Source organism: Neorhodopirellula pilleata, from assembly GCF_007859915.1.
Lineage (GTDB): Bacteria > Planctomycetota > Planctomycetia > Pirellulales > Pirellulaceae > Rhodopirellula > Rhodopirellula pilleata.
Window position 1 is genome coordinate 319,377 of sequence record NZ_SJPM01000003.1, and the last position, 57,671, is coordinate 377,047.

A 57,671-nucleotide genomic window follows, 5' to 3' on the forward strand; every position below is an offset into this window, starting at 1 on the left:
TTGGGTTGGACTAAGAGTGGTCATCTGGGCCTCTGCTAGAGTGGGAAAAACAACTGGTAGCTTCCCCACAGTGGTCCAGATGACTTTTGCTTTCTTTGTTTTTGTTAAGAGAGCAACATACCAGTTGCGATTTTGCCTGTGGCATTGGTTTATCGTAACCCGAAGCGTAAGCGAGGGATGAGTCAATATCAATTATCCCTCGCTTACGCAGCGGGTTACGAAAAAAGCGCAACTTCAAAAAGCGTGAGCGAGGGATACATACTGAGGATTTAATGGCGCTGAATCCCTCGCTCACGCTTCGGGTTACGATTAAATCAACACGCCGCAAGGGGAAGTTTAGCAACTTCCACTACCTTCATTGAACGGTATTGGGTTTGGCACCGCCTTTCTTTCCCGGTTGGGACGTGCTGCTTGATGTCGATCAGCCTTGGCTATCATGAAAATGAGTTTGTCCCGCTCAACTTGCCATCCGATGAGGCGGAGTGGGCCAGCAAAAGGCCATTTTCTAGGTTATTGGGCATCATCATTGCTCACCTGTGATCTCGACTTGTGACAAAGCGATCGCTAACCTAGCGGTCGTTTTCCGTTTCCCCTTTCAGCCGGTATTATTCTCATGACTCAACGTTTTTTACGCGTGGCCATCGCGTTGGTATGCTTGACTGCCACGACTGCTTGGAATGACGCGTCTTCCGCTGTCGCTGAAACCACGCTGGGAATCGGTGACAAAGCCCCCGCTTTGGATATCGAGCACTACATTCACGAGGACAACGGTTTCGGCAAAGTCGAAAAGTTCGAAGACGGAAAGGTTTACATCGTCGAGTTTTGGGCAACCTGGTGTGGTCCGTGTATCCAAAGCATGCCCCATCTTGTCGAACTTCAAAACAAGTATCGGGGCGAAGGAGTTCAGATCGTCAGCATCTCGGACGAGGACCTTGAAACGGTCCAAGAACTCATGGAACAGGAATATCCGGGCAAAGAAGAAACTTTTGCCGAAGTGACGAACGCTTACACATTGACCGTCGATCCCGACGGGTCGACGACCGAGGACTACATGCGAGCGGCTGGTCGCAACGGTATCCCGGCTTCGTTCTTGGTGGGCAAGACCGGGTTGATCGAATGGATCGGCCATCCGATGGAACTAGACGAACCACTTGCCGATGTGCTTGCCGATCGTTGGGATCGGGAAGCCTACAAGGAACAGATGAAGCGTCAGGAACAGTTCCAGATTGCCATGCAAAAGGTCAATCAACTTGCCGGCAGCGGCAAGTTCGAAGACGCTCTCAAGGTGGTCAAGAAAGTACTCGAGGATATGGAAGGCGCCGATGATCCACGCAGCAACTTAATTCGTGAACAGCTCACCGCGTTCCAGTATAATCTTCGGTTGGATTCGGGCGATCGATCCGAAGAAGTGATGACCTTCTTCCGGGACCAGCTCGCCGAAGCCAAGAAGGACGCCCGTGAATTGACGCAGTTCAGTTACAACATGATGGCGTCGATGCAGCAGGGCACCGATCTGGGACCGCTGGCCGGTGAAACGATTGCGGCGCTCAAGGATGCGGTCGGAACCGCCGACGAAGAAGTGATGCCGATCATGTATGTTTTGATTGCCCAAATGAACGCGTCGATGTCCAACTTCGACGAAGCGATCGCGAACCAAAAGAAAGCCGTGGAAACTTCGACCGGACGCACCAAGGAACGCATGGAGCAGATGCTCGAACAATTTGAGAAGATGGCAGCCGAAGAAGCTGACGGTGATCAAGATGCGGAAGGCGACAAGGCAGCCGAGAAAGTCGACGCAGCGAAGTAGCCCAAGACGCAAGTCGTGGGAAGTATTCCTTTTCAACCAGAACGAAACCCTAGTGGTCTGTCCAACTTTAATTTTAGGATTAGCCGTTTTGGCGCTAGCCACGGTTCCGTCGCAAAAACCGGGGCTAGCGGGCTGTTGATTTAATCGTTTAACGGCAAGCCGCAGGCGACAGAGCTTGAGAACGCAGACGCCTGCGGCTTGCCGTTAAACGAAAACGCCCAATCGTGCACTAAATCAACAGCCCGCTAGCGCCCAAACGGCTAATGCTGCCAACCCTAAAGTTGAATCAAGACAAAGCACTAGTCTAATCAGTGCCTGACCGCGAGACAGATGATCGGCTTGCAACGATGCCAGAACCTCTCCTGCGACTGATCAGCGTTTCGAAACGATTCGGCAACACTCGCGCCCTGAACGACGTGTCTTTAAACGTCGAACAAGGCGAGGTGATTTCGCTGGTGGGTGAAAATGGTGCGGGTAAGAGTACTTTGATGAAAGTGCTCGCCGGGATTGTGTCGCCCGATCACGGGCAAGTGCAAATTGACGGAGTCGCGTGTCAATGGACTTGTCCGGGTGATGCGATCAAGGCCGGAATCGCGCTGATTCATCAAGAACTCAGCCTCCACGACAACCTAACGATCGCTGAGAACTTGTTCCTGGGGCGCGAACTGACACGTGGTCCGGATTGGTTGGGATGGTTGGATCGATCGGCCATGCGGACGGATACGACGCAGTTTCTTGATCGCGTCGGATTGTCGGTATCCCCGGATACACCGGTCAGCGAACTTCCGATCGCGTCCAAACAGCTTGTGGAGATTGCACGCGCGTTGTCCGTGCGAGCACGGGTGGTGGTGATGGACGAACCGACCAGTAGTCTCAGCGAAGATGAAGCCGAAAGGTTGATCCAACTCATCGGTAAACTCAAAGAGGATGGCGTCGCCATCATCTACATTTCACACCGGCTTGCCGAAGTCATTCGCATCTCCGATCGGATCGAAGTTTTGCGTGACGGTTGCCACGTCCGCACCTTGACCGGTGACCAGATCGATCACGATCTGATCGTTGAATCGATGGTCGGTCGCGAATTGGCATCGCGGCATCACGCTCGTCGTGCGGGATCAGGGAAGTCCATGTTGGTGGTCGAGGACTTGCGAGTCGGTTCGCGGTCGGCGACTCCGATCTGCTTCCAGGTCGCCGTCGGCGAAGTCGTCGCTTTGGTCGGTTTGGTGGGTTCGGGACGAACCGAAATTCTTGAAACGATCTTTGGAGTCCGACCAAGATGGGGAGGACGTGTGAGGGTTGCCGACCAAGAGATTTCCGGCGACGTGAATGAATCGATTCGATCAGGCATCGCGTTGGTGCCAGAGGACCGAAAACAAACCGGCCTATTGATTCAATCAGACGTCCGCGACAACGCGACGCTGGTGGCGATGGGGCATACCACGCCGACGAAAACACGAGGAAGATGGATCTCGCGAAAATGGCAGTCCTCGACGGCGGACGGCCTGATTTCGCAGTTAAGAATCAAGACCGCTTCGAACCGATCTGCCGTCGCTTCGCTGTCGGGCGGCAACCAACAGAAAGTCGCCTTGGCCAAATGGCTCGCGTTGGATCTGCGAGTCTTGATGCTCGATGAACCGACGCGCGGTGTCGACATCGGTGCCAAAGCTGAGATCTACGAACTGATCGACGGGCTCGCCCGGGATGGTTTGGCAGTATTAGTAGTCAGCAGTGAAATGGAAGAGGTGTTCGCGATCGCCGATCGCGTGTTAGTGATTTCCCAGGGGCGAATCGCAGGTGAATTGGGTCGTGACGAAATGAGCGAAGAAGCGATCATGCACTTGGCCGTTTCGCAGCGATAGTGACTGAGCCGACCCATGCATGCCTCTTTGATTACTGACGAAACGATTGTGGCGATTGCCTCGCCCCTCGCTCCGGCCCGTCGTGGGATTGTTCGCGTATCGGGCGATCTGGTCGTTCCTATCTTGCGTCAGCTCGGATGGCTCGATCCCGCCGATCAATCCACGCGAGCCCGTCGTTTTGCCGCATTGGCAGACTTGGGCGATCCACTAGGCACGATCTCGGTCGATGTAATGTTGTGGCCGACGCGACACAGTTACACCGGTCAACCGTCGACGGAAATACACATGATCGGATCGCTGCCGATCATGGAGGCCGTGTTGTCACGCATCGTCGACGCGGGGGCGCGACCGGCACGTCCAGGCGAATTCACCATGCGTGCCTTCCTGGCGGGACGATTGGACCTGACACAAGCCGAAGCGGTCTTGGGCGTGATCGATGCCGAAGACCCTGAATCCCTTGATCTCGCCCTGTCCCAATTGGCGGGAAACCTATCGCGACCATTGCAAAACGCCCGGGACACCCTGCTCAACTTACTCGCCGATGTCGAAGCCGGGTTGGACTTTGTCGATGAAGACATCGAGTTCATCGAGGACGCCGACCTTGTTGCGCGGCTGGTCGACTTACGAGATTTGCTTTCAGAAGCGTCGGTGCAACTGCGTGATCGCGGAGATCAAAAATCGTACTTAAGCATTGTCTTACGTGGGCTCCCCAACGCGGGAAAGAGTTGTCTGCTCAACACGCTCACTCGGACGGACACGGCCATCGTCACCGACCAAGCGGGCACGACTCGTGATGTCATCACGGTGCAGGTGCAGTACGAGGGCCACTCGTTTAGCATCACGGACACGGCGGGAATCGAAAATCGATCGGACGATGACGAGGATTTCGACGTCATGAGCCAAGCTCAAATGCAAGCCGACGATGCGGTACGAAAAGCCGACGTTTGTTTGTGGTGCATCGACGCATCGGATACCGAATCGGCCCATTCGATTGATGCGCTGACCATGGTTTCCGACAATGCAAAGCGATCGGTTACCAACTTGTTGATCTATACGAAAACAGATCTGGCCGCCGCTCCGATCGAGACCAACGCCAACGGGGCCTGTACCGCAGTGAGTTCAGTCACCGGCGAAGGCATTGAACAACTATGGAATCGGTTGCGAGCCATCGCCGAGTCTCGCGATGCTGTTGAAACGGGCGGGGTAATCGGCACGGCGGCGCGTTGCCGAGATTCGTTGCGGCAAGCAATCGTATGTTTGAACAACGCGATCGCCTCGACACAAAACCAAGCCGGTCACGAGTGGGTGGCGGCGGAGATACGAAGCGCCGTCGATCACTTGGGCGAAGTCACCGGTGCGGTCTACACCGACGACATCCTTGACCGCGTCTTCAGTCGGTTCTGCATCGGAAAGTGACGAGCCGTCACGCGTCGGGTCACGGTACCAACCACAAGCACATGCCCGTAATGACGAATGCGGCGATGAAGTTGAGCACCAGCCCGGTTCTTGCCATCTCGTCGGTGCGGATTCCTCCCGCGCCGAAGATAATCACGTTGGGTGCGGTGGCGACCGGTAGCATGAACGCGCACGAACAACTGATCGTGCCCGGGATCATCAACATCGCCGGCGGCAAACCGAGTTGATCGGCCATCTCGGCGAGGATCGGCAGCAACAACATCGCGGTGGCCGTGCTGCTGGTGATCTCGGTCAAAAACGACACGAGAAAACAGATCGAAAGTACGATCACCCAGGTCGGCGATCCCGCCAAGAACGTGAGTTGTCCGCCGATCGCTTGGCTGAGTCCGGAATCTTGGAACCCGGTGGCCAACGCCATTCCGCCGCCGAACATGATCAAGATCCCCCAGGGAACGTTGGCGGCGGTTTGCCAATCCAGTAGGCGATCCGTCTGCCCGAATTCGTCCGATTCCCGGCCGCTGGGGCAGATGAACATGAATAGCGCCGCCGCTAACGCGACCGTCGCGTCGCCGATCATGTCATTGCCCCCGGGCATCCATGCCGACCAACCGCCGAACGGGCCGCTGCGAAAAACCCACAAGACCGCCGTCACCGCGAAAACCGCAAGCACCCGAACTTCGTTGTTGGCGATCGGTCCCATTTCGGGCATCTTGATCCGCTCGGTCGGGCCGATCTTCCGCGTAACCCACCACCAGATGATCGGCAACAAGATCATCGTGATCGGCAAACCGATCGACATCCAAGTTGCGAATGGTAGCTCGCTACCGGTGCGTTCATAGAGCTGTCCCATGAAGACGATATTCGGAGGCGTTCCGATCGGCGTCGCCATGCCACCCACGCTCGCCGCGTAGGCGATGCCCAACAAAAGCGGTGTCCGCAATCGTGGATCGCCGGCCTGTTGCAATACCGCCAATGCGATCGGCAACATCATCAACGTCGTCGCCGAATTACTGATCCACATCGACAACGAGGCGGTAGCGAGCATGAATCCGAGCACGATGCGTCGCCCGCCGTGCCCGCCGACCAACCGCACCATCATGATCGCGATTCGCTGGTGAGCGCCGCTGCGTTCCATCGCGGCGGACAGCAAGAAGCCGCCCAGCAGCAACAGAATCATCGTGTGCCCGTACGAGGCGGCGACGTTTTTGTGATCGACCACACCAAGGATCGGCAAGGCGACGAACGGGACCAACCCCACCACGGCGATCGACAGACATTCAAAAATCCACCATGTCGCACAAACGATCGCCACGGCGGCGCATCCTGCGGCTGAACCGGAAAGCCCATTTTGCCAAGAAATCCAGGCAATCACGACAGCCAATACCGGCCCGCCGGGCAACATCCAATTCGAAAACGATCTGTTCATTGAGGGGTTCAGTTTGGTAGTCATCAATCGTCAGCGGAGTTTTTTCCAAGCGTGATGGTAACCCATCGTCGACCGCTTCGGTTCTCCGGTGGTGAAACGAATCGCATGAAACTCGAAACCTCTCAACTTCGCTCTCTGTTTGATTTCTTCTCGTGATTCCCACTCGTCTGACACGAACGATTCTATTTGAGATTTTGAAGATCTTCATCGTGTCATTGGTCGTGTTGACGACGATCATTTTGCTCATCGCGGTCGCTCGTGAATTGATTCGTAAGGGACTTGGTCCGGTCGCCGTTTTGCAGTTACTGCCATTTGCCATTCCGATCTCGTTGCAGCACGCCGTACCGGCGACGGCGCTCTTTTCCGTCTGCTGCGTTTACGGACGGATGGCGGCCGACGGCGAGATCAGCACGGTGAAAGCATCGGGGATTTCGCCGTTGAGGTTGTTGCAACCGGCGATCGTATTCGCCGCCCTACTCAGCCCCGTGGCGGTTTATTGCAGCGACACGGCGGTCTCATGGGGCAAGCCCGGCGTCAAACGCGTCGTACTACTTTCCATCGAAGACATCGCGTATAAGGTTCTCGAAGCCCAGCATTCGTTCACGTCCGATCACGGGTTTTCGATTCACGTCCGCGACATTGTCGGCCGGCGCATGATCTCACCCACCGTCATCGTTCGTGGTCGCGGTGATGACGCGTTTGAGGTAACCGCCAGCGAAGGACAGTTGTTGATGGACGAACAACGCCAGGCGCTCGTCTTGAAGTTGGTCGACAGCAAGGTCGTCCGGGGCGAAGGCTTGCAAGGAATCGTGCCAGGCGAATCCAGTTTCGAAATCCCTCTTGGCAATGCATTGGATGAAGAAGACATCTCGACGATCAGCCCTAGCGAATTGCCGTTGCGGTTGATCCGACGCGAACGCTCGCAGCAACGCGAGCGGACCCACGCTGCCATCGGGCAATTGGCGGCGTTTACGGGGTTTGCTCTTTTTAAGTCGCGGCCCGAGGATATCGGTGGGACCGAGGCCAGCGGCATTCACGGTCGTTTGTCGTCGAGCCGGTCTCGTTTGACACGTTTGCAAACGGAACCTTGGAGACGCTGGGCCGAGGGTTTCTCGTGTTTTTTCTTCGTGATTGTGGGAGCGCCACTGGCGATATTGGCAAGAACAAGCGATTACTGGACCACGTTCGGGATGTGCTTCTTGCCGATCATTTTGCTGTACTATCCGTTGTATCTCTTCGGTCTTGATCAAGCCAAGTCAGGCGATCTGCCGCCCTATGGTGTGTGGACCGGAAATCTCGTCTTAGCTGGAATCGGCTCGATCCTAATGGTACGCGTCCGTCGTTATTGAACGCCGGTCCTTATTGCATCGCCGTGCTCACTCGCATCGGAACCGGATCACCGATGGACTGATTCACTGCGAAACCGGTACAACGGTTCGGTGGGCAGTCGTCAACATCAACCGATTGTCATTTTGAAATTCGGTAATCCGCCCCGTGATGGTCCAGTGATCATCGGCGGGGTCTTCTTCGATGGCCGAAGCGATCCTGCCGAGCATCAAATTCTCCACGACGATCATCGACTCAAACGGCGGCAACAGCACCCGCCGTTGGACTTGTTGTTCCGACTGAGCCTCTCCGATGCTGCTATCGACGACCGTCTTTCGTTCGTATCGAGATTGCGTGCTAGTCGTCGATTGAGTGCCTTTGGTGCTTCGTTCCAAAATAGTCGATTGCGTCTCAACGATCGAGCGTGCGTTGCCGGCATCGATCATCTCAGCAAGCTGCCCTTGATCGGCCTGCCCGCTCTCTTCGACGATAAACCACCATCGCTGTCCGCGAAGAACAAAACGGCCTCGGATCGGACCGATCAAGGTGCCTTCTCGCATCACGACATTGGGAATCGTTTTTTGAGACGCGGACGAATCCGACTGACGCGTGGTGTCGGATCCTTGAGAAAACTGAGCGTAGATCTCGCCGGAGAGGCTTAAGGGCAACGTAATGCCGAGAACGATCGCGATCATCCTCGATGCCGCCCACATCCGATGGTTCAACTCAGATCGCATTAGGCTCAACCATACCTTGGAAAAAAAAGCAGAGGTCAGTGACGGGGAATGGCGATCGCGTGCAGGCTAACCACCGAACCGACGGCAATCATCGCTAATCCCAGCCATCGCGGCGGGTGAACCCTTTTCGTCGGTTTGGGATGAACTTGCATCAGGAAACTACTGAAAGATTCATCGACGGTCGGATGAGAACGCTTGGACATCTTCGCCAACGCACGTGTCGTCGGTTCGTTGAGAACAAAGGAATCGATCATCCGAAATTGAGTTCCCAACAGGATCAACAACACCCCGATGAGGAAGTAGCGATTACGATTCATTTCCATAAGACATCAATCCAACAAACAGGCCTTTACACGACATTGGCTCGAGAAGGATCGTCAACGGCGCAGGTCGCACCTGAATGGCGTTTCAAGAAGTCGCTTTGCAACGGTCGTCCCGATCAAACTCTCACGTCGGGTTGGGATCAGCAGCTCGAGCCACCACCACAGCATCCGCCGCCGGCCATCGGTAAAGTCGCCGTAGTTTTCGCTGGCGAAGACTTTGAGGAGTTTTCGAAAACTGCAAACTGGTCCGCGATCGCTTCACGCTGAGCCGCTTGGGCGAGCGCGTCTTCGCATGCTTCGCCCCGCGTGTACATTCGACCTTCGTCGTCGACCACGTATTTAAACGGCCCTTGATAAACGCGCCGAACGTCGTCTCGGCTGCGGAGATACTCGGCAGTTTGTTCGATGACTTCGTCACCTTCGCTGGCCAGATGCGGACGGTACGCGATCACCGTTGCCGACCGAAAAGCCAAACCGTCAATCGTTTGCCAAGGTTCGGGTTGCAAATGCTGGATACGAATGTCAACAAAACCCGCTTGCTCGAAAGCTTCTAAAAAAGCAGAACGCTCAAACGCACCGGACAAACAACCGCTCCAAAGTTCGGCATCGAGTTGCATTTCCAACGGCACCTCTTGGTCGCAAACGATGTCGCTGATGACGGCTCGACCGCCTGGTCGTAAGACCCGAAAGATCTCATCGAACAAGAGTTCTTTCTCGTCGGATGCCACCAAATTCAAGACGCAATTGCTGACAACCACGTCAATCGACTCGTCGGCGATCATCGGGTTACTGGTTCGCATCGTTTCGAGATACTGCTCGAGTGAGCGCAAACCCATTTCGTCCTTCACCGGATTCTCGATCAAGAAACGATCCACCGCGTCTCGATCGACCGCGAGATCCTGGATCTTGCCTTTGCGAAACTCGACATTGTCGTAGCCGATGTTTGCCGCCAAAGTGACTTTGGACTTCCGCGCGAGGGAAAGCATCTCGTCGTTTAAATCAACGCCGATGACCTGTCCGGTAGGGCCAACGACCTGAGAAGCGATGAAGCAAATTTTTCCTCCACCGCTACCCAAATCCAGCACCGTCTCGCCTACGCGAACGTGCTTAGACGGGTCGCCACAGCCGTAGTCGCGGTCGATGACTTCTTGCGGGATGGCACTGAGATACTGCGCGTCGTAATCCACCGGGCAGCACAAGGCAGGTTCGCGTTGCAATGCGGCATCGGCATAACGTTCGCGGACAACTTTCTCTGTATTCAAAACGGCGGCTCGTGAAGGGCTGTTCAAGGGGCACAAGACAACCCCCCACGGAACCGCCTACAAGTGGGCACGCTGCGGGGCAAGCAACGCAAACGCCCACTCGTATTTCGCAAATGCGTGGAGGGATTGAATCGAAACTTTCGCCTCATCGCAATACTCGCTTTGAGTGGATTCAGCGAAACGGTCGTAGGGAACCGATAGGCGGATTCAAGGGGGTGGACTCCCCCATAGTGTCCTTCTGTTAACAAGAAGTTAATGGGAGACTTGGTTCGCGTGATATTCACTAGTGCTTCAACCACATTTGGCTTTAGGGTGTCAGCAACGTGGCTCGACGGTCCTCCGTCGAGAATCACGGTGGGGACCACCGTGCCACGTTTCAAGCCAACCTCATCTTCAATATTGAAAAAGCACTAGTTGTTATCGCCCGACGACGCTTGGGCGTCAGCCGTTTCGACGTCGCCACCGAGAAGCGGGAAGGATTCTTCCAACGCGGTCACGGGGGCTGCGGCGAGTTCTTCGAGCGCCTCTCGGCGGTAATTGACTTCCGATTCTTGGAAGATTCGGAAGCCGGTACCGGCGGGAATGAGGTGCCCGAGGATCACGTTTTCTTTGAGTCCAACCAACTTGTCGACCTTGCCGGCTAGAGCAGCCTCGGTCAACACCTTGGTGGTTTCTTGGAACGAAGCCGCACTGATGAAACTGTTCGACTGAACGGCCGCCTTGGTGATCCCGAGCAACTGGGTGCTCGCGGTCGCGCTCTTGCAGCGTTTGCCCTTGGCGGGGGCTCCACCCATCGCTTCGACTTCGGCGTTGGTTTGCTCGAACGCTTCCTTGGGCACGATGGTGCCTTCGGTGTAGTCGGTATCGCCGGGGTCGGCGACTTTCAAGCAACCACGGAGTTCCTGGTTGGCTCGGCGGAAGTGGAATCGGTCCATCACGCTACCGGGCAACAGGTTGGTATCACCGGGTGTTTCCACCTTCACCTTACGCAACATGCGGGCGATGATGATTTCGCCGTGCTTGTCGTTGATTTCCACACGCTGGCTGCGATAGACCTGTTGGATTTCGTGCAACAGGTATTGCTGGACGGCTTCCTCGCCGGTGACTCGCAGGATGTCGTGAGGCACCAAAGCCCCGTCGACGAGTGCTTGTCCGGCTTTGACGATGTCCCCGGTGTGAACCAAGAAGTGCTTGCCGTGGGGGACGAGGTGTTCTCGTTCGATTCCGGACTCGCTACGTACGACAATCGTTCGTTTGCCACGTTTACGCTCGCTGAGGATTTCGACTTCGCCGTCGACTTCCGCGATCACGGCAGGGTCTTTCGGCTTACGAGCTTCGAAGATCTCCGTCACCCGTGGCAAACCGCCCGTGATGTCGGACACACCGCCCGTTTCACGCGGCATTTCCGCGAGCACGGTTCCTGGAATGACCTTTTCGCCTTCTTTAACCGAGATCGTCGCCCGTTCGGGGAGATACTGAGCGTGCAGCGGTCGGCCTTCGGAATCCTCGATCACCAATTGCGGGTGCAAATCACCCTTGTGATCGATGATCGTCAAACGAGTGTTTCCGGACGCCTCACGTTCCTGACGCATTGTTTCGCCTTCGACGACGTCTTCGAAACGGATCTTTCCAGAGACTTCCGAAAGAATCGGAATCGAGTACGGGTTCCATTCGCACAACACCTGACCGGCCGTCACTTGGTCGCCTTCTTTGACCATCAACGTTGAACCGGTGGGGATGTCGTAGGATTCGATTTCGCGACCGCGCTCGTCAACCAACATGACTTGGCCGTTTCGTGTCAACACGACGTCGCGACCTTCGGTATTGGTCACCGCTTTCATGCGGGTGAAGCGAACTTCACCGTCACGTCCGGACTTGATGTCCGATTCTTCCATTTGCTTGCTGACCGAGCCACCGATGTGGAACGTCCGCATGGTGAGCTGGGTTCCCGGTTCGCCGATCGATTGGGCGGCGATGATACCGACGGCCATGCCTTCTTCGACCATCGATCCGGTGGCCATGTCCATTCCATAGCAACAACGGCAAACACCCAGCGGAGCGTCGCAAGCCATCGGCGTACGGACCTGGATCTTCTCCAAGCCCATTTGCTCGATCGCCCGTGCGATTTCGGGGGTGATCATTTCCGATGCACCGACGACGATTTCGTCGGTGATCGGGTTGACGATCGACTTCAGGCTGACACGACCGTTGATCGAATCGGCAAGCGAGACTTCGACCTTCTCGCCGCGGTAGACGACACCCTTTGTGATGCCTTGGGTCGTGCCGCAATCGTGCATAGTGACCACGACGTTTTGCGCGACGTCGGCGAGTTTCCGCGTCAGGTAACCCGAGTCGGCGGTCTTGAGTGCCGTGTCCGCGAGACCCTTTCGAGCACCGTGGGTGGACGAGAAATACTCGAGCACGGACAAGCCTTCGCGGAAGTTGGCCTTGATGGGCGTTTCGATGATCTCGCCGGTCGGCTTGGCCATCAAACCACGCATCCCCGCCAATTGACGGATTTGCTCGATACCACCCCGAGCACCGGAGTGCGACATCAGGAACACCGGGTTGATGTACCAACCGCCTTCGCGGATGTCGTTTTCCATTGCCGACATCATGTCCGCCGTGATCGCTTCGCGGGCATGCGTCCACGCGTCGAGAACCTGGTTGTAACGTTCTTTCCCGGTCATCAAACCGCGGTCGTAAGCCTTCTTGTGCTTCATGACCGTCTTTTCGGCGTCCTTGATGAACTTCTGCTTCGTGTCGGGCGTGACCAAGTCATCGGTCGCGAACGACAAACCACTACGCGTGGATTCGCGGAAGCCCATCTGCATCATGTCGTCGAGCAAGTGAATCGTCGCGCGACGGCCGAGACGTTGATAGCAGTCGCTGATCGTTTTGGCCAAGTCACCGCTGCGCATCGCCCGGTTGTAGAAATCCATCCCGTCGGGAAGCATTTCGTTGAACCGAACGCGTCCCGGCGTGGTGTCGATGATCGCACCGTAAACGCCTGAGTCATCATCGGTCTTGAGTTTTTGGAACTTCGGCAACCGCATCTTGATCTTCGTATGCAGTTCCACGGCACCTTGCGCGAGCGCGAAGTCGACTTCGTCGTAACCGCTGAACGTCATGCCTTCGCCCTTGCGGTCGGGAAGTTCGACGGTCATGTAGTAGCAACCCATGACGATGTCTTGGGACGGCGACATGATCGGCTTACCATTGGACGGCGCGAACACATTGTTCGTCGAAAGCATCAGCGTGTGGGCTTCCACTTGGGCTTCGATCGAAAGCGGCAAGTGAACGGCCATCTGGTCACCGTCGAAGTCGGCGTTGAAGCCTTTGCAAACGAGCGGGTGCAAGTGGATCGCGTTGCCTTCGACGAGCGTCGGTTCGAACGCCTGGATCCCCATTCGGTGAAGCGTCGGGGCGCGGTTGAGCAACACCGGGTGGTTGGTGATGACTTGTTCGAGGATGTCCCAAACTTCCTCGTCCTTGCGCTCGAGCATCTTTTTGGCCGACTTGATCGTGTCGGCGTGGCCGAGTTCTTTCAAACGGCGAATGATGAACGGTTGGTACAATTCCAAGGCGATCTTTTTGGGCAAACCGCACTGGTGCAGTTTCAAGCGAGGGCCCACCACGATCACCGAACGGGCCGAGTAATCGACTCGTTTGCCGAGCAGGTTTTCGCGGAAACGACCTTGTTTTCCCTTGATCATGTCGGTCAGCGATTTCAGCGGTCGGTTCGACGAACCGAGCACGGGTCGCTTGCAACGGTTGTTGTCGAACAACGCGTCGACGGATTGTTGCAACATTCGCTTTTCGTTGCGAATGATGACTTCGGGAGCATTCAAGTCAACCAGCTTGCGCAATCGGTTGTTACGGTTGATGATCCGGCGATACAAATCGTTCAGATCCGACGTCGCGAAGTTGCCGCTATCGAGCAACACCAGCGGACGCAAATCCGGAGGAATGACCGGGATCACGTCGAGCACCATCCACTCGGGACGGTTGTCGCTGTCACGAATCGATTCGACGATCTTGAGCCGGTTGATCAGGTCCTTTTTCTTTTGCTTCGAACCGGTCTCTTCCAGGTCGATCCGCAATTGTTCGGACAACGGGACGAGATCGAGCTTATTGAGCAACTTGCGAATCGCTTCGGCACCCATGTCCGCTTCGAACGTACCGGGGCCGTACTGTTGACGTGCGGCCCGGTATTCTTCCTCGGTCAAGAGTTGCAACGATTCCAGGTCCGTTTCGCCCGGATCGATGACGACGTAGTCTTGGAAGTAGATCACCTTTTCGAGCGAGCTGGTCTTCATCGCGAGCAAGTTGCCCAGGCGTGACGGCATCGCCTTGAAGAACCAGATATGAACGACGGGTGCGGCCAATTCGATATGGCCCATGCGTTTACGACGGACGCGTGAGTGAGTGACCTTCACCCCGCAACGGTCGCAAATCATGCCTTTGTATTTCATCCCACGGTACTTGCCGCAGGCGCATTCCCAGTCCTTTTCAGGGCCGAAAATTCGTTCACAGAACAGCCCGTCTTTTTCGGGACGGTAGGTACGGTAGTTGATCGTTTCGGGCTTTTTGACTTCGCCGAACGACCAACTCTTGATGTCTTGGGGCCGGGCCAACGAGATGCGAACAGATGCGTAATCGTTAATGCGATCGTAGTTACTGGTTTCGCCAATGGACATGGAAGAAAGCCTTTAGCAGTTAGCTATTAGCTTTTAGCTTTTCGGACCCGGGCGTGTTCCAGGGTTTGAAAAGTAAAAGCGATATGAAGTGGAAGGTTTCATGCGACCGCAGCGAGGGGTTTGCAGGTCGCGTCCGTCCGGGGCGATACCCGGACTGGTTGTTCTTTCGTATTGGATCTTGCTAAAGATCCATTAGGCGGCGGATCTTTAACAAGATCTGCCACGGGCATCGGTCGGCCACCAAACGCTAACAGCTAACAGCTAATTGCGAATGGCCGCCGATTATGTTGCAAAGCAGCTAAATCGGCCTCTTCTCGAGTTGCATGTTCAGTGCCAGACCTCGGATTTCGTTGGTGAGCACGTCGAACGATGCCGGCGTACCGGCCTCGAGCGTGTTTTCGCCCTTGACCATCGATTCGTAGATCTTGGTACGGCCTTCGACGTCGTCGGACTTGACCGTCAACAGCTCCTGCAAGATGTACGCCGCGCCGTAAGCTTCCAACGCCCAAACTTCCATCTCGCCGAAACGTTGACCACCGAAGCGGGCCTTTCCGCCGAGCGGTTGTTGCGTGATGAGCGAGTAAGGGCCGGTGCTGCGTGCGTGAACCTTATCGTCGACCAAGTGGTGAAGCTTCAACATGTAGATGTAGCCCACTGTGGTTTCCTGTTCCATCGGTTCGCCCGTTCGACCGTCGGTCAAACGAATCTTACCGTGAGCCGGCAAACCGGCTTCGGCCAAGCATTCGTTGATCTCCTCTTCGACCGCACCATCGAAAATCGGCGTGATCGCTTGGAAGCCCAGCTTCGCACCGGCCCAACCGAGGTGGGTTTCAAGAATCTGTCCCACATTCATCCGCGAGGGAACGCCCAGCGGGTTGAGCATGATCTGGATCGGGGTTCCATCGGGAAGGAACGGCATGTCTTCGATCGGAAGGATCTTCGCGATCACCCCCTTGTTCCCGTGACGGCCGGCCATCTTGTCGCCGACGCTGATCGTTCGCTTGGTCGCGATGTAGATTTTGCACATCTGCAACACGCCCGAGCGCAACTCATCGCCTCGTTTCATCGAGTTGAGTTTACGGTCGCGAGCGTCGATCGCGTTTTCGACGTTTTGCCATTGGTTCTTGTAAACCTTTTCGACGGCCGCCTTCTTCGATTCGTCGGCGACCTGTTCGAGCACCAAATCAAATCGGAAGGTGGTCGCACGTTCGGCGATGAACTTGGGATCTTGCCCGTCGGCCAAAGGCGTTCCGGTGGGATCTTTCAGCTTCGTGCCGGCGGCTTCCTCGAGATCGCGGACGAGCGACTCGAAAGTTGATGCGATTTCTGCGTTGCCTTCGGTTTCGTGCTGCTTGAGCTCCTTTTCGAACGCCTTCCGCTCGTCTTCGCCGAGGCTCATCCGACGCGAGAACTTTTGAGTGTCGATGACGATGCCTTCGATGCCCGATGGCACTTCGAGCGAATCGTTCTTGACGTCTTCACCGGCACGACCAAAGATCGCGTGCAGCAATTTCTCTTCCGGCGTCAGTTCGGTCTTGCTCTTGGGCGAAACCTTCCCGACCAAGATGTCGCCCGGTTTGACGTACGTTCCTACTTGAACCACACCGGTCTCGTCGAGGTTACGAAGAGCCTTCTCGGAAACGTTCGGAATATCGCGAGTGAATTCTTCGCGGCCGAGTTTGGTCTCGCGGATCTCGACGTCGAAGTCTTCGATGTGGATCGACGTGTAGGTGTCGTTCCGCACGAGTTCTTCGCTGATGATGATCGCGTCTTCGTAGTTGAATCCGTCGAACGACATGAACCCGACCAAGACGTTACGTCCGAGTGCCAATTCGCCCAAACGCGTTGCCGCGCCGTCGGCGATGATTTGGCCCTTCTCGACCTTGTCACCCACGTTGACGAGCGGTTTCTGGTTTTGGCAGGTACGCTCGTTGAGTCCTTGGTATTTCTTGAGCGGGTAGTGATCGCTGCCCACTTCGATGCGCGTGGCGTCGGCGTAGGTGACCTTGCCGGCACGGCGGGCACGCACGACCATCGCGCTGTTCTTGGCGACTTCGCGTTCCATCCCCGTTCCGACGATCGGAGGTTCGGCGACGAGCAGCGGCACGGCTTGCCGCTGCATGTTCGAACCCATCAACGCGCGGTTCGCGTCATCGTGCTCGAGGAACGGAATCAGACCCGCCGACACGCCGACCATTTGAGCCGGAGCGACGTCCATGAACGACACTTGTTCGGGCAATACGATCTCGAAGTCGCTGCGGAAACGCGCGATCAAGTTCGGCCCGGGGACGAGCGCCCCGTCTTTGACTTCGGTATCCGCCGGGGCGACGTAGGACTCGCCTTCCTCGTCGGCACGCAACCAAACGGTTTCGTCGGCGATCTTTCCGTCGACCACTTTGCGGAACGGCGTGATCAAGAACCCGTAATCATCCACGCCCGCGAAAATCGCCAGCGAGCTGATCAAACCGATGTTCGTACCTTCGGGCGTTTCGATCGGGCAAATCCGGCCGTAGTGCGAAATGTGAACGTCGCGGACTTCGAAACCCGCACGTTTTCGGTTCAAACCACCCGGGCCAAGGGCCGACAAACGGCGTTCGTGAGCGAGTTGCGAAAGCGGGTTGGTCTGGTCGACGACCTGCGAGAGTTCACCGCGACCGAAGAAATAATCGATCGCCGCCGAGACGCTCTTAGGATTAATGAGCGAACGCGGTGTCATGTCTTGGGCGTCCTTGACGCTCATGCGTTCTTGAACGGTTCGACGGAGTTTCAAGAAGCCCTTTCGGAGTTCTTCGCTGGCGAGTTCATCGATCGTTCGCAAACGGCGATTGCCGAGGTGATCGATGTCGTCGATTTCCGCGTCGCTGTCGGCATCGAACAAATCGATCAGGTACCGGATCGCGGCGATCATGTCGTCCGGACGCAAGCACATGTCCGATTCGGGCACGTTCAAACCGAGTTTTCGGTTTAGGCGGAACCGGCCGACCTTACCGAGACGGTATCGGTTGTCGTCATAGAATTTTTCTTGGAACAAGGTGCGAGCCTTTTCCAACTGTGGCGGATTGCCCGGGCGCAGACGCTGGTAAATCCGCAGCAACGCTTCCTCGTGGCTGGCCGTGGTGTCTTCGGCGAGCGTGTGGAAGATCAACGGAACCTTCGGAAGGTCCATCGCCTGGATGCTCGTTACTCCGGATGCACAGATCATCTCGGCCAATTCGGTGCTGATCTTGTGCCCCGGTTCGACGATGATTTCACCGGCCCGTTCGTGACCACTTGGGTACACAACGTCATCGACGCAAATTTTGTTTTCGATCTTCGACGCGTCACTGCCGCCTTTGATCTTGTAGGTCTTCGTTTCGTAAAACGCAGCCAGCAATTCCGCATCGGTGCTGTACTTCGGGTCCATTGCCCGTAACAACATCGTGGCGGGGAACTTGCCGCTTTGGTCGATTCGCACGGTCAACGAGTCTTTCTTCGTCACGTTGACTTCGATCCACGAACCACGCTCGGGGATCACGCGGCATGAGGGCAGCTTGCGATCGGTCGTCGTGTCCTGCTCGAGCACGAAGTCAACACCGGGGCTACGGTGCAGTTGCGAAACGACAACCCGTTCGGCCCCGTTGATGACGAACTCGCCACCACCGAGCATGATCGGCAAATCGCCCAAGTATACTTCCTCTTCGATCGGCTCCTCTCGGTTCAGACGCAGCCAAATACGCAGCGGTCGGCCGTACGTCAAACGAAGCTGACGGCATTCCTGAACCGTGTACCGGGGTTTGCCCAGTTCGTAGTACAGGTATTCCAACGTCGTGTTTCCGTCGTAACTGCTGATCGGAAAAATCTCCCTCAGCACGGATTCTAGTCCCTGGTCGTTTCGTTCCAGGCTGAGCGTGTCTTCTTGCAAGAACGCGGCGTAGGAATCGGTTTGCAGGGCGGTCAGATCGGGCAATTCGAATTGGCCGAGGCCGGTGCCGAATTTGCGGATACTAGTGGGCTCGAGTCGACGCTGGGTCGTAGTTGCCATCGAGAGGAAAGCTCCTTCACGGGGAAGAACAAATTCACCTCCTTCCGGGTTGCGAACTGCCACCTTTCGATGCGGCCAGATCCGTCCAACGCCGGAAGCGATGAGATGACTAAATAGGGGTTAAGCAATCGGCGGCCGATTCAACGAGTCGATCTCGAGAAAAAATCGGGCTTGTCGCAGAGACAAAATTTCCACGAAAAGCTCGCATCCCAAGAGGAAGTCGCAAGATATGTGACAAGTTTGGAGGGACGGGAAGACGCGTTTAATAGACCAGGCCGATAGTCAACCCTGGAATGTAACCCTTCCAGCGAATCTCGCAAAGGCCAAGCTCGAGAATTTGGTCCCATTTGTGCTCTAGGGCGGACCGGTGGCTGATCGCCCGATTGGGGTGAAATGCTCCAGCCTGGTCATTGAGGCTTCATTTTCCACTGTTTTTCGAGATTTTACTTCAATGATCCCAGTCGAATCCCGTTCACGCCGATGATACAGCCATGGACATGTGATCGACGACCGACGATCCGCCAATCCGTTTCTTAGAAATTCTTTTTCGATAAATCCATGATGAAATTCCCGCGATCCTCTGGCGTTTTGCTGCATATCACCAGCTTGCCGAGCGAAGGCGGGGTGGGGGACCTGGGCCCCGAAGCCTACCGGTTCGTCGATTTCCTGCACGCGGCCGGGCAAAAGATCTGGCAAATCCTGCCGCTCTCACCGCCTGCCGAAGGCAATTCGCCCTACAGCGCCTACTCCGCATTCGCGGGAAATCCGCTGATGATCAGCCTGGGGGGCCTCGTCCGCGACGGCCTGCTCAAGCAAACCCCCGAACTAACGGCCGGCGAGGCGGTCTCCGATCACGTCGACTTCGGGCTGGTCGCGGTGCGGAAAGAACAGGCATTCCGCCGCGCTTTTGAACATTTTCAAGGCAGCGTCTCAGGGCCGCTGTGTGACGATTTCGCCAAGTTTTGCGCCGCACAGGCGGACTGGTTGGTCGAGTTTTCTCGATTCGAAGCGATCATGCGCCATCAAAACGAGACCGACTGGTCGAAATGGCCGGCCGGCTTGATCGCCCGACGCCCGGAAGTGCTGGCCGAATGGGACCAAATCCTCGGCGAAGAAATTGCCTACTCGAAATTCAAGCAGTTCCTCTTCGATCGCCAGTGGAACGAGCTCAAAAACTACGCCAACGAGCGAAGCGTGCAAATTTGCGGTGACATGCCGATTTTTGTCGCTCACGAAAGCGCCGACGTTTGGGCCAATCAGGGGCTTTTTGCCGTCGGTGACGATGGGAAGCCGACGCTCGTCGCCGGGGTGCCGCCGGATTACTTCAGCAAAACCGGGCAACTCTGGGGCAACCCGCAGTACGACTGGGAGGCACTCGAAGAAACCGACTACGACTGGTGGACGAAGCGATTCGGATCGGCCCTCCGCCAATTCGACCTGCTCCGCGTCGATCACTTCCGTGGGTTCGAGGCCTACTGGGAGATCCCCGCAACGGCCAAGACCGCGATCGGCGGAACCTGGAAAAAGGGGCCGATGAGCAAGCCCTTCGAGGCCGCTCGGAAAGTGCTCGGCGAGCTACCGTTCATCGCCGAAGACTTGGGGATGATCACCGAAGAGGTTCACCAACTCCGGGCCGAATTAGGGTTTCCGGGAATGCGAGTGCTGCAGTTCGGGTTCGACACCACCGACGATGAATTCCATCGACCCAACACCTACCCCGAAGACTCGGTGGCCTACACCGGAACGCATGACAACGACACCCTGGTCGGCTGGCTCCAAACTCGCAAGCCCACCTCGACGCCCGATCCGCTTAAGGCGTGGGTGAATGACAAGGAGCCGATTCATTGGCAATTGATCGATGCGGTTCTGCAATCTCGCAGTGATATGGCGATCGTGCCGATGCAAGATTTGCTCGGGCTGGGCAATTCCGCCCGCATGAACGTGCCCGGACAAGCCAAAGGCAACTGGACGTGGCGAATGCACGCGAGCGACCTGACCGACGCGGTCACGACGAAGCTTCGAACGCTCACGCATGACGCCGGAAGGTAGCCGCTCGGTCAACGCAAGTGGTTGGCAAAGAACCGCTGCCACTCTTCGAGATGCTCGCACATCGCTCGTCTCGCCGCGTCGGCATCACGCTCTCGCAATGCGTCCAGGATCGCTTGGTGTTCCTGGGCCGCTTGCTGCAGAATGCCGGCATCGGTGTGAGAACGGTTGAACACCCGGTTCATCATTCGGTAGCGAACGATGTCGGCGGCCAGTCGGGGACTGCCGGCGGCGCTGGCGATGGCGGAATGGAACTCGTCATCGAGCTTGACCCAAACGCTGATCGAGGCCGCCGTTGGTTGGCTTTGGCGAAAATCATCGAGCGAGGCGCTCAGGCGTTGTATCGTGGGGCGATCGATGCGATCGGCTGCTTTTGCGGCGGCCTCGCTCTCGAGGATTCGCCGCATTTCGTAAATATCGCGAACGTCTTCCGGGCCGAATGAAACCACAACGGGCCTCCGGTTGGCGGCTTGGACGACTAAGCCGTCCTTGACCAATTGCTTGACGGCTTCATGGATCGGCGTGCGGCTGACGCTGAGGAGCCGCGCCAGTTCCACTTCGCTGACCGTCTGGCCGGGCTCCAGCTTTCCGCGAACGATCATTTCGACAAGCGATTCATAAACCTGTTCACTCAGTCGGGTGCCGACGTCGGGTTGGGCTTTACCGTTTGTTTTTGATGGTTTCGCGGCGGCTATTCGGTTCACGGCCATCCATTTCTCTTCGGTACGAGTGGTTTTCTACTACGAAGGCCTTCGCCAAACAGCCAGTATTGTAGCATTCTGCATGCAGGATTGACAGTGCTGCGTGGACTGCGTAAACTGCATGCAGAATTCAAAAAACGCGTGCAATGTCTTCGGAGCCGAGCGGTGTCCTCTCCATCCATCCTCGCCGTCACCATGGGAGACCCCGCCGGGGTCGGGCCGGAGGTCTGTTTGAAGGCAGCTCGACTTTGCCGAGGCACAGAAGGATTGGTCCTATTCGGTGACGCGGATGTATTTTCTCAGCTTGCCCGTCAGGCTGAGTTGCCGCTGCCCGAAGTGGCGAACTCGCTCGGCGACGCGGTGGCGATCGCTCGTGATGTGGGAGTCGCGGTGTATCACATCGAATCGCTCGGCGGCCGCTGGGAACCGGGACGTGTCTCGGCCCTGACCGGCGAAGCGTCGTATCGCTATATCACCGCTGCGATCGACGCGGCACTGGCCGGTCAAGTCGACGGCGTCGTGACCGGACCGATTCACAAAGAGGCTCTGCGTCTTTCAGGCGTCCCGTACCCGGGACACACCGAAATCTTTGAGGCTCTGACGAAATCATCGCGGGCCTGCATGATGCTGACGTCCGACGCGCTGACGTGCTCGTTCGTGACCACACACGTGGGGCTGTGCGAAGTCCCCGGATTGATTTCGACCGAGCGGGTTCTCGACGTGATCGAGTTGACCGACGAAGCGGTCCGCAATATTCACGGACGAGCTTCGCGGTTGGTCGTTTGTGGATTGAACCCCCATGCCGGCGAGGGCGGGTTGTTCGGCGATCGCGAGGAGGAGCGATTGATCATCCCGGCGATCGAATCGGCCCGTGCCCGCGGCATGAAAATCGACGGCCCGTTGCCACCCGATACCGCATTCTTGCCCGCACGAAGAGAACGGACCGATGCGTTTATCTGCATGTACCACGACCAAGGGCACATCCCCTTGAAAGCACTTAGTTTTGAAACCGCAGTCAACACGACCTTGGGGCTGCCGATCGTCCGCACGAGTGTCGACCACGGCACGGCATTGGACATCGCATGGAAAGATTTCAATGCCGATCCAACGAGCATGCTTCAGGCGATTGCTTTAGCAAGCAAGTTCGTCCCCCGTGGTGGCGACTTTCAGTCGCCAATCGCAAACAACCCGCTCATCAAACTGGCGCCTGAAAGTCGCCACCACGGGGAGGAGCTTCACTCATGAAGATCATCGTCATCGCGGATGACTTGACAGGCGCGGCGGAAGTGGCGGGGGCAGCACTGCGTTTCGGCCTTTCAGCGGAGGTCCAGGTCGGGCAGATTTGCGATTCATCGGCTGAGGTGATCGTGGTCGACGCGGACAGTCGTTCTTTGGATCCGGCCACTGCCATAGCGAGGGTCTTCGAGCTGACGGTGCAGGCACTGGCACTTCGTCCGGACGTGTTGTTCAAGAAGGTCGACTCGTTGTTGCGTGGTCCCGTGGCAGCGGAGATCGCGGCAGTGCGTGCTGCGGGCGGATTCCAGCGTTGTTTGTTGGCGTGCGGCAATCCTCGCAAGCAACGAACCGTTGTCGGTGGCAAGATCTTCGTTGATCGCGTCCCCTTGCATGAAACAAGTTTCGCACAAGATCCCGAGCACCCTTGCACGACCAACGACGTCGCCGAGCTGTTGTTGAATCCGACGGCGATCCGCATCGGCGATGTGGAGTCTAGTGGTGATTTGCTAGTCCATGCCCGCCATTGGCATTCTCGACGATGGACGTCTTTGGCCGCCGGCGGAGCTGAGTTCTTCGAGGCCGTGCTGGCGGTCTGTTTGAAAGCGGCGGAGCCGAGTTGGGAAGCGAGTTGGTTCGAAGCGGGCCGGCTTGATGTGATCGAGGATATGCCTCTGGTTGTTGATGGCGAGGTGCTGTTGATTAGCGGTTCGAGTATGGCAAAGTGCGACGGCTGGCCGTTGGTGTCGTATCAAGGTTCGCAAGCATCCAGCTCGCTCGCCGGCGATGTCTGTCGCCTGTTGCATCGTCACGGCCGCGCCGCGATCCGAGCGGCAGACATCGCCGTCGGATCACCTGAGTCGCGGATCAATATACTCACCGAAATTGCCTCCGACGTGCTCGCCCATTGCCGCCCTTCACAAGTTTGGATCGAAGGGGGACGGACGGCATCGAAGCTGATCCGTGAACTTGGTTACCAACGAATGGTCGCGGTCGCCAACGCGGGCGATGGGATCGTGGCACTGCGATCGATTGACGAAAACTCACCCTTGTATGTGATCAAGCCGGGTAGCTATCCGTGGGTGCCTCCGGCTTCATCTGCGATCGATGAGTCTGCCATCCATGAGACAGAGGGACAGTCTTCGCGGGTTGGCGTTTCACTTGGCAATGCATCGGGAAATACTTTGGTCAAATATATGGTGTTGCTGAGCATGGTGATCGGCGCGTCGAAAACTATTGCGGCTGAGGCACAAGATTTCGCCGCGATCGCCAGCATTTTGAGCGAGCAATGCATCGATTGTCACAATGCCGAAACGCGGGAAGGCACCGTCGATCTTTCTCGGTTCAATTCAGTCGAGGACATCGACCGAGACCGTTCATTATGGAAGACGCTGTTTGACGTCGTGGAAGCCCAGCAGATGCCGCTTCCGGACTCCGGGTATGAACTCAATGACCAGCAGCGGGAAAGTCTCCTTTCCTTCTCCCGTCAAATGCTCTCGCGACCTGATCCTAATCTCAAGGCGATCGATCCCGGTAAACCGATCCTGCGCCGGTTGACGCGGTTGGAATACAACAATACGGTCCGTGACCTGTTCGGTTTGGATTATGACATCTTCATGTTCCCCGAACGCTTACCCATCGCCGACAAGGACTATTTCCAACATGGCACGGTGGTCCCCACCGTGAAAGAATCCAATCACGTTGGCGACCAACGTGCCACGTTCGCGACCGTCGTGGAAACGTCCATGCGGGAATACGGGCAAAAGTACGACGTTCTGCTTCCGCAATTGGGACTGCCAGCGGACAACCGTGCCGAGCATGGATTCGCCAATCGCGGCGATGCACTGAACTTCTCGCCGTTGTTGTTTGAGAAGTATCTCGAGATGGCGGCCGCGATCGTCTCGAGCGATCGGCTACTCGCAGATAGTGGTGTCCTTCAAGATTTGCTGGGCATCGAGCCACCAACTCCCAAACCTGTCGCCAATCGTGGCACGGTGGTCCCCACCGTGAGCAAGCAATCGGACCATGACCACGGCGGGGACCACCGTGCCACGTTGCAGGCTCGGATAGATGGCTTCCTCAACCGCGCCCATCGTCGACAGATAACCGACACTGAACTGCAAACAGCGGTGCAATTCGTCGAGTCGCAAATCAACTCCGGCCAAACAGAAACGCCGGCCCTTCAACGAATGGTTCAAGCCGTTTTGTCATCGCCCGAGTTCTTGTTCCTGTCCGAACCGATCATCGAATCCGCAGGCCCCGTTCGTAAACTCGGGCCTTACGAACTAGCCAATCGTTTGAGCTATTTCCTATGGTCATCGATGCCGGATAAAGAACTGTTGTCCGTCGCGAAGTCGGGCTCGATACTAGATGCCGAAGTTTTGCGAACCCAAGTTCATCGAATGCTGGCGGAACGTTCGCATTCGCGAGAATTGTCAGAATCGTTCGCCGTCCAATGGTTGCGTTTGGATCAACTTTACAGTTCCAAACCCGATCGCAAGCTGTTCAAGAAATTTTATTCTGGGCCCCAAGGCAAATCGACGTTACACGGTCCGATGATGATCGAAGCGTTGTTGTTGTTTGAAACCGTGCTGGCCGAAGATCGCTCGATCTTGGATCTATACGATCCCGATTTCACGTGGCTCAATCAGCAACTCGCCAAACTCTATGGCTTGGAAGACTCGTATCGGGCGACGCGAGCGACCGCTTCCGCCAGAGGTTTGATTGCAGACACTTTAGACGATCGGACCGTCAGCAAAACTTGGATTCGAACGCCGCTTCCCGACCGCACGCGGGGCGGCGTGATGACGATGGCCGGTCCGTTGACGCTGACATCGCTGCCGTTTCGTACCAGTCCGATCAAACGCGGCGCGTGGTTGCTCGAAACCGTATTCAATCGGCCGCCGAGCGAACCCAAGGTGGCGTTCGTGTTGGAAGAAGCGGTCAGCGAAGAAAGCGACGGTCCACAAATTCAAACCGTGCGTCAACTGTTCGAGAAACATCGCAGCGATCCGAATTGCAATTCCTGCCACAGTCGCATCGATCCGCCGGGTTTCTCGCTTGAAGTCTTCGACGCGATGGGCGAACTGCGGACACACGACGGAGAACAACCCGTCGACGCCAGCGGAACGTGGAACGATCACGATTTTGCCAGTCCCGCCGAATTCAAAGATGCGATCCGCGCCGGCGAACAAGAGTTGGTCCGAGGATTCGTCGAACACATGCTCAGCTATGCACTCGGTCGTCAACTGGAACACTTCGACATGCAGGCCGTTGACCAGATTGTCGCCGACACGTCGCGAGACGGCTATCGAATGTCCGACATCATTGAAGCCACCGTGCTTTCGTATCCCTTCCAGCACGTCAGGAACCAGCCATGAATCAACGCCACATGAATTGCAACGTCGGATTGCCTCGGCGACATTTCCTTCGTTCGGCCGCCGGTGGCGCGTTGGCCTTGCCGTGGCTGGAGTCGCTGGCCCAGGGTTCCGAATCCGGCGAGAAATTCCCACAACGTTACGCGTTCATCTACACGCCCAACGGTTACAACCAAGATACCTTTTTGCCATCGAGCGAAGGCGATTCGTGGGAACTCGCCCCGGCGCTGACGCCGCTCGAGTCCGTGCGTGACCAAGTTTCACTGCTCTCGGGGCTTGATCGCGAGTTTGTTCCCGGCACCGGCGTTCATGCCCAGTGCGGTTCGTGTTGGCTGACCAGTTCGGCCCCGCAAGAAACGCTCGACGGCGGCTTCCCGACCAACGCCACGCTCGATCAATTGCTCGCCCGGCAACTCGGCAGTGACACGCCGTTGCCTTCGTTGGAATTGAGCTGCAACGATTTCACGAACCGCAAAGAAACCAAATACTTCGAGTGCATCTCATGGTACGGACCTGGACACGCCGCGCAAACCGAGAAGAATCCGCGCACGGCGTTCAATCGGTTGTTCGGTCGACCCGACGGGAATGTGCTCAACCAAAGTGTGCTCGACAGCGTCCAACGTTCGGCGACCCGCTTGGCAAACCGCCTTTCGTCGGCGGATCGAATGAAGCTGGACGAATACCTCGAAAGTGTCCGGCGAACCGAACGACGAATCCAAGCGGCCGAGCGAGCCGCCGCGAGGATCACCGAACCACCGTTCCCGGAGCCCGCCGGGATTCCCGAGCGTCGGGACGAGTACTTGCGTTTGATGGGGGATCTGATCGTTCATGCGTTTCGTTTGGACCTGACCCGAGTCGCCACATTGATCGTCGATCCTGAGCGTTGGGATAGTCCACGAATGTTTGATGGCGTGTTCGACTCGCCACAAAACCATCACGTGTTGACGCACACCAAAGGCGACGAGGCCAAAGCCAAGATCACCGAGATCGATCGTTTTCACGTCGAGCTATACGCCTACGTTGTCAAACAGCTAGCAAACATTCCTGAAGGCAACGGGATGTTGTTGGACCATTGTTGCATCGTGATGGGCAGCGGCATCAGCGACGGTGACAAACATAACTATGCCGATTTGCAGGTCTTGTTGGCCGGCGGTTTGGTCAGTCACATCGGATTCAAACAGTATGCCGGACGTCGACCGCTGGCGGATCTTTGGTTGACATTGGCTCAGCGTGCAAACGTCAACATCGAACGATTCGCCGACAGTACAGGAGCGATCACCGATGTTTAATCAAAGTGGCACGGTGGTCCCCACCGTGAGAAAGTCTGGTACAAGGCATCACGGTGGGGACCACCGTGCCAGTGCGCCTGTGAAGGCGATTGAATTATCGGGTGAAAGTCCTGATCGGGGAAACCGTTACCGCCCCGTAGCCAATGGTAACTGCGTTTTCAACAGAAAGGGTGGAGAGCAACCAAAGGCGAATGAATTCGAAGCGGGTGGTGATGCCAACACGACCCCAGGTATCGATCCGACAGGCAATGTGCTTGACAACGATACCGATCTGGATGTTACCGATTCCGCCAATGTCGTCGGAGTCGCCCAAGGAATCACCGGAGCGGCGAGCGGTTTCGTGGGTGCCCCGGTTGACGGACTCTACGGAAACATCACCATCCAAAGCAACGGTTTGTATGTTTACAACGTCGACAACAATCATCCGGATGTCGAGGCACTACGAACGACCACGGATACCCTCGAAGACGTCTTCACGTACACGATCGTCGACGGACAAGGTGCCCAGTCGACCCAACAGATCACCATCACGATTCAAGGCGCCAACGATGATCCGTTCGACCTGACAACAACGGATCTGACGATCGATGAGAACCTCGCCGATGGACAACTCGTCGGTGTGGTCACGCCCAGCGATATCGATGCCGACGAAGACTTGTTCTATCAGTTGACCGATGATGCCGACGGGCGATTCGCCATCGACCACTCCGGTAACATCACCGTGCTCGATTCCAGCCGACTGGATTTTGAAGATGCCGACCAGCATCAAATCTCCGTTCGGGTGACCGACCAATCCGGTGGTCAATATGAAGAAACCTTCACCGTCTACTTAAACGACGTCGACGAATTCGACGTGACCGTACCGGTCGATGTGGACCTAAACACCAACGAGATCAACGAGAACAGTGTCGGGGCTCCCGTCGGGATCACCGTATCGGCATTCGACGGAGATGGAACCAACAGCCTGGTCACGTACGCATTGACCGACGACGCCGACGGCCGCTTTTCCATCGATCAATCCAGTGGTATCGTGACCACACTCGTCGGTTTGAATTTCGAAGCACAGTCCAGCCATTTGATCGAGGTACTCGCGACGTCTCAGGACGGATCGACCAGCACGCAAGTCTTCACGATCAACGTTCTCGATGTCAATGAAGCTCCGGTGGCATTGAACGACACTTACGATACGCTAGCGAGCCAATCGAAGTCCTTGACGACCCCCGAGCCTACCGCCAACGACACCGACGTGGACGGTGACGAGTTGGAAATGGTGATCGTGACGCAGCCGTCCAACGGAACGCTGACGATCGCGGCCGACGGATCGTTGATCTACACGCCCAACACTGGATTCTTTGGAACGGACTCGTTCACCTACCGAGCCCACGACGGCTTCCTTGATAGCAACAATACCGCCACGGTGAGCATCGCCGTACAAGCGGGCAATCCGGGCGGAGGCGGCGGTTCCGGTGGTGGGGGCGATACAGGCGGCGGGACTGGCGATAGCGGATCGGGCGATGGTGATGGCAACTCTGGCACCGGAAGTTCCGGCGGCAATGACGACGTCCTAGGCGATTCGACCGGAGACATTGATGAAGGCACCAACGGCGGAGACCTTCCCGGCGGCCATACTCAAGAAAGGGATTCGTCCGATCAGGCCAAAGCGAAATCCACCCAATCTAGTCAAGATGACGACTCGGTCTACGCAAACGGTTGGGTCGGAGCCGATCCAGACGCCCGTGACTCAAGCGACAAGTCTGTTTCAAGCCATGGTCTGGGTCGAGGCTACCGCTTCTGGAACGGTCCTCTCAGTTTCGAGATCAACTTTACGCAGATTAGTTTGGGTTCACTCGCCAGCGACGAGCTCTTCCGCGCCGACCAAGACTCGCTGTTTGCGTGGTATGTGGTTGCCGACGCTGACGACCTGATCAAAGGTAAAGACGAAGATGAAGAGGTTTTGATCGGCGCGGTTGGTACGACATTGGGTTTGGCATCGATCGGATATGTGCTTTGGGCGCTACGCGGTGGAATGCTTGTCGCGACCATGTACGCCGGCATTCCGACTTGGCGGATGCTCGATCCGGCGACGTTGATCAATGCGTATCGTGACGACGGAACCGCCAAAGACCGCGTCGAAGAGTTGCTCGACAAACGCAAGGACGCCTGAAACACGTAGGCGAGTCTCTCCGAGACTCGCAGTACTTCGAGCGTATCCGAATAGGGGTCTGACCCTTTGGAGGCGAGTCAATTCTGGTTGCGTTTTTGGCATCGCCGGAGAGGGTCAGACCCCTTTTCGGATACGGAGAGACGCTGCTACGTGCGTGGGTCAAAGAACTTGTGTTCGGGAGTTAGCGGCCTGTTGATTTAGTCGTATACCGAATAACAACAATTAGCCGATGGGCGTTTGCCCCGGTTAACGGCCGTGGAAACCGCCGCTAACGCGGTACGGCTAATTCAATCAACAGCCCCCTAACGCCCAAACGGCTGATCTTCAGTCGGTGTTTTTAATTAAATCAGCAGTCTCCTTCGTGGAGGAGAGGGGTCGGGGGTGAGGGGGCTGAGCACACTGTTAATCTGCTTGGTTTTCAACGCCAGATACCCCTCACCCCCAGCCCCTTTCCCCCGAAGCGGAGGTCGTGCAGCTTTTAAGTGTTGGTTCCGCCAGTACTTGCAGAACCCCTCCCGCGTCGCGGGAGGGGTCGGAAATCGAGCGTTCAGCGAGATTTCCGGGGGAGGGCAATCCGCGCGACGCCTGCCCCAACCGAGCCCTCCCCCTCGCATTCGCCTGAACGGCTCTGCTCGACCCCTCCCCAACTTCGTTCGGGAGGGGTTCGCTTGCAAAAACCTCGCAAAAACCGCGGTCAAAAAGCTGCACGACCTCAGCGGGGAAAGGGGAGCCAAGATATCGGAGATGAAAACTTGCGCAATCGTGAAGTGCCGCAATATTAAATTATCGACAGTCCAGCCTCATCCCCCCACTCTTCCGAACATTCGTCATCAAACACGCGATCAGAATGGTTGACGTAACCATCAACGCTTCGCTGTTTGTTCATCCATCTGTACAGTTCGGTCGTTTAAGGGGATGAGGTAACCTAGATGGCCAAACGTAGCTTTCATTTTTTTCGACTCGAAGATCGCATACTTCTGTCCGGCGAGGGCAACGAAGCGGTCGAGGCGATCGCGCCCGACCCCGGCATCATGCAAATGCTGCAAGCCGAGGTCGATGCGATGGAGGCAGCGATTGCACCGATCGACTCGGTCGCTGGGGAAGCAACGCCCCCTCAAGACGAAGCATCACAACCGCCGGAACCACCGGAACAGTCGGATCTGCCGAACGTTTCACGGCTCGATCCCGCCAAACCGATCGAAATCATCTTTGTCGACGCCGGTGTTCAAGACGCCGATGCCCTGATCGACAACTTACGCGATACGGATACCGAGACGCAGTGGGTGGTCGTGCATCTGACGGGCGACCAAGACGGCGTCGAGCAAATTACCCATACGCTTGCGTCCATGTCGGGTGTTGATGCGATCCACTTGCTCTCCCACGGTGACGGCGAGGGCATCACTCTCGGCAACACCAAACTAACGCTCGACTCGGCCGCCAGCTATGCCGGTGACATCGTCTCGTGGGGACACGCCCTCGACGCCGACGCAGACTTGTTGATCTATGGCTGTGATCTGGCTAGTACCGAATCGGGACGTGATCTGATCGAGATCCTCGCCGTCGTTTGTGACTGCGATGTCGCGGCGAGTGACGACGCGACCGGTGCGGAAGAGTTGGGCGGTGACTGGGATTTTGAATACACCGTGGGCTTGGTGGAAAGCCATGTTGCGTTTTCGATCGAAGTGCAGCAGCAATACGGATATTTGTTGGCGACCGTGGATGGAACCGCCGGAGCTGATTTGCTGGAAGGCACTTCGACCTCGGATACGATTACCGGGTTGGCGGGGAATGATGTTCTGCTGGGCGGTGAAAACATCGCGGCGGACGGCCAGTTTCTGGACGCTGTTGTGCCCGGATCGCTAGCGACTTATAGCTCGGGGCAATCGTTTGGCGGTTGGACGGTGACTCAGGGCAGCGTTGATTTGATCAATACCTTTGGCTACGCCTCGCCGACAGGTGGCCGAGGGGTCGACATGGATGGCAATAGTCCCGGTGCGATTTCGCAGACGTTGACCACCGTGGTTGGAAATACCTACGCGGTTCGATTCGGCTTATCTACCAATAGCAGTGGAGTAGCGGCTACGAAAGCGATTGAACTTTCGGTTGACGGTGTGGCGACCAACTATTCGGTAACAACTACCTCAGGAAGCACCGCTGGATCACCGGAATGGCAGGAGCGGACCTACACGTTTGTCGCCACGTCGACATCCACAACTATTGAGTTTCGCAGTCTGTCACATTCGGGAGCTCAGGGAGCGATCTTAGGCGACGTGGTGGTCGCGGACCTGACGGCTAACAACGGCAATGACACGCTGACCGGCGGTGCGAATGCCGACACGATCATGGGCAGCGGCGGGAACGACGTGATCGATGCGGGCAGTGAGAACGATTTGATCTTTGCCAGTGGCGGCACCGACACGATCGATGGTGGCACGGGGACCGATATCGTTGTCTTCACGGGATCTCGTGCTGATTACACGGTGACCGCTGCGGGGGCAACGTTGACGGTTACCGATAATCGCTTGGGCTCGCCCAATGGTACTGCGGAGATTACCAACGTTGAAACGTTCCGCTTTGCGGACGGCGACTTGACGACTGCGGATGTTGCGCTGAACACGCCAATTTTCGAGAACTTTGATAACGGCAGTTTGACCGGCTGGACCGGCGGAGCCATCAATTCTGCCAATGCGGACTTCAGTCCGTTTTTGGTTTCAGCGGCTGCGTATAACTCGCCTGGGACATATCAAGCGGCCACCAATGGCGTTCAAGATGTCTACAAGACATTCGACCTTTCAGGGAATCAAACATCGGTAACGATCTCCTTTGATATGAATAGGTTCGACAGTTGGGATAATCACCAATTCCGTGTCTGGGTCAATGATACACTTGTGTCGGCCAATGCTTTTGGGACAGGAAGTGTAAACTACTCCGACACAACACCTGGCACGAGTTCGGCCGTGAACCTCGGGTTCTCGGGTTGGACCGATGATGTCCAGACCTATGTGCTAACAGTCAACACGACGGGCACTTCATTAAAGCTTGGATTCGGTGCGACGTTGGATCAACACTGGAACGACGAAGCCTGGGGTGTCGATAATCTCCTCATCCGCGAGCAAGCCGCTGGCACGACTGGCACGTATGCAGAAGGGACCACCGGCAACGATTCCAATACCGCTTCTTCTCTATCGGATAGCTATGCGGGCAACATTGGCAACGACACGATCAATTCAGGTGCCGGGCGTGACTTCGCTGCGGGCGGTGATGGCAACGATATCATCGACGGCGGCAGCGGTTCGGATGTGATCCTTGGTAGTTGGGGAACCGATACGCTTTCGGGCGGTCTGGGCTCGGATATCGTCGACGGCGGAACTGGCAATGATACGCTTTACGGCGATGGAAAGAACCTGATCTTCAACGGCAGTTTCGAGAGTTTCGAGCCATCGTTGCTCAGTTGGACAGCATCGGGAAACGTTTCGTCGGTCAACTCGCAAGGCGCGACTCTGGGAACATCCGCGGCTTCGTTTGGTCCGGGAGACACAGCCAATACTGGCTCGCTTAGCCAATCCGTTACCACCATCGCGGGTTCGAACTATTCCGTTGGGTTCGACTATGGTTCGCACGGAAGTGCTATATCCCAGTCGCTACGCATTCAAGTTGTTTCCGGCGGGTACACCGTAGTCGACCAGATTGTCTCCGACGTCGGTAGTAATCCCAACACCTTTGAAGATTACGAATTCAATTTTACTGCTTTGGGCGCTTCGACGGTTGTCACCTTCACCGATGTTTCCGCGACCACAACCGGCGTTGACGGCATGCTGGACAACGTTCGCATGTACCTGGATAACGGCGGGAATGACACGCTGTACGGCGGCAACGGCGCGGATGTGATCTACGGTGGACTGGGCAACGACATTATCGTTGCAGGACCAGGTGCCGATGCTATGTTCGGTGGCGGCGGCATTGATACGCTGTCCTATGTTGGTTCGACCGCGGCCGTGAATGTGAACTTGTCAACCAAAGTCGTCTCCGGTGGCGATGCGGCAGGAGATATGTTCTGGGGCTTTGAAAACCTACGTGGTTCTGCACTGAACGACACTTTGACCGGTGACAGCAACGCCAACATCATCGAAGGTGGACTGGGCAACGATATTCTCGACGGCGGACTGGGCATCGACACCGTCAGTTACGCCAGTGCGACTGCAGGCGTTACGGTGAATCTGGCTATCACCACGGCACAGAACACGGTTGGTGCGGGCACCGACACGATCACCAACTTCGAAAACCTGACCGGTTCGAGTTTCAACGATACGCTGACCGGGAATAGTGGTGATAACACGATTATCGGCGGCTCTGGCAACGACACGATCACCAGCGGCTCTGGCAACGACACGATCACCGGCGGTGCCGGCAACGACACGATCGATGGCGGCACGGGGACCAGTGACATGGTCATCTACAGCGGTAACTGGTCCGACTACACGATTACGTACAGCGCCGGGACATCGACTTACACGATCGTCGACAACCGAGTTGGTTCGCCCGATGGAACCGACACGGTAACCGGCGTGGAAACGTTCCGGTTCAACGGTGTGGATTACTCGGAGGCAGCGATGCAAAACAACGCACCTGTCTTTTTGCCAAACCAAATCGCATTCTCCGACGCAGTTGACGGGATCTACGAAGTAGAAGTTCAAGGCATCGTATTTGATGTGCTGGTCGAAGAGCATGGCGGCCATAAGTGGTTATTGATCGGCCGTGGGCGAGAGGGCTGGGAATTCGATACCAATGGACAAGGTTCGGTCGATGCGGTGGTCCAAGGACTGGGGACTCCATCGGCCTTCGCCCCCGCCGCTTACAGCGATGCCATCATCAACCAGTGGTTGGTGGACAGCGGCTTAACGATGTCCAATGTGGAGATGCGAATCATGCGAGCATCGACGCCGGATGGAACGGGAGAATACCAAGAAGTTTTGTGGCGAAACTTCGTCGGAAATGGTGGTGCGTTCACCTGGAATCTGGAAGATAGTCAGTACACAGTCACTGCTCAGAATGTCAATGCACCAGCCGGCTTGTCCGGTGCGAATACTGGCACTTGGAATAATCTAAACACTCGAGACGCCAGTCCTCAAAACGATGCCGATCGCGTCTTTACTTGGAGCTGGAATAGTCACAATTATCAACAAGGCTTCTCGTATGGAATCGCCGTCACCAATGGCTCAAATGCGGCCAATTCGTTCTTGTGGGAATTTGGGAACGAAAATCATGCGATTCCATATACCGAAGTCTACCTACGGGCGACCACTGGCGATTTCAACATCACCTTCGATGGTGAACCACTCGTTGGGTTAATGATGGATGGAACCTATGTCGAAAACAGTCCGCCAACCCCATTGATTTCCGGCATCACATTGGAGGATCTTGAAGACAGCCTGGAATCGGCAACGATTCAAATCTCCGGGGTCTTTGCCAGTGGCCAAGACACACTCTCGTTTGCAGACACGCCTTCCATCACGGGACAATGGGACGCAGCCAATGGCACACTCACACTTACGGGGACTGCGTCGGTTGCTGACTATACCGCCGCAATCGAGAGCGTAACCTATCACAACACAAGTGAATCGCCCCTGATAGGCCAGCGGATGATCGAAATCACGGTCTCGGATGGTTTCGCCAGTTCCAACTCGATGAACGGCCAGTTCACGGTGACGGTAGTTAATGACGCGCCGACAGCTACAACCATCGAAGGCACTTCACTTTCCTACACCGAAAATGATGGCCCAGTGAACGTCACCTCGTCTCTGACCATAAGTGATCCCGATGATACGCATATCGGGTCCGCGGTGGTGGCCATCACGAGCAATTACACCAGCGGGGAGGACGTGCTGGGGTTTGTGAATCAGAACGGCATCACAGGTGCATGGAACGCAACCACGGGGGAACTGACTCTCAGCGGCTCGGCGACGATTTCCCAGTATCAAGCCGCACTGCGCTCGGTCACTTACGAGAATAGCAGTGAAGGTCCAGCGACAGCAACGCGAACGATCAGCTTCACCGTCAACGATGGCATTGATGACTCTAACACGCAAACTCGCGATATTGAGGTTTCCGCTGTAAACGATGCTCCCGAAGACCTAACTGCGACACAAAGCTCGTCCGGCGGTCTGAGTATCAATGACGATGGCGGAAACGATGCTTACTTGATCAGCGACGATGGCGGGGCAATTCTTGGTGGGCTGGGCACGTTGACTTATGAAATTCAGTTTTCTTCGACCGACAATACGACAGTTAGTCCTCTGATTTCCTATGCCAACTCGAATCACGACAATGCGTTCTTGTTAGTGGTCGAAAGCAATGGTGAACTGCGTGTGATAGTCAATGACAAATTAGGCGTCTCGCCGTGGACAACCTTTGACTACCGCACGCTGTTCGACGGAGAGCAGCATTCGATCGCCGTTACGTGGAGCAGCACGGCGGGCGATTGGGAGGTTTTTGTCGATGGCGTCTCCGTCGATAGCGGAACCGGCTTGGCGAGCGGAGAAACGATCACGGGAAGCCCGGGCGATGGAGAGCTTGTGTTCGGACAAGACCAGGACTCTGTCGATGGCGGGTACAACTCTTCACAAGTCTTTTCCGGAACCCTGCAAAACGCCCGCTTATTCAACGACATTCGTACCGCCTCTGAAATCGCCGCCAGCTATCGCAGCGACTTGCCTTATAGCGAATCTGGCATGATCGCCAATTGGAAGTTTGATCAGCTTTCCTCGGACGGAGTCGTCGTCGATGCGGTCAGTGGCAATAACCTGACTGTCGCACACGCAAGCGGCGCGGGCTTTACGGCGAGTGATCCAACGCTGACGCTCCAGGTTACCGAAAACGCACTCGATGGCACCGTGGTTGGGCAGGTTTCGGGCAGCGATGAAGAACGCGAAGCGAAGATCGCTTCGCTTTTGGCGGCGGATGCAAATTTGCGTTACAGCGCCGAGACGGGGAAATTCTACAGGTGGACAGGGACAGCCAGTGACTTTGCGACGGCACAGAGCAATGCAACCTCAGTGTTGCTTTCGGGTGTTTCAGGGACTTTGGTTTCGATCCACTCCGCCCACGAAAACGATTTGATTCATACTTTAGCATCCGATGCTGGTGTAGATTTCTGGATTGGAGCTTCGGACTTGGATGTTGAAGGAGAATGGCGTTGGGAAGACGGCGATCAATTTTGGGACGGAACCGGGACCGACGGTTACTCGGTCGATGGCGCCTACACGAATTGGTTTGGATCTGAACCGAACGACGCGTCCAGCAACCAAGACGCGGCGATCATAAGAGCCTCGCATGGACAGTGGCTCGATGCTTCCGCGGGCAATACAAGCTACGGATCTGTGATTCAATGGAATGCCGATGCGGTTCTGGATGCCACCAACGCGTTGACCTACTCCGTGGTTTCGCAAACGGTCGCGGGTGCTTTCTCAATCGACGCCAGCACGGGCACGATCACCGTCGCCGACGGGAATCTGCTGGACTACGAAACCAATGCAACGCACACGCTGACTGTTCGCGTCAGTGACGGCACAAACACCTACGACGAAGCCTTCACGGTTTCGCTACGTGATTTAACCGAAAGCAACAACGCGCCGACGAATCTTTCCAGCGGCATCGAACTGAATACCGACGGCGGGAACGATGCGTATCTTTATAGCTCCAACGGGCATGCGATTTTAGGAGGCCTAGACAGCTTTACATTCGAGACGGCGTTTAGAGGTCAGAATCAGCATGATTACAACATGCTGCTAAGCTACGCAACGGACATCGGTACAAACGATCTAGTTGTCCATGTAAGAAGTAACGGGACGCTGGAGCTGTTGATTGGCGGTTATGGATTTCAGACGTTTTCCGAGATCGATTACACGACGTTACTCGATAATGAATTACACCACCTCGCTATCTCGTGGGAGAGCGTTTCCGGTGCGGTTGCGGTTTACGTAGACGGTGAATTGATCGAGTCGAGGACCGGCTATGCGACCGGAGGAACTCTGCGAGGCGGTTCAGGTACGGGGGTTTTGGTTTTTGGGCAAGAGCAGGATAGCCTTCTGGGCGGCTTTCAAGCAAACCAAGTTTTCTCAGGCACACTCTACGACGTTCGCATCTGGAACGAAGTCCGCAGCGAAGCTGATATCTCGCTGAACTATCAAAACAAGTTCGACGGCGGTAACCTGCCCAGCGGCTTGGTTGCTAACTGGCAGATGGATGGTTTCAATGGGTCAAATCAAGTCGTCGATGTCGTCAGCGGCAATAATCTGAGCATCGGAAATGTGCCTTCGACTCCTTTAGCCTCGTACACAAATGTGGTAGGTGGTGCGTCCACGGTGGGCTCGACGATCTTGCTTGATTCGGCCTCTGCTCCCGGCGGATACAGTTCGCAAGTCAACTCGGAGTATTTCTCGTCGCTTGGTTACACGGATAACTACACCGTGTCCTTCACGCTGGATGAAGCCAATCCGTTTAACTTTATGATTGGACTGGGGCTGGTCGACAGCGGCACAGGATACGCTGACATCGACCATGCGATGTACTTTATTCAAGATGGTCGGTTGGCTAGCTACCATAGTGGATCGTTTGGCGGTAACCACGTGAGTAGTGTTGCCGACGGCGATGAATTCGCTTTTTATGTCAATGGAACGACGCTCGCATTTCAACATAATGGTGCCACGGTCCATACCGAGACAATCACCGCCAATTCCGATTGGTATCTGGACACGTCATTCACTAGTGGAGCCGACGTTTCGCTGAGCAACGTTCGTATCTTTCACGGTGCCACCGAAAACTCGGTATTAACCGATAGCCAACCTATCGATGACCTGCACATCAGCGAAAACGCGGTCGCCGGCGAAAGCGTTGGCTTCGTCGTGCCGACCGATCCGGATGTCAGCAATGACATCGTCAGCGATGGGTTGTTCACTGAAGCTGGCACTCCAACCACATTCACGACGTACAACTCCAACGGAACTCAGGCAGGGAATACGCTCGGCGACTGGACTGTCACAAGCGGAACGGCGGCCCATCTGAATGCCAACGGAGTCAACTATGCCGAAACTCCGCTGGGCGGCAATATCGCGCATATACGAGATGCGTCTTCGATTGAGCAGACAATCACGACGGAGATTGGACGTGAATATCAGGTGGTTTTCGCAGGCAGTGGATACTGGACCAGCGACTCCGGCAATGCGACGGTGAGACTATCGGCTGCCGGAACCATGGTCGACCTCGATTTCGGCACGAAACCTTCTGGTTGGGACATTGCGACGAACGTGCTGTGGCAGAACCGTTCCATGGCTTTCACGGCTGATTCGACATCGACAACCCTTTCGTTCCTCGACGTTTCCGACGCCGCCGCACAAAATGGATTGTTCTTGGCCGACATCCAAGTCATCGAAATCCCCGCCGCCGTCACGACGATTCTGAACAACGATCCGACGCTGCAATACGACGCGGCGACGGGTAAGTTTTATCGATTTGTCAGTACCATCACTCAGCCATTGGATGCGATCAATGCGGCTACCTCTGCGACGCTGAACGGTGTCAACGGACAACTGGCAACCATCCGTTCGGCCTACGAGAACGAGTTGATCCGATCGTTTGCCCAACAAGTGGGCGGCGACGTGTTGCTCGGCGGTCGAGACGCAACGACTGAGGGGAATTGGTACTTCCTGGATGGTTCAACCGAGAGCGAGAAGTTCTCGACAGGTTCAACGGCAGAAGCAGGATACTACACCAATTGGAGAGCGGCTGAGCCGAACGGTTCGACCGGGGAAAACCATCTTGCCATCCGCCCTGACGGAGAATGGCAAGACGTGCCCGACAATCAATCGCGATCCTACGTCATCGAATGGGACGCAAGCGAAGTTCTCTCCAGCTTTACGTTCAGTTTGACTGACAACGCAGGCGGTCGATTCGCGATCAATCCAAACACCGGCGAAATCACCTACACCGGCACCGGTTCGCTCGACCACGAATCTGCCGCTTCGCATAACGTCACGGTACAAGTTACCGATGCGGCGGGGAATTCGTACAGCGAAGTGATGACGATCGCGGTTGATAACTTGGTTGGTGAGGTGCTGACGGGGACACCAGGCAATGATAACATTGCCGCGACTGCGACCGAGGAAAACACCATTCACGGGCTCGCGGGCAATGATACGCTGACCGGAAATGATGGGAATGATATCATTTTTGGTGATGACACCACCGTGGCCGACGTATTGCTGGCCGATCCGACGCTGTCTTACAACGCGGTGACCGGCAAGTTTTATAAAGTGATTGACACCGCCGCGACTTGGTGGGATGCAAGAGATGCTGCGGCGGCAATGAGCGTCGAAGGGATCAGCGGTCGCCTGGTGCAGATTACCAACGCCGATGAAAACGCGTTTGTGCAGAGTTTGGTCGGCAGTGATTCGGTATGGATCGGGGCCAATGATACCGGCCACCAGGACGCATTCACCTGGACCGATGGTTCGCCGGTGACGTATCAGAATTTCGCGGCGGGCGAGCCCAACGGAACTCAATGGGAAGACGGTGTCTTGTTGTCGGGTTCGACCGGCACTTGGGCTGACGCGAATGATTACGCGACCCAGAAATATGTCGTCGAGTTCGTTCCATTGGGCATGAATGACACCATCACCGGCGGCCAGGGTGATGATACGATCGAAGGGGGTGTCGGCAAAGACGTCGCGATCTACACCGGACCGTCTAGCGACTATACGATTACCGACAACCTGGATGGTACGTGGACCGTTACCGACAACGTCAGCGGTCGCGACGGTGTGGATACGCTGAGCGGCGTGGAGCAGTTACGATTTAGCGACCAAACGTTCAATACCACGACCGGTGAATTCAACGCAGCCCCCACCGATATCGAACTGATTGCACCGGGCGATGACTTGGTGGCTCAACCACCGTCGGTGCTGCAGTCGTATACCGGGCAAGCGGGATGGTCCACGGCAACTGTTGCGTTGGCCGATGGCGGCTATGTCCAGCTATACAATGATTACGACTTGAACAGCGGTTGGGATACTAAGTTCCAGCGTTATGACGCCAATGGTGATGCGGTCGGCGAACCGCAACTGTTGGATCGGGGCGTTTTAAGCGGACAGCAATACGATTTCGATGTCGCAACACTGGCCAATGGCTCTCACGTGGTGGCTTGGCGTCATGACAATGAAGTCTACGCCAAAACGTTTGATAGTAATTTCGAGACCAGCGTCGCACAGTTCCGTGTGAACACGACGACGGCGTTCGTGCAATACGAACCGGACGTTGCAGCGACGGGCGATGGTGGGTTTGTCGTGGTGTGGCGGACCCAGGTTGACGAAGACTCTGACACTAACGCAGATTTCAATGATGTTCGAGCGCAGAAATACAACAGTGCGGGCGTGAAAATCGGTGGAGAGATCGCGGTCGAAAGTCGTGCCGGCAATCAATACCAGCCGGCCGTGGTTGGATTCAGCGATGGTAGTTTCCTGGTTACCTATCGCCAGGATGTGGCTGCCAATGGTGATGGTTCGGGAACATCGGTACTTGGGCAATTTTACAATGCGTCCGGTACTGCCGTGGGTGGCAAATTCGTTGTCAACACAACCACGTCTGGATCTCAATTCGAACCCGAAGCGATTGCTTTGGGCAATGACCATGTGTTGATCACCTATCGCATGGTCGACGGATCGAGCAACGGCATTTACGGCAAGATCCTGGATGAAACCGGCGCGGTGATCAAGAACGAATTCCTGATCAACGACACGACGGCAAGCGACCAGGCGCAGACCTACAACTATGCGTTGGCCGACGGTGGTTGGGTGACAACCTATATCTCCAGCGACCAAGGGAGTAACTGGAGAGTATTGGCAACTCGCTTTGACAGTGCGGGCGATCAAGTGGGCAGCGAGTGGGAAATTGGTGCCTACAGCGCCAACTACAGGCAAACGTTGCCATCGGTTTCGCAACTGGCCAGCGGCGACTTGGTGTTCTCCTGGTTGAAAGGGGCAAACAATAGCGAAGCGACCGCGACCAACGATGTAGTCTACCGACAACACCTCGATTTGAACGGAATTGCGACCACATCGCTTTTGGAAACCGAAGTCTATTTGCAGGTTAGCCAGATGAATGCCAAATCCACCAGTTTGGCTTCAGGTGGCCACGTGGTGGTTTGGAACAATATCGGTGTTGAGACGGGCGTGAACGGCAGCTGGGGCATTCAGGCCCAGATCTTTGATGCCGCAGGAAATGCAGTTGCCGCCCCCTTCTCACCAAACCCGGTCGAGGCTGGGAACCAGCAATGGCCTGAAATTGCGGCGCGCCCAGGAGGCGGGTTTATCGCCGTGTGGAATAGTTCCGCTGGCGAAAATAGTGACGGCGTTCGAGCGGCGATCTACGATGCAGATGGGATCCTGGTGGGATCGGAGATCAACGTCAATACTTACACTATTGGGTCTCAAGCCGTACCTTCGGTAAGTGTTGCCGCAGACGGCAGTTTCACGGTCGCCTGGCGATCAGCAAATCAGATCAGTGAAACATCCAGTTGGGACAGCTACCTCCAACGGTTCGACGCCAGCGGCAATAAAGTCGGCGGCGAGATCCAAATCAATAGCAATGTCAATAGTGAGCAGCGCGAACCCAAGCTGGCGACCAATGGCGACGGCGTAACGATGGTTGCGTTCATGGATAGGATCGGTGATGCCAACGGCTGGGGTGTGAGAGCAAAACTGTACGACGCCAGCGGCAATGCGATCGGCAGCGAATTTTTGATCAATTCGGAATTTCAAACCAGCGACCAAAATGAACCACAAATTTCGGCATTACAAGACGGTCGGTTTGTTGTGGTGTGGCACAGCTATACCGCCGATGGCAGTCGGTGGGCCAGCATGGGGCGGATTATCAACGCCGACGGGACGTTTGCTAGCGGCGAGATCCTGTTAAATCAGTCAACGCCCGGTGATCAGTATTATCCCAGCGTCACAGCCACTAACAACGGTGGGTTTGCTGCCACTTGGGTTTCCAGCGGCGATGGCCAGAGCTATGCCGTTTGGGGACGTACGTTTGATGCCAGCGGTGTCGCGACCAGCGACGAATTCCGAGTCAGTGATATTCCCAACGGTTGGACGAACAGGCCGGATGTGACGCAGCGGACCGACGGATCATTGGTCTTTACTTGGACCGCTTATAATCCAAGCTCCGGCTCGGATGTGATGCAACGGATTTACACGCCGGGCTTGATCGAATCGACTCAGGCGGGTGCAATCCTGGGCGAGCTGGTGGCGACCGATGCTACCGTGGGCGATTCTCATACCTTCGAAATCATTGCCTCGGACACGAACGACTTTGAAATCGTCGATGGCCGCTTGCAGGTCAAAGCAGGATCAACGTTTGACGCGGAAAATGACCCACCAAGAAGCATCACCATTCGAACGACCGACTCGGTCGGCAACACCTTCGACAAAGTGTTTGTGATCAATCCTTTGCCGGTCAATGACGCGCCATCGAGTTTGACTTTCACCGCAGCAACGGTGGCTGAAAATGCGGCGAACGGTTTTGTGGTTGGCACAGCCATCGCCGCTGACCCCGACTCGGGCGATACGATCACGTATTCGTTAACGAACAATTATAACGGCGCATTTACCGTTGATGCCAATACAGGCGTCGTTACTGTCGCGGATTCATCGGCCTTGGACTACGAGGCCTTCCGAACCGTAGACATCGTCATCCGTGCCACCGACGCCGGAGGTCTCTATCGACAGTCGACGTATACCGTTGCTTTGTCGGACTTGGACGAAGCGCCAACGTCACTGGGTACATACACGATCGTGGCCGATTACCGCGATGACTTTGTCGACGAAGGAGCCTTAACCAGCGGCTGGCAATACTTATGGAACGCCCCCGATAACTGGGCAGCCGGTGTTTCTCTTGGCGATCTCAACACGGGTGAGATCGGTAATCCCAACAACTATCTGGCATTGGTCGACGCAGGAACCGATTGGACTCCCGATGGGGACATAACTTATTCAAACAACGGTTCGGCTGCGTTCACGCGATTGACATCAACGGGCGGGCATACTGGCCAGGGCAGTACCGAATATAGCGGAATCGATCGCTACGCAATCGCGGCTTATACGGTCGCCGAGTCTGGCAGCTATGTGATTACCAACAGCTTCCTTGAGGATGTGCACGCTGGAGGTGACGGTCTGGAGTTATTCATTCACGTCAACGACAATGCGCCGATCCTGGTGCAATCGAACTACATCACTTCCGCCGGATTCGACATCGATTTGGGGGCCTTAACTGCCGGCGATACGATCTACATCGCCATCGGTCCAAACAGTAACGCCACCAACGATACCTTTGCCATAGATTTTTCCATTGCCAAGTTGCAGACCGCCTCGGTCGCTGAGAACGCGGCCAATGGAACCGTGGTTACTACCATAGCGACGACGGATGATCCTGACGACACGCACACGTACTCATTAATCAACAACGCCGGCGGACGTTTCGCGATCGATGCCACCACGGGCGAAATCACCGTCGCCAATGGATCACTGTTGAACTACGAAGTGACAACCAGCCACGCTATTACGGTCCGAGTGACTGATGCGGCGAATCAGACTTATGATGAAGTTCTTTCGATCGCGGTGGCTGACGTCAACGAAGCACCGTCGTCGATGGTTTCGGGTATCGGTCCTAACTTGATCACCAACGGAAGCTTCGAAAGCGGTAGCGCCGGATGGAGCAACGCGAACGGCATGGAAGTCCAGGTCGCGGGAACCGCCACCCACACGCCTGGAAATGCGGCCGACGGAAACATTTATCTAGAACTTGACGCCGGAGTCGCCCAGATCGACTCCATCTGGCAAGACGTCACGACGGTTGTGGGGCAACGATATGTCATCGAATTCGATCACATGGCGCGACCGGACTCCCCTTCCGGCACGACGAATCAGATCGAAATCTACTGGGACGGATTTCTGATTGACACCGTCGAATCCACCGATACCACGACTTGGACCAGCCGCTCGTACACCGTCGTGGCGACGTCCTCAACCAGCAGACTCACCTTTGCCGAACCGAGCTCCGATGGCGTTGGGTCGTACCTTGATAACGTGTCGTTGCGTCAGGCGTTGTCGGTCACCGAAAATGCCTTCCTCGGAACTAGCGTCGGCTTCGCCTACGGTAGCGACGTCGATGCGGGCGACACGCTGACGTATTCTCTAACCAACAATGCGGGCGGACGCTTTGCGATCAACAGCGCCACGGGTGAAATCACGGTGGCGAATGGCAGCTTGTTGGATTACGAAGCATCGACATCGCATGACGTTGTCGTTCAGGCCAGCGATGGCAGTTTGACCTACAGCGAAACGTTGACGATTGAACTGACCAACGTCAATGAAGCTCCGGCGATCGCGCAACTGAGCGACGATACGGTCGCGGCGTATGACTTTGAAAATGGGACAAATTCGATCGCGTCGGGTGGTCCTGCGTTGACCGTGAATTCACCGGTGACCATCTCGGGCAGCGATGGCTTTACCACCGGCAGCAACGGATTGCTATTCCCGACAGGCGATGTCGATAGCACGACGCCACCGGTCAGCATCGGCACGATTCCTGGCGTCGCGACTAGCAACGAGTTTTCGTTCAGCGCGATGGTGCGATTTGATACCGGCATTGGAAGCCGCTCGTGGGAACGAATTTTTGATTTTGGCGCTGGGCCAGGCACGCACAACGTCTTGCTGGCACGTTACCAAACATCCGACGACTTACACCTTCAAATTCAAAGCGGCAGTACGGTCGTCGGTTCGATTACGATCTCCGATGCCCTTGTCGGCATCGAGGGTCAATGGCATCAATACGGCGTCACGATTGACTCCACTGGTCTTGCCAGCCTGTTTATTGACGGCGTCGTCGTTGGCACCGTTCAGGCGACCGCTATCCCCGATTATTCAACTTGGACCGAAAACTACATCGGCAGCTCCAACTGGTCGAACGACAGGCAGTTCCAAGGTGCCATGGACGACATTGGCATCTTTGACCGAGCACTGACCGCGGCCGAGATGGCTTCGCTGGCGAACACAACGAGTCCGCAAGGTTTCACGATCGATGAAAACAGTGCCAACGGAACCGTCGTCGGCACGGTCCACGGCGGCGATCCCGATACCGGCGAAACACTTACCTACAGTTTGACCAACAACGCCGGTGGTCGGTTTGCGATCAACAGCACCACGGGCGAAATCACGGTGGCGAATTCGGGCAACCTCGACTTCGAAGATTTCGCATCACACACGATCACCGTTCAGGTTCAGGACAGCCAGGGGCTGACCTATTCGGAGTTGGTGACGATCAACTTGACCGATGTCGCCGAGGCTCCGATCGGAATCGTGGTGCAATCGCCGACGGTGCTCTTGGAAGACGACTTCAGCGATGGCAGCGCCGATGGTTGGAATCTGCCGGCCGGTTGGAATGTGGTCAACGAAGAAATCCAATCGACCAATAACGACCCGCGACTTCACGCTCGCTGGACCGATCCGAGTGCGCTGGCCTGGACCGATTACAGTCTCTCCGTCGATCTGAATCTTAGAGACGACGACGGCCAGGGAGTGAGCGTTCGCGTTCAGGACGACGGCAACTACTACCGCTTCTCTGTGGTCCCGTCCAATGGCAGCCTTCGCGTCGAACGGGTGGTCGGCGGAGATGTGGGAACGCTGATCGCGTCGGCTGCCGATGTGGTTCCGAACCTTGGGACTCAAAACGGCCACGGTACCGGACTGATCAACATGACGGTCCACGCGGTCGGCGACCAGTTCACGGTCGAAATCGACGGGCAGGCGGTGCTGACACTGACGGACAGTACCTTCGCGACCGGTTCGGTCGGGCTTTACGGATTCGCCCAGGATTTCAATTCGAGCTGGGACAACGTCAAAGTAACGGCGGCACCAGTGCATATTTCTGAGAATGCGGCGAATGGAACCGTGGTGGCACAAGCCACCGGTATCGACCGCGATGCCGGCGACTCGCTGACCTACACGCTAACCAATGACGCGGGTGGACGTTTCGCCATCGACAGCAGCACTGGCCAGATCACCGTGGCCGATCGCAGTTTGCTTGACTACGAAAGCACGACTAGCCACAGCGTCACGGTCCGCGTGACCGATGGCGGAGGGCTGACGTATGACGAAGTCGTAACGATCGGCGTGGACGATGGCATTGAAGTGGTACAAACCGTCCCAGGTCCACAAACGGTTAACGAGGATTCGGTTCTGACCTTCAGCAGCGGCAATGGCAACGCCGTGTCGGTAAGCGATACGTTCGCTGGCACGGAAGCTCCGCTGCAAGTTCGCTTGTCGGTCAACGATGGCGTGCTGAATCTTTCGGGACTGACGGGTATCACGATTGTCGAGGGCAGCGACGGTAGCGGCAACGTAGTGCTCAACGGCACCGAGTCCGATCTCAACGCGGCGCTGGAAGGGATGACGTTTACGCCCAACGCCAACTTCAATGGCAACGTCACGCTGGATATCACGACGATGCTCCTCGACGATGTCGTGGGGCACTACACGTTTGAATCGGGAACGGTCATTGGCTCTACCGTCGCTGATCAGTCGCTTGGCGCGATTCAACAAGGAACGCTTCTCGGCGATGCGACTGTCGTCAGCGATGGGACTCGCGGCGAAGTGCTGAGTCTGGATGGCAGCGGCGATGCGGTACTCATTCCGGGAAAGTTCGGCAATCCCACCGACATCACAACCGCCGCTTGGGTTAACTTGACGTCCGGTGGACCGGCTGGCGCTGAGCTGATCGCGCTCGGTGAGGACTTTGGTGTACGGCTTAATTCCGCGACCGGTCTGTACGTCTATTTCTGGAATGGCAGTGGCTGGGAAGGTACCTCATTCGCTGTTGATTTGATGAACGACGGTTGGCACCATATTGCCGCTACTTTCGAGTCCGCAACCCAGTCGCTGTCACTTTACCTGGACGGCAACCTGGTTTCGGCATTGACGACGTCCGGCACACTGACCTTTCAAGGAAGCATTCCAGACACTTACATTGGCAGACACGGCGATCTATCGAATACGTCGATCGACTTTGGAGGACAAATCGATGATGTGCGGGTCTACACCCGATCGCTGGCCGCGGACGAAATTGCGGTGTTGGCAAATGACGAAGTCCAAACCAGCAATACGGTCGCGATCACGGTCACCGGGCTTAACGACGCACCAACGTTCAATGCACACTCAGGTGTCACGTCGTTTGACCCGGCGTTTGACTTTGTTAGCGGCACGTCGACTTATCAGCTCGATAGTGGCAAGTTCATCGTCGCCGGAAGTGTCGACGGGGGCGCGGCCGGGCACCTGTTCGCACTGACTCGCTATAACGCCGACGGGTCGGTGGACACTTCGTTCGGTACCAACGGGTTGGTCACAACGGACTTCTCCGGGACCGATGACGTCGCGAATGCGGTGACCGTTGATCCGTTGGGGCGAATCGTTGTCGTCGGCAGCACGATAGTCGGTGGCTATCACGATATCGCAGTCGCCCGCTACGATGCCGATGGATCGCTCGATATGACTTTCGATGGCGATGGAATGGCGATCCACAACATCGGCTTTAACGATATCGCCCGTGCGGTTGAAATGGACGACGACGGAAAGATTGTCATCGTCGCCCAGCGAGGTAACGGCGGCAATCCAGACCCGGTCGTTATGCGTTTGAATACCGATGGCTCGCTGGATACAAGCTTCAATGGGCAGGGCTGGGTAACCGATACCTTCGGGATGAGCGCGGGGACGTCCGGTAATCAGTATGGATGGGGATTGGCCATTGACTCCAGTGGAAAGATCCTGGTCAGTGGCTATGGCAACAGTGGCACAGGCGACGATCTGCTGTTGCTACGCTACAACACCAACGGAACACTCGACACATCGTTTGGAACCAGCGGACGGACGGCGGTCGATCTCGGTACGGCTTCGGTCGACATCGGCGGCAAGCTTGTGTTGGACGCCCAAGGTCGAATCCTGGTCGTGGGTACCGACACAACCAACAATGAAATCGCCGTAGCAAGGCTGACCACTGCGGGTGCTCTGGATGCAACCTTCGGCTCAGGCGGAATCGCCACCACCAGCAGCCTTTCCGGCAGTTTCGCGGGGGCCAATCTGACGCTGCAGAACGACGGCAAGATCGTCGTGGTTGGGACCAGCAACAATGGCTCCGACCAAGACTTTGCCGTGCTACGTTTTAACACCGACGGGACGCTCGACACGTCATTCAGCGGCGACGGACTGGCGACTTATGACGGTGGTTCCAATGATGCGCTCGCGGGTGTATTCATCAACAGCTCCGGCCAGATTACGGCCGTCGGCACGTCCAATGACGGCAGCGAAGATCGAGCGACGGTTATTCGATTCCATAGCGACGGCACGCTGGACACCGATTTCTTCGCACCACAAAACTCGCTCGACGGAAATCCAACTTATGTTGAGGGCGGCGCGGCGGTGGTGCTCGACGCGGATGTCGAAATCTTTGATCAAGAACTTTCATCGATCGATGACTTCAATGGTGCCAGCATCCTGCTAGTCAGAAACGGCGGAGCCAATAGCGAAGACGTGTTCTCTGCAACTGGGTTGCTTGGTGCGCTCGGTCAGGCTGGAAGCCTAACTTATAGCGGCACCACGATCGGCTCCGTGACGACCAACAGCAGCGGTACGTTGGTGTTAACGTTCAATGCCAGCGCCACGCAATCGCTCGTCAACAGCACGCTGCAATCAATCGCCTACAGCAACTCCAGCGACGACCCGCCAGCCAGCGTTCAAATCGACTGGACGTTCGACGATGGCAATACCGGTGGTCAAGGAAGCGGCGGAGCGTTGACGGCCAACGGCAGCACGACGGTCAACATTACGGCGACTAACGATGCGCCGGTAGCGATCGCGGATGATTCGATCACGGCAGTGCCGTTGCAAGTGGTCAATATCGATGTACTGGCCAACGACAGTGATGTCGAGATGGATACGATGTCGGTGACGCATATCATTGATCCGGCAGACGTCGGAAATCCGATTGCGGCGGTCGTTGATACGCCGATCACGTTGGCCAGCGGCACCACGGTGACGCTCAAGAGTGACGGGACGTTGGATGTGGTTGTGGCGGCAGGAATTTCGCCTACCGAGGCGTTTATCTACGAAATCAGCGATGGCAATGGTGGAACCGATCGCGCTACCGTGACTTTGAATGTCGATACCGATGGCGACGGTGTGGTCAATGCCGACGATATCGACGACGACAATGATGGGATTCTGGATTCGGATGAAGCGAATTCCAGTCATGGAGCAGTCGCTTCAGTCGTGTTTGCCGGAAACGTCACCAATCCAGAAAAGGCGATCGATGGACTGAACGGTTTCAGCGGCGGTGATGGTGGCGCTGCCCAGATCCGTGACGGTGGCGAATTGCTGGTGACGTTGACCAACGGTTCGTCGATCCCTGCAGGAACGGTGCTCGAGATCACCGGCAACAAACGCGGCTTTGGCACGTTGACCTTCACCGTGCTTGAATCCCTGGATGGCGTCAATTTTACGAATAGCCAAACGATTACTGGATTTACTTCCAGCCTATCAACCAAGACGGTGACTCTGCTGGGTGACGCCAAGTTCGTTAAGTTCCAAACTTCCGTTGTCGGGGGTGGCACGACGACGTACATCAATTTGGACTACGTTGAGGTTCTGCATCCGGATCACGATGCTGATGGGATCATCGACAGCCTGGATCTGGACAGCGACAACGACGGCATCACGGATAACGTGGAAGCCCAAACCACGGCGGGTTACATCGCACCGACGGGAATCGATAGCGATGGCGATGGACTGGACGATGCGTACGAAGGTACGGGCAACGAGGGGCTGACACCCGTTGATACGGACAGCGATGGAATCGCCGACTACTTGGATGCCGACAGCGACAATGACGGCATCGACGACATTGTCGAACGCGGTGATGGTGCGGCGACTTCGATCACTTCGACCACCGACACCGACGGCGATGGTTTGCTAGATATTTTCGAAGGCAGCAATGTCAGTGACGGCTTTGATGTCAACGATGAAAACCTGGACGGCACCGACACGAATTTCAATATCGCTGGAGTTCCGACTCTGAACGCCGATGGTTCCAATGCAACGCCACTGACAACGGATCTGTACTTCCGCGATGTCAACGATGCATCGGTGGTCTCTTCACTGGAAGGCCCAGCGCTGAATTACACTGAAAATGACGGAGCAGTGGCGATCACGTCGGCGATTACGATCTCGGACGTCGACGATACGAATATCGAATCGGCGGTCATCGCAATTACCAGCAACTACGCCGACGGGCAAGATGTGTTGGCGTTCACGGACCAGAACGGTATCGCTGGTTCGTGGAATTCAGCGACAGGCGAATTGACTTTGACGGGCTCGGCGACTCTGGCAAATTATCAGACGGCGTTGCGATCGATCACCTTTGCGAACACCAGCGACAATCCATCAACCGCGACTCGGACGGTTTCTTTTACTGTCAGCGATGGCGAAGCAAATTCAATTACCCAGACTCGTGATATTACGATCACGGCAACCAATGATGCGCCGGTGATCTCGGGCGGGCCTGATGCGGCTTCGTTGACCGAAACCGATGCGGGCTTGAGCACCAGCGGAGATTTCACGGTTACCGATGTGGACCAGGCTGATAGCGTGACTGCCACCGTGGATTCGGTCGTGGTCACTGGTACTGGATCAAGCAGTGTTCCAGCGACGCTGAACAATACGACGCTGCAAAGTTTCTTGACAGTTTCACCGACGGCGATTCTGGATAGCACCGAGATATCGGCCACGTTGACTTGGAATTTCAACTCGGGCAGCGAAGCGTTTGACTTCCTGGCCGATGGCGAAACGCTGGTTCTGACTTATGAAGTTGGTGTAACCGACAACGCGGGGTCACCACTGAATGATACTGAAACCGTTGTCATCACCATTACAGGTACAAACGACGCTCCGGTGGTTACGATTGAAGCAGGCGATTCGGCGGCGGAAACGTTGGCTGAAACAGATACAACGTTAACCAGCAGCGGTACGTTGTCGGTTGGTGATTTGGACCTGAGTGACTCGGTGGTTTCGACGGTTTCTGGTGTGGTTGCTTCTGGCGATACAACGGGGCTTGGTTCGGACAACGCGGCACTGCTTGCGATGTTGACTTCGACTGCTAATGTGATCGATGGAAGTGAATTGACGGACCAATTGACTTGGAATTTCAATTCGGGCAGCGAAGCGTTTGACTACTTGGCTGTGGGTGAGTCGTTAACGTTGACTTACACGATCACCGTGACCGATAGCCAAGGGGCGACGGACACGCAAGACGTTGTGATTACGATCAACGGCACCAATGACGCACCGGTGGTTACGGTTGAAGCTGGAGACAGTGTGGCATCGACGCTAACCGAAACCGACGCAACATTGACCAGCAGCGGGACGTTGACGGTTGAGGATTTGGATTTAAGTGACGCGGTAGGTTCGACGGTATCTGGTGTGGTTGCCTCGGGCGATACGACGGGACTGGGATCGGACAACGCGGCATTGTTATCGATGTTGACATCGACAGCGAATGTGATTGATGGAACCCAGCTGACGAACACGTTGACATGGAATTTCAATTCGGCCAGCGAGGCGTTTGACTATCTGGCTGTGGGTGAAACACTGACGTTGACTTACACGATCACCGTGACTGATAGCCAGGGTGCGACGGACACTCAGGATGTTGTGATTACGATCAACGGTACGAACGATGACCCAGTGATCACGATTGAGGCGGGTGATAGTGCGGCCGAATCGCTGAGCGAGACCAACACGACACTGACCAGTAGCGGTACGTTGTCGGTTGGCGATTGGGACCTGAGTGACGCGGTTACCTCGACGGTATCGACGGTCGTCGCCTCGGGCGACACGACGGGACTGAGTTCAGACAACGCGGCATTGCTGTCGATGCTGACTTCGACCGCGAATGTGATCGACGGCACCGAATTGTCCAACACGCTGACATGGAACTTCAATTCGGCTGGTGAAACGTTCGATTACTTGGCCGTTGGTGAAACACTCACGCTGGCTTACGCGATCACCGTCACCGACAGCCAAGGAGCGACGGATACTCAAGATGTAACGATCACGATCATCGGTACGAATGATGATCCGGTGATCACAGTGGATGCGGGAGACAGCTCCGCTGGAACACTCATCGAAACAAATTCAACACTCATCAGTTCAGGCACGTTGTCGGTCGGCGACTTGGACTTGAGTGATTCGGTCGCATCGACGGTGTCGGCAGTTGTGTCCTCGGGCGACACGACTGGATTGCTTTCCAACAACGCCGCACTGCTCTCGATGTTGACGTCGACCGCCAACGTGATTGACGGAACCGAACTAACAGACACGCTGACGTGGAGTTTTAATTCCGCCGGTGAAGCGTTCGATTACCTCGCCACCGGCGAGACCTTGACGCTAACCTACACGATCCAAATAACAGATAGTCAGGGAACCACCGACACGCAAGACGTCGTCGTCACCGTCACCGGGACCGCCGACGCGCCCGTCATCACCGGGGGACCCGCGACGTCGGCGTTGACCGAAACCGACTCTGGTTTGACCGATAGCGGCTCGTTCAACGTCACCGATCTCGATCGAAGCGATAACGTCTTGGCGGTGGTCGATTCCGTGGCTGTTTCGGGAACCGGATCAACTAGCGTTCCTGTCACGCTCGACAACGCCACGTTGCAATCGTTCTTGAGTGTCACGCCCACCGCGATCTTAGACAACACCCAAACAACCAACACCCTGACTTGGAACTTCAACTCCGGCACCGAAGCGTTCGACTTCCTCGCCGAGGGCGAGACACTAGTGTTGACCTACACCGTCAGTGTCACCGATGACGACGCCACGCCACTGAGTGATACGGAAACCGTCACCGTGACGATCACCGGAACGAATGACCTACCCAACGTGTTCGTTGATGCCGGTGACAGCGCCGCTGAAACCCTGACCGAAACCGATTCGACGCTGACCAGCAGCGGTACGCTGTCGGTTGGCGATTTGGACCTGAGTGACGCGGTTGCTTCGACGGTGTCAGCGGTCGTGGCTTCGGGCGACACGACTGGATTGGGCTCGAGCAATGCGACGTTGTTGTCGATGCTGACTTCGACAGCGAACGTGATCGACGGTACCCAGTTAGCCAACACGCTAAATTGGAACTTCAACTCCGCCGGCGAAACGTTCGACTATCTCGCTACAGGCGAGACACTCACGCTGACCTATACGATTCAAGTCACCGATAGTCAGGGAACCACCGACACGGAAGACGTTGTTGTCACCGTGACTGGAACCGCCGACGCCCCCGTCATCACCGGAGGACCGGCGACTTCGGCGTTGACCGAAGCCGAGGCCGGTTTGATCGATAGTGGCACGTTCAACGTCACCGATCTCGACCAAAGCGACAACGTTCTGGCGGCGGTCGATTCCGTGGCTGTTTCGGGAACCGGATCAGCTAGCGTTCCGGTCACACTCGATAACGCCATGTTGCAATCGTTCTTGAGCGTCACGCCAACGGCGATCTTAGACAACACCCAAACGAACAATACCCTGACGTGGAATTTCAACTCCGGCACCGAAACGTTCGAATTCCTCGCTGAGGGCGAGACACTCGTCTTGACCTACACCGTCAGCGTTACCGATGACGACGGGACGCCGTTGAGCGATACCGAGACGGTGACGGTGACGATCACCGGTACCAACGATTCGCCAAGCGTGTTCATCGATGCTGGCGATAGCGCCGCCGAAACTCTCGGCGAGAACGGATCGACGCTCAGCACCACCGGCACGCTATCGGTCGCCGACTTGGATCTGACCGATTCGGTCGGTTCCACCGTCACCGGGGTCGTTACCAGTGGCAACACGACGGGCTTGACCTCCGACAACGCCGCCCTGCTCGCCATGTTCAACTCCACCGCCAGTGTGCTCGATGCGACCGAAACGATCGATCGACTCACCTGGAGTTTCAACTCCGGCAGTCAAAGGTTCGATTACCTGTCGGCAGGCGAATCATTGACGCTCACCTACACGATCCAGGTCACCGACAGCCAATCCGCCACCGATACTCAAGACGTCGTGATCACCATCACCGGAAGCAATGATGCCCCGGTCATCACCATCGAAACTGGCGACGATGCGTCCGCCTCACTCGACGAAACGAATTCAACCCTTTCCAGCACGGGCACACTGACGGTCACCGACGTCAACCTCAGCGACACGGTCTCGTCGTCCGTCACCGGAGTGGTGTCCGGCGGAACCACAGCGGGACTGGCCAGCGATAACGCCGCCTTGCTAGCAATGTTCTCCAGCACCCCAAACGTCATCGACGGAAATGAAACCAGCAACACGCTCACTTGGAATTTTAATTCCGCCGGTGAAGCGTTCGACTACCTCGCCACCGGCGAGACGTTGACGCTGACCTACACGATTCAAGTCACCGATAGCCAGGGAACCACGGATACTCAAGACGTTGTCATTACGATCAACGGAACCGCCGACGCACCCGTCATCACCGGAGGACCGGCGATTTCGGCGTTGACCGAAACCGATTCTGGCTTGACGGATAGCGGCACGTTCGCCGTCACCGATCTCGATCAAAGCGATAACGCTCTGGCGGCGGTCGATTCCGTGGCTGTTTCGGGAACCGGATCAGCTAGCGTTCCGGTCACGCTCGACAACGCCACGCTGCAATCGTTCTTGAGCGTCACGCCTACGGCAATCTTAGACAACACCCAAACAACCAACACCCTGACTTGGAACTTCAACTCCGGCGCCGAAACGTTCGACTTCCTCGCTGAGGGCGAAACCTTACTGTTGACCTATATCGTCAGCGTCACCGATGACGACGGTACGCCACTGAGTGATACGGAAACCGTCACCGTGACGATCACCGGTACGAATGACCTGCCCAACGTGTTCGTTGATGCCGGAGACAGCGCCGCTGAAACCCTGACCGAAACCGATTCGACGCTGACCAGCAGCGGTACGCTGTCGGTTGGCGATTTGGACCTGAGTGACGCGGTTGCTTCGACGGTGTCAACGGTCGTGGCTTCCGGCGACACGTCTGGATTGGGCTCGAGCAATGCGACGTTGTTGTCGATGCTGACTTCGACAGCGAACGTGATCGACGGTACCCAGTTAGCCAACACGCTAAATTGGAACTTCAACTCCACCGGTGAAGCATTCGACTACCTCGCCACCGGCGAGACGCTCACGCTGACCTATACGATCCAGGTCACCGATAGTCAGGGAACAACGGATACTCAAGACGTTGTCATTACGATCAACGGAACCGCCGACGCACCCGCCATCACCGGAGGACCGGCGACTTCGGCGTTGACCGAAACCGATGCCGGTTTGACCGATAGTGGCACGTTCAACATCACCGATCTCGATCGAAGCGATAACGTCTTGGCGGCGGTCGATTCCGTGGCTGTTTCGGGAACCGGATCAGCTAGCGTTCCGGTCACAATCGATAATGCCACGCTGCAATCGTTCTTGAGCGTCACGCCCACCGCGGTCTTAGACAACACCCAAACAACCAACACCCTGACTTGGAACTTCAACTCCGGCGTCGAAGCGTTCGACTTCCTCGCCGAGGGCGAGACACTGCTGTTGACCTATACCGTCAGCGTCACCGATGACGACGGTACGCCGCTTTCGGATACCGAATCCGTGACGGTGACGATCACCGGAACGAATGATCTACCCAACGTGTTCATTGATGCCGGTGACAGCGCCGCTGAAAACCTGACGGAAACGGACTCAACGCTGACCAGCACCGGGACGCTCAGCGTGACGGATCTCGATCTGACTGATGTGGTGACCTCCAACGTGACCGGAGCCGTCGCCTCCTCCACCACCAGTGGACTCGGCAGCGACAACGCGGCATTGTTAGCCATGTTCACGGCCACCACCAACGTCCTTGGTTCCACCGAGACCGGCAACACTCTGACTTGGGGATTCAACTCCGGCGGCGAAACGTTCGACTATCTCGCCACCGGCGAGACCTTGACGCTAACCTACACGATCCAAATAACCGATAGTCAGGGAACCACCGACACGCAAGACGTCGTCGTCACCGTCACCGGGACCGCCGACGCGCCCGTCATCACCGGGGGACCCGCAACGTCGGCGTTGACCGAAACCGATGCCGGTTTGACCGATAGTGGCACATTCATTGTCACCGATCTCGATCGAAGCGATAACGTTCTGGCGGCGGTCGATTCCGTGGCTGTTTCGGGAACCGGATCAGCTAGCGTTCCGGTCACACTCGACAACGCCACGTTGCAATCGTTCTTGAGTGTCACGCCTGCGGCAATCTTAGATAACACCGAAACGAACAATACCCTGACCTGGAACTTCAACTCGGGAACCGAAGCATTCGATTTCCTCGCCGACGGCGAGACACTCGTCTTGACCTACACCGTTAGCGTTACCGATGACGACGCCACGCCGTTGAGCGATACCGAGACGGTGACGGTGACAATCACCGGTACCAACGATTCGCCAAGCGTGTTCATCGATGCTGGCGATAGCGCGGCCGAAACTCTCGGCGAGAACGGATCGACGCTCACCACCACCGGCACGCTATCGGTCGCCGACTTGGATCTGACCGATTCGGTCGGTTCCACCGTCACCGGGGTCGTTACCAGTGGCAACACGACGGGCTTGACCTCCGACAACGCCGCCCTGCTCGCTATGTTCAACTCCACCGCCAGTGTGCTCGATTCGACCGAGACGGGCGATCGACTCACCTGGAGTTTCAACTCCGGCAGTCAAACGTTCAATTACCTGTCGGCGGGTGAATCATTGACGCTCACCTACACGATCCAGGTCACCGACAGCCAATCCGCCACCG

The 57,671-nt window shown here is 56.3% G+C and carries 17 protein-coding genes (1 of these 17 only partly in view); 10 read left to right on the forward strand and 7 right to left on the reverse strand.

The window, feature by feature from the left end:
- The first annotated feature begins 613 nt into the window (after window positions 1-613).
- The 3 genes from Pla100_RS10220 (at window position 614) to mnmE (ending at window position 5,082) form a co-directional block, all read left to right on the forward strand.
- Window positions 614-1,807: a TlpA disulfide reductase family protein gene (locus tag Pla100_RS10220; protein ID WP_146577594.1), complete on the forward strand. Its 1,194-nt coding sequence runs from the start codon at window positions 614-616 to the stop codon at window positions 1,805-1,807.
- Between the two features lie 347 nt (window positions 1,808-2,154).
- Window positions 2,155-3,666, forward strand: coding sequence for a sugar ABC transporter ATP-binding protein (locus Pla100_RS10225; protein WP_146577595.1), 1,512 nt, complete (start codon window positions 2,155-2,157; stop codon window positions 3,664-3,666).
- A 15-nt stretch (window positions 3,667-3,681) separates the two neighbouring features.
- On the forward strand, window positions 3,682-5,082 hold the full coding sequence (mnmE, locus tag Pla100_RS10230) for a tRNA uridine-5-carboxymethylaminomethyl(34) synthesis GTPase MnmE (protein ID WP_146577596.1): 1,401 nt from the start codon (window positions 3,682-3,684) through the stop codon (window positions 5,080-5,082).
- Window positions 5,083-5,101: 19 nt separating this feature from the next.
- On the opposite strand, the gene Pla100_RS10235 is transcribed toward mnmE, so the two are convergent.
- Window positions 5,102-6,508 (reverse strand): SLC13 family permease, encoded by a 1,407-nt coding sequence (locus Pla100_RS10235; protein WP_146577597.1) that lies wholly within the window; start codon window positions 6,506-6,508, stop codon window positions 5,102-5,104.
- Between the two features lie 152 nt (window positions 6,509-6,660).
- Between Pla100_RS10235 and Pla100_RS10240 the strand changes: the two genes are divergently transcribed.
- Window positions 6,661-7,857 carry an LptF/LptG family permease gene (locus Pla100_RS10240; protein ID WP_146577598.1) on the forward strand — a complete coding sequence of 399 codons (1,197 nt, stop codon included), beginning with the start codon at window positions 6,661-6,663 and terminating at the stop codon, window positions 7,855-7,857.
- A gap of 63 nt (window positions 7,858-7,920) precedes the next feature.
- Here Pla100_RS10240 and Pla100_RS10245 read toward each other — a convergent pair whose 3' ends face one another.
- From Pla100_RS10245 to rpoB, 5 genes are all read right to left on the reverse strand, one after another.
- The gene (locus Pla100_RS10245) at window positions 7,921-8,571 is read right to left on the reverse strand and encodes a hypothetical protein (RefSeq protein ID WP_146577599.1); all 651 of its coding nucleotides are present in this window, start codon (window positions 8,569-8,571) and stop codon (window positions 7,921-7,923) included.
- A 35-nt stretch (window positions 8,572-8,606) separates the two neighbouring features.
- Entirely contained in the window at window positions 8,607-8,894 is a 288-nt protein-coding gene (locus Pla100_RS10250) for a hypothetical protein (protein WP_146577600.1), read from the reverse strand.
- A gap of 140 nt (window positions 8,895-9,034) precedes the next feature.
- Window positions 9,035-10,156, reverse strand: coding sequence for a methyltransferase domain-containing protein (locus Pla100_RS10255; RefSeq protein WP_146577601.1), 1,122 nt, complete (start codon window positions 10,154-10,156; stop codon window positions 9,035-9,037).
- Window positions 10,157-10,566: 410 nt separating this feature from the next.
- Window positions 10,567-14,856, reverse strand: a complete 4,290-nt coding sequence (rpoC, locus tag Pla100_RS10260; RefSeq protein WP_146577602.1) for a DNA-directed RNA polymerase subunit beta' — start codon at window positions 14,854-14,856, stop codon at window positions 10,567-10,569.
- 298 nt (window positions 14,857-15,154) lie between these two features.
- A complete protein-coding gene (gene rpoB, locus Pla100_RS10265; protein ID WP_146577603.1) occupies window positions 15,155-18,877 on the reverse strand; it encodes a DNA-directed RNA polymerase subunit beta in 3,723 nt (1,240 codons plus the stop codon).
- Window positions 18,878-19,438: 561 nt separating this feature from the next.
- Between rpoB and malQ the strand changes: the two genes are divergently transcribed.
- Window positions 19,439-20,926 (forward strand): 4-alpha-glucanotransferase, encoded by a 1,488-nt coding sequence (gene malQ / locus Pla100_RS10270; RefSeq protein ID WP_146577732.1) that lies wholly within the window; start codon window positions 19,439-19,441, stop codon window positions 20,924-20,926.
- A gap of 8 nt (window positions 20,927-20,934) precedes the next feature.
- Here the strand turns inward: malQ and Pla100_RS10275 are convergent, their stop codons facing one another.
- Window positions 20,935-21,633 (reverse strand): GntR family transcriptional regulator, encoded by a 699-nt coding sequence (locus tag Pla100_RS10275; protein ID WP_146577604.1) that lies wholly within the window; start codon window positions 21,631-21,633, stop codon window positions 20,935-20,937.
- Between the two features lie 156 nt (window positions 21,634-21,789).
- Here Pla100_RS10275 and pdxA point away from each other — a divergent pair, with 156 nt between their 5' ends.
- The 5 genes from pdxA to Pla100_RS31530 all read left to right on the forward strand — a co-directional run.
- Window positions 21,790-22,869 carry a 4-hydroxythreonine-4-phosphate dehydrogenase PdxA gene (gene pdxA / locus Pla100_RS10280; protein WP_315853461.1) on the forward strand — a complete coding sequence of 360 codons (1,080 nt, stop codon included), beginning with the start codon at window positions 21,790-21,792 and terminating at the stop codon, window positions 22,867-22,869.
- Window positions 22,866-26,237 (forward strand): DUF1592 domain-containing protein, encoded by a 3,372-nt coding sequence (locus tag Pla100_RS10285; protein WP_146577605.1) that lies wholly within the window; start codon window positions 22,866-22,868, stop codon window positions 26,235-26,237. The genes pdxA and Pla100_RS10285 overlap by 4 nt, the downstream gene beginning before the upstream one ends.
- Window positions 26,234-27,523 carry a DUF1552 domain-containing protein gene (locus tag Pla100_RS10290; RefSeq protein WP_146577606.1) on the forward strand — a complete coding sequence of 430 codons (1,290 nt, stop codon included), beginning with the start codon at window positions 26,234-26,236 and terminating at the stop codon, window positions 27,521-27,523. The genes Pla100_RS10285 and Pla100_RS10290 overlap by 4 nt, the downstream gene beginning before the upstream one ends.
- Window positions 27,516-29,687, forward strand: a complete 2,172-nt coding sequence (locus Pla100_RS10295) for an Ig-like domain-containing protein (RefSeq protein WP_146577607.1) — start codon at window positions 27,516-27,518, stop codon at window positions 29,685-29,687. The genes Pla100_RS10290 and Pla100_RS10295 overlap by 8 nt, the downstream gene beginning before the upstream one ends.
- A 929-nt stretch (window positions 29,688-30,616) precedes the next feature.
- Window positions 30,617-57,671, forward strand: the 5' portion of a protein-coding gene (locus Pla100_RS31530; RefSeq protein ID WP_146577608.1) for a VCBS domain-containing protein. It continues 5,642 nt past the right edge of the window; the window shows 27,055 of its 32,697 coding nt (coding positions 1-27,055); the start codon lies at window positions 30,617-30,619; the stop codon falls past the right edge of the window.

Excerpts from the sequence above, each read along its gene's own strand:
- Pla100_RS10220 (WP_146577594.1), top strand. The coding sequence starts at position 614 with ATGACTCAACGTTTTTTACGCGTGGCCATCGCGTTGGTATGCTTGACT.
- Pla100_RS10225 (WP_146577595.1), top strand. The coding sequence starts at position 2,155 with ATGCCAGAACCTCTCCTGCGACTGATCAGCGTTTCGAAACGATTCGGC.
- mnmE (WP_146577596.1), top strand. The coding sequence starts at position 3,682 with ATGCATGCCTCTTTGATTACTGACGAAACGATTGTGGCGATTGCCTCG.
- Pla100_RS10235 (WP_146577597.1), bottom strand. The coding sequence starts at position 6,508 with ATGAACAGATCGTTTTCGAATTGGATGTTGCCCGGCGGGCCGGTATTG.
- Pla100_RS10245 (WP_146577599.1), bottom strand. The coding sequence starts at position 8,571 with ATGCGATCTGAGTTGAACCATCGGATGTGGGCGGCATCGAGGATGATC.
- Pla100_RS10250 (WP_146577600.1), bottom strand. The coding sequence starts at position 8,894 with ATGGAAATGAATCGTAATCGCTACTTCCTCATCGGGGTGTTGTTGATC.
- rpoC (WP_146577602.1), bottom strand. The coding sequence starts at position 14,856 with ATGTCCATTGGCGAAACCAGTAACTACGATCGCATTAACGATTACGCA.
- rpoB (WP_146577603.1), bottom strand. The coding sequence starts at position 18,877 with ATGGCAACTACGACCCAGCGTCGACTCGAGCCCACTAGTATCCGCAAA.
- malQ (WP_146577732.1), top strand. The coding sequence starts at position 19,439 with ATGAAATTCCCGCGATCCTCTGGCGTTTTGCTGCATATCACCAGCTTG.
- Pla100_RS10275 (WP_146577604.1), bottom strand. The coding sequence starts at position 21,633 with ATGGCCGTGAACCGAATAGCCGCCGCGAAACCATCAAAAACAAACGGT.
- Pla100_RS10285 (WP_146577605.1), top strand. The coding sequence starts at position 22,866 with ATGAAGATCATCGTCATCGCGGATGACTTGACAGGCGCGGCGGAAGTG.
- Pla100_RS10290 (WP_146577606.1), top strand. The coding sequence starts at position 26,234 with ATGAATCAACGCCACATGAATTGCAACGTCGGATTGCCTCGGCGACAT.
- Pla100_RS10295 (WP_146577607.1), top strand. The coding sequence starts at position 27,516 with ATGTTTAATCAAAGTGGCACGGTGGTCCCCACCGTGAGAAAGTCTGGT.